This is a genomic window from Marichromatium gracile, from assembly GCF_004343155.1.
GTDB lineage: Bacteria > Pseudomonadota > Gammaproteobacteria > Chromatiales > Chromatiaceae > Marichromatium > Marichromatium gracile.
Genome location: NZ_SMDC01000001.1, coordinates 228,079 through 281,985, shown reverse-complemented (window position 1 = coordinate 281,985; position 53,907 = coordinate 228,079). Strand labels below are relative to the sequence as shown.

Genomic DNA, 53,907 nt, shown 5'->3' with positions numbered 1-53,907 from the left:
TCTCGACGATGGTGCGGATGTTGAGCGGGTTGCGGATGCCCAGGCCCGAGCCGATCGGCGCGGCCAGCGGCATCACCGCGCAGCAGCCGATGGCCTCCAGCTCGCGGGCGACGATCGGGTCGTCGTTGGTGTAGACCATCACGTCGAAGCCGTCGGCGACGAGGATCTCGGCGGCCTTGAGGGTGGCGATGACATCGGGGAACAGGGTCTGCTGGTCGCCGAGCACCTCGAGCTTGACCAGCTTGTGGCCGTCGAGCAGCTCGCGTGCCAGGCGGCAGGTGCGCACCGCGGTGTCGACATCGAAGCAACCGGCGGTGTTGGGCAGGTAGGTGTAGCGCTCCGGGGGCAGCACGTCGAGGATGTTGGGCTCATCGGCGTTCTGGCCGAGGTTGGTGCGACGCACCGCGACCGTGACGATCTCGGCGCCGCTGGCCTCGATGGCGCGCGCGGTCTCGTCCATGTCCTTGTATTTACCGGTGCCGACGAGCAGGCGGGAGCCGTACTCCTTGCCGGCGATGACGAGTCGGTCTGGGTTCTGGGTCGCTGTGGTCATGAGGGTCCGTGTCGAAGCGTGAAGTGGAAAACGAACCAGCATGCGGCCGGTGGCAGGCAAATTCAAAAGGGCCGCAGCTGTGAGTCAAGGATGGCGCCGGGGCAGGCTCGGCGTGGCCGTTCAGCCGCCGCCGACGGCGTGGATGATCTCCACCCGGTCGTCGGCGGCGAGGCGGTGCTCGGCGAAGCGGCTGCGCGGCACCAGCTCGGCGTTGACCTCGACGGCGAGACGCTTGCCGGTGAGTTCGAGCTGCTCGAGCAGCTCGGCCATGGTGATGGCCTCGGCGACCTCGGTGCGGTCGCCGTTGATCTCGATCTGCATGTGCTCTGTGTTCCTCATCGCACGTGGTTGGCGTTCTGCCCGAGCATCTCCGGGGTCACCAGGGTGATGCCACTGTCGGTGACCTGGTAGCCGGCGCGGCGATCGGCCTCGGGGTCGAGTCCGATCACGGTACCCTCCTCGAGCTGGCAGTAGCGTTCGATGATGGCGTTGCGGATGGTGCAGTTGCGACCGATGTCGACGTCGGGCAGCACCACTGAGTCCTCGACATAGGCGAAAGAGTTCACTCGCACGTTGGAGAACAGCAGCGAGTGACTCACCTTGGCCCCGGAGATGATGCAGCCGCCCGAGACCATGGAATCGACCGCCATGCCGCGTCGGTCCTCGTCGTCGAAGACGAACTTGGCCGGGGGCAATTGTTCCTGATAGGTCCAGATCGGCCATCCCTTGTCGTAGAGATTGAGCGGTGGGGTGACGCCGATCAGCTCGAGATTGGCGGCCCAGAAGGCATCGAGGGTACCGACGTCGCGCCAGTAGGCCTGCTCGCCGCTGACCGGGTCGCGGAAGGTGTAGGCCATCACCCGATACTGCTTGATCACCGAAGGGATGATGTCCTTGCCGAAGTCGCGGCTCGAGTCGCGGGTGTCGGCGTCCTTCTGCAGCTGCTCGAAGAGGAAGTCGCGGTTGAAGACATAGATCCCCATCGAGGCGAAGCAGCGCCCGGGGGCGCCGGGGATCGGCTTGGGTTCGGCGGGTTTCTCCTCGAAGCCGCGCACCCGATGGCCGGCGTCGACCTCCATCACCCCGAACTCGCGGGCGCGCTCGGTGTCGACCTCGAGACACCCGACGGTCATGTCGGCGCCGGACTCGACGTGGAAGGCGATCATCGCCCCGTAGTCCATCTTGTAGATGTGGTCGCCGGCGAGGATCAGCACATAGTCGGGGTCGTGGTCACGGATGATATCGAGGTTCTGGTAGACCGCATCGGCGGTGCCGGCGTACCAGGAGTTCTCGGTCACGCGCTGCTGCGCCGGCCACAGCTCGACGAACTCGCCGAACTCGCCACGCAGGAAGCCCCAGCCCTTCTGGATGTGCAGGATCAGCGAATGCGCCTTGTACTGGGTGAGCACGCCGATGCGACGGATCCCCGAGTTGATGCAGTTCGACAGCGGGAAGTCGATGATGCGGAACTTGCCGCCGAAGGGCACCGCAGGCTTGGAGCGCCAGGTGGTGAGCTGCTTGAGGCGGGATCCCCGTCCGCCAGCCAAGATCAGCGCCAGGGTATTGCGGGTGAGACGGCTGATGAAACGGGGGTTGCTGTGGGGCATGAAATCCTCCTGAAATCTTGAGGCAACCGCATGTTAAGCAGTGCCCTTATGATACCATCGAGGGCGTTCTTCAGAGCGGATCGAGCCGTGTTCGTCGAGCCATTTCCCCGATCTTTGCTGAGTATCGGGCGAGGCTCGCGCGGTGACGTGCGTTCCCAGTCTCGACTGGTCAGCGGCCCCGGCGGCGGGCCCGTCACTGACCCCGACCACAGCTAGACAGCGGAGGAAGATCAGCGATATGGCAACCGCAACCCAGGCCGCGCGGGCCCTTCCCGATCCCCTGCAACGCATCGTCGAGGCGCGTCATCACGATCCCTTCAGCGTGCTCGGTCGCCATCTCGACGAGGATGGCGATCTGGTGGTGCGTGTCTTCCTGCCGCGCGCCGAGCGGGTGCGGCTGGTCGAGGCCGCTGCCGCGATGACCCGGATCGAGGGTACCGACCTGTTCATCTGGCGTGGCCTGCCCGAGGCGTTGCCAGAGTGCTATCAGCTCGAGTGGGAAGACGCCTCCGGGGCGGTGCATCGCACCCACGACCCCTACTGCCTCCCGCCGCAGCTCGGCGACTTCGACCTTCATCTGTTCGGCGAGGGGCGTCACTGGCACGCCTATCGTTTTCTCGGCGCGCATCTCCACCAGGTCGACGGCATCGCCGGGGTGCGTTTCGCGGTGTGGGCGCCGAATGCCGCGCGGGTGAGCGTGGTCGGCGACTTCAACGCCTGGGACGGGCGCGCCCATCCGATGCGGGTGCGCGGTGGCTCCGGGGTGTGGGAGCTGTTCATCCCCGAACTCGGTCCCGGCGGGCTCTACAAGTACGAGATCCGCGACCGCCAAGGTAACGTCCAGGTCAAGATCGACCCCTATGCCCAGGCCTTCCAGGAGCGGCCCGAGACCGCCGGCCATCTCTGCCCGGAGACCCGCTATCGCTGGGGTGACGCCGGCTGGATGCGCGCCCGCGCCGAGGCCGACTGGCAGCAGCGCCCGTTTTCGGTCTACGAGGTGCATCTCGGTTCCTGGCAACGTGATGCCGACGGCGGTTTTCTCAACTATCGCGTGCTGGCCAAGCAGATCGGCGACTATGTCGAGGCGCTCGGTTTCACCCATGTCGAGCTGCTGCCGATCACCGAGCACCCGCTCGATGCCTCCTGGGGCTATCAGTGCACCGGCTATTTCGCTCCGACCTCGCGCTTCGGCTCGCCCGACGACTTCCGCTTCTTTGTCGATCATCTGCATCAGCGCGGCATCGGCGTGCTGCTCGACTGGGTGCCGGCGCACTTCCCCAAGGACGCCTACGCCCTGGCGCGCTTTGACGGCACCGCGCTCTACGAGCATGCCGATCCACGGCTCGGCGAGCACAAGGACTGGGGCACGCTGATCTTCAACTTCGGTCGCAACGAGGTGAAGAACTTCCTGCTCTCGAGCGCGCTCTACTGGCTCGAGGAGTTCCATCTCGACGGGCTGCGGGTCGATGCCGTGGCCTCCATGCTCTATCTCGACTACTCGCGCGACGCCGGCGAGTGGATCCCCAACAAGTACGGCGGCAACGAGAATCTGGAGGCGGTGGAGTTCCTGCGCGAGCTCAACCGGGTGGCCCACGAGCGTCATCCCGGCACCCTGATGATCGCCGAGGAGTCGACCTCCTGGCCGGCGGTGTCGCGCCCGACCTATCTCGGCGGGCTCGGCTTCAGCATGAAGTGGAACATGGGGTGGATGCACGACACCCTGTCCTACATGTCCAAGGACCCGATCTATCGCCACTTCCATCACGACCTGCTCACCTTCGGGCTGCTCTATGCCTTCACCGAGAACTTCGTGCTGCCCTTCTCACACGACGAGGTGGTGCACGGCAAGGGCTCGATGATCGACAAGATGCCGGGCGACGGCTGGCAGAAGTTTGCCAGTCTGCGCCTGCTCTATACCCTGATGTTCAGCTATCCGGGCAAGAAGCTGTTGTTCCAGGGCTGCGAGTTCGCCCAGGGGCGCGAGTGGCGCTTCGACGACGCGCTCGACTGGGAGCTGCTCGAGCGGCCGCAGCACCAGGGCATCAAGCGTCTGGTGACCGACCTCAACCACTGTTATCGCACGCTGCCGGCGCTCCATCAGCAGGACTTCGCCAGCGAGGGCTTCGAGTGGATCGACTGTCACGACAGCTCGCAGTCGGTGCTGAGCTATCTGCGCAAGGACCGCAACGGCGAGACCCTGGCGGTGGGGGTGTTCAACTTCACCCCGGTGCCGCGCGAGTGTTATCGCATCGGCGTCCCCGAGGCCGGTTTCTATCGCGAGCTGATCAACTCCGACGCCGAGCTCTATGGCGGCAGCAACGTCGGCAACCAGGGTGGCGTCGAGACCGAGGCGGTGAGCTGGATGGGGCGTCCCTACTCGATCCCGATCGCCTTGCCCCCGCTCGGTGGCCTGATCCTGGTGCGCGAGTCACGGGCCGAGGCCCCGGAGGCGGGCGCGCGCGGCGATACCGCCGACCGTGAGGTCAGCGCCGCCTGATCCATCTCGGTCCGGCGTTGCGACGTCGGGCCGAACCATTGCAACGACGCCGCCCCTCGCGCGGCGTCCCCACGTCATTCCACGAGGTCGACCCCGCGTGACACAGCAAGACCCCGCCGTCGTCGACGGCACCCCGCTGGAGCAGGACGATGCGCTGCTCCGCGCCAAGCTCAACCAGGAGACGGCCCGCGCGCCCTGGTCGTCGCTGCAACGCTTCTTCGCCCAGGGCAAGGTGATCCGCGTCGCCGTCGGGCTGGATCTGATCGAGACCGCGCTGGGTATCGCCCGCGACGATACCGCTGCGCTGGGCGCGGCGATCGAGGCCGGCGAGGTCGGCCCGATCCCGGACGCCGAGGCACGCGACTGGTTCGCGCGCGATACCGAGGTCTGGGCGCTGGTGATCGCGCCCTGGGTACTGGTACAGGAGACGGGATGCACATCTGGGTCGACGCCGACGCCTGTCCACGGGTGATCCGCGACATCCTCTACCGCGCCGCCGAGCGCTGTGGGGTGGCGCTCACCCTGGTCGCCAACCAGTCGCTGAACACGCCGCCCTCGCGCTGGATCCGCTCGATCCGGGTCGGCGCCGGGTTCGATCAGGCCGATGCCGAGATCGTGCGCCGGGTCAGCGCCGGTGACCTGGTGATCACCGCCGATATCCCGCTCGCCGCCGAGGCCATCGCCAAGGGCGCCGAGGTGCTCGATCCGCGTGGTGAGCGCTACACCGCGCACAACATCGGTGAGCGGTTGAACATGCGCGACTTCATGGAGACGCTGCGCTCCAGTGGCGTCCAGACCGGGGGACCGGCGGCGCTCGATGCGCGCGATCGTCAGGCCTTCGCCAATGCCCTCGACACCCTGCTCAGCCGCGCCGCTCGCGACGGCTGAGGGCGCGACGAATCGCTTCCAGGCACGCTGTGCGTGCCGCACCTTCGACTGTCCCGAGCTGTCGCTGCTGATCGCCGATGCCGCGCCCGTCGTCGACCCCGGAGCGCCCGTGGCGACGCCGCATCGTCATCCGCAATGGTTGTTGCTGGTGGTGCTCGACGGCGATCAGTGGATGGAGGTCGAGGGGCGGCGCGTGCGCGTCGAGCGCGGTCGCCTGCTGATGCTGCCGCCGGCGCGGCTGCATCGGCCACTGTCGCAGTGCGGCGTGCCGACCCAGTTGGTACTGCTGGTCGAGGACGACTGGCTCGCCGCGCTGGCCGGCACCCAGGGGCTCGACCCCGAGGCGCTGCGGGCGCCGCTGCTCCTGCCGATCGAGGGACACGAGGTGCTCGCGGTCGCCGAGCGGCTCGCCCGCGAGCATCTCGGTCGGTTGCCGGGTCGCGAGGCGATGCTGCGCCTGCTCGCCGAGCAGCTGACGCGTCTCTGTCTGCGCGCGCTGGCCGAGCGCCCGGCCAGCGCACGGACCGCGCGACTGGTCGAGCAGGCGGTGGTCTATGTCGAGACCCATCTCGCCGAGCCGCTCTCGCGCGCGCGGATCGCCGCCCATCTCGGGGTCTCGTGCGCCACCCTCGACCGGCTGCTGCGGGCCCGGCTCGGCTGCAGTCCGCGCGAGCTGATCTATCGTTCGCGTCTGGCCCGGGCCCGCGCCCTGCTGGCGCACACCGAGCGCTCGATCACCGAGGTCGCCGCCGAGTGCGGCTTCGCCTCGCCGTCGCACCTGGCCTCGCGCTTCCGTGTCGCCGAGGACTGTTCGCCGCGTCGCTATCGGGCGCGATTGCGGCACGGGTGACGGATGTTGCGTCGGTGATGAAGGTGTGGCGAGACGGTCGTCGGCTAGTCTGGAGATCGTCCTCATCCACCGGAGATCATCATCATGTCCAACCCCTACCCACGGACCGATTTCGAGCAGGTCGCCGCGACCTGGGACGACAACCCGTTGATCCGGGAGCTTGCACGGGCGGTCCGTCTCGCCCTGGCCGGTCATTGCGCGCCGCGTCCGGGGATGCGGGTGCTCGACTACGGTTGCGGCACCGGTCTGGCGGCGCTCGCGCTCGCCGCCGAGGTGGCCGAGGTCGAGGGCTGGGACAGCAGCCCCGGCATGCTCGCCGAACTCGAGGCCAAGCGGCGCGCCGCCGGGGTCGACAACCTCCGCATCCGCCAGGTCGATCTGGTCGACGAGCCGGCCCCGGCCAGCGACTTCGATCTGATCCACTCGGCGATGGCGCTGCATCACGTGCCCGACGTCGGTGCCATGATCGCGCGCCTTGCCGGCCTCCTGGTCCCGGGCGGAACGCTCTTCCTGGTCGACCTCGATTGCGAGGACGGCAGCTTCCACGCCGATCACGAGGGCGTCTGTCACCACGGCTTCGAGCGTGAGTGGATCGCCGAGACGCTCGCCGCCGCCGGTCTGGAACGGATCCGGGTGGAGACCGCGCACCGCCTGGTCAAGCCCGATGCCGCCGGGGTCGAGCGCCGCTACTCGATGTTCTGCGCCAGCGCGGTGCGGGGCTGAGTTTCAGCTTCCAGCCGCCAGCGGTCAGTTTCCAGCCGCCAGCGGTCAGCTTCCAGTCGTCAGTCGTCAGTCGTCAGCCGCCAGCGATCAGCCGCCAGCGATCAGCCGCCAGCGGTCAGTTGTTAGCCACCAGCGGGGAGCTAGCCAACCAAATGTCGAGCATGCGCGCCCACTGGTGGCTGGAAGCTGACCGCTGGTGGCTGACGACTGACGCCTGCTCCCCCGACACACGGGTTTCTCGATCGCCCGACAATCGCATAGGATCTGCATCCGCTTCTGATGCTCGAAGGAGATGTTGCGCATGGCGATCCTGATCCTGGGTCTGGTCCTCTTTCTCGGTGGGCACTCGGTGTCCATCTTCGCCCCCGAGTGGCGCGCGCGCGCGGTGGCGCGTATCGGTGAGTTGCCGTGGAAGGCGCTCTACGCGCTGTTTGCGCTGTTCGGCTTCCTGGTGCTGGTGTGGGGCTACGGGTTGGCGCGTCAGGCGCCGATCCCGCTCTATGACCCGCCGGTCTGGCTGCGTCATATCAATCTGCTGCTGATGCTGCCGGTGTTCACCCTGCTGCTCGCGGCCTATCTGCCGGGGCGCATCCAGCACACCCTCAAGCACCCGATGCTGGTTGCGGTGAAGCTGTGGGCGCTGGCGCACCTGCTGGCCAACGGTACCCTGGCCGATGTGCTGCTGTTTGGCGGCTTCCTCGCCTGGGCGGTGGCCGATCGCATCTCGCTCAAGCGTCGTGCGGCGCCCAGGGTCTATGGCATGCCGGCCTCGCCCGTCAACGATGCACTCGCCATCGTCGGCGGTCTGGTACTCTATCTTGCGTTCATGTTCTGGCTGCATCGGGCGCTGCTGGGAGTGGCCCCGATCGGTTGAGGCGGAGGCGCCGATGCGACAGGTCAGGGTACAGCACGAGCCGCTCGACCCACTGGCCGAGCAGGCCGTGTTCAACGACACCGACGGACGGGTCGGCGCGGTGGTGAGCTTCACCGGGCTGATGCGCGAGTTCGGCGCCGAGGGTGCGGTCGACGGCATGTTCCTCGAGCACTACCCGGGCATGACCGAGCAGGCGCTCGATGCGCTCGCCGCGCAGGCCGAGCAGCATTGGCCATTGACCGCTCTGATCTTGGTGCACCGGGTCGGTTGGCTCGCCCCGGGTGATCCGATCGTCTTCGTCGGGGTGAGCAGCGCGCATCGCGCGGCGGCCTTTCGCGCCTGTGAGTTCCTGATCGACGCCCTCAAGACCCGTGTCCCGCTGTGGAAAAAGGAGACGAGCGGTACGGCTGAACGCTGGGTCGAGGCCCGTGACAGCGATGAGGTCGCGGCGCGGCGCTGGACCGAGGCGACGGCCCGCGACCCGGAGTGAGCGCCCTTGGGCGAGGCGCAGCCGTCGTCTCTGCCCGCTATCTGACACGCGTGTCTGGATCTCCACTCCGCACGTTTCGCCTCGGCGTACAAGGATGGTGGCCGTGCCCGGCTCGATCCCGCTGTCGAGACAGACGGGCTGGAGGCGAAGCCGCTGCGCGTACGGTCGATCCGGGACGCACTGAGCGCATCCGCGCGCGCCGGAGCCGAGGTATGCTGCGACAAGACATGGCGCAAGCCGCCATCGACCAGACGGCCCTGGAGATCTACTGGGCCGGTCTCGACGGTCGACTGATCGAGGTCAATACCACCGTCGAGCGGTTGACCGGCGTGGGGCGCGAGCGGCTGATCGGCCAGCCGGTCGCCAGCATCGACATGAGTCTCGATGCCGCGGCTTGGTCGGTGCTCGTCGCGCGTCTGCATCAGGCGCGTCACGAGCGGCGTGAGGGCGTACACCGGCGCGTCGAGGGCGAGGACTGTGCCGTCGAGGTGACGCTGTCTCTGGTCGAGTGCGACGGTCAGCCCCTGGTGTGCGCCTTCGCCCTTGAGGTTGCTCCTCGCAGCGCGGTCGAGCTGGCGCTGCGTGAGAGCGAACAGCGGTTGCGCTCGCTGATCAACGCCACCCCCGACATCATCTGCTTCAAGGACGGCGAGGGACGCTGGCTGGAGGCCAACGACGCCGATCTCGCGCTGTTCTCGCTCACCACCGTCGACTATCGCGGCAAGACCGACGCCGAGCTGGCCGAGTTCACCGATCCCTGCTACCGCGACGCCTTCCTCGCCTGTGAGTCGAGCGACGAGATCGCCTGGTGCGCCGGCCGGCTGTCGCGCGCCGAGGAGCGGATCACCCGACCGGACGGGGTGACCAAGGTCTACGACGTGATCAAGGTGCCGGTGTTCGAGGACGACGGCCGACGCAAGGGGTTGATCGTGCTCGGGCGCGACATCACCGAACGCGACTGCTACGAGCGTGCGCTGCGCGACAGTGAGGAGCGTTTTGCACTGGCGATGCGCGGCAGCGATGCCGGGCTGTTCGACTGGGACATGCGCACCCGGCAGATCTATCTGTCGGCGCGCTGGAAATCGATGCTCGGCTACGCCGAGCGCGAACTGCCCGACCGGCTCGAGACCTGGGAGCGGCTGGTCGACCCCAGGGATCGCGAGCGCTGCTGGCGCCGGCTGCGCGACTACATGAGTGGACGCTGCGACGACTTCAACCTCGAGATGCGGATGCGTCACAAGGAGGGCCATTGGGTCGATGTCCTGTCCCGCGCCTATCTGGTACGCGACCAGCGCGGTCGCGCGCTGCGCATGGTCGGCACCCAGATCGACATCTCCGCGCTCAAGCAGGCACAGCGTCAGGCCGAGACCGAGCGCAACCGTGCCAAGCAGTATCTCGACATCGCCGGGGTGATGTTCCTCGCACTCGACCTCGACGGCCACATCCTCTCGGTCAACCCGCGTGGCTGTAACGTGCTCGGTTGTGCCGAGTCGGAGCTGATCGGGCTCGACTGGTTCGCCCGCTTCCTGCCGCCGGGCGAGCGCGAGCGGCGTCACGGGCTGTTTCGCAAGATGCTCTCGGGCGCCCATCCGGAGACCGCCCTGACCGATGGTCCGATCCTGACCGCGCGTGGCGAGGAGCGGCTGATCGCCTGGCACCACAACCTGGTGCGCGATGGCGAGGGCACGGTGATCGGCACCCTGTCATCGGGCGAGGACGTCACCGAGCGCCGGCTCGCCGAGCGCGCGTTGCACGAGGAGCGTGCATTCCTGCAGCACGTGATCGACGGTATCGACGATCCGATCATGGTGATCGGGGCCGATCACCGCGTGCTGCGGATGAATCGCGTCGCCCAGCGTCTCGCCGCGGTCGATGATGCCGAACTGCACGAGTGCGGCTGCTACCAGCTCGCCCCCCATCCCTGCCTGCCCGAGGATCCGCTGTGTCCATTGCACGCCATCCTCGAGAGCGGTGAGCCGTGCAAGATGCTGCGCCACCATCGGTTGCCCGACGGCGGCGTGCGTCAGTTCGAGGTCGCTGCCAGTCCGCTGCTCGACGACGCCGGCGAGGTGATCGGCATCATCGAGGTGTCGCGCGACATCAGCGACCATCTCGAACTGCTCGACCGATTGCGCGAGCGCGAGAACAGCTATGCCCACCTCGCCCATCACGACCCGCTCACCGGGCTGCCCAACCGGCTGCTGTTCGCCGACCGGCTCGAGCAGTCGATCCGACTGGCGCACCGCGAGCACACCCGGCTGGCGGTGCTGTTCATCGATCTCGACGGCTTCAAGCATGTCAACGATAGCTTTGATCACAGCTATGGCGATCAGGTGCTCAAGGTGGTGGCGGGGCGGCTGCGGGCGCAGTTTCGCGAGGGCGATACCCTGGCGCGGATGGGCGGCGACGAGTTCACCCTGATCCTCAACGGCATCGCCCATCAGGACGACGCGGCACGGGTGGCACGCGCCATCCTGCAACTGTTCAAGGATCCCTTCGAGGTCGGTGAGCACTCGGTGTTTCTCGGCGCGAGCATCGGCATCAGCCTCTATCCCGAGCACGGCGCGCGCGCCGAGGACCTGGTGCGCAATGCCGACGCGGCCATGTATCGCGCCAAGGACGAGGGCCGCAACGGCTTCCGCTACTACTCCGAGGAGCTCACCGCGCGCGCCTTCGAACGCGTGCTGCTCGAATCGAGCCTGCACCGTGCCCTGGAGCGGAATGAGCTCGAACTCTTCTACCAGCCGCAGCTCGACCTGGTGAGCGGCGAGCTACGCGGGCTCGAGGCGTTGGTGCGTTGGCGTCATCCCGAGATGGGGCTGGTCTCGCCCGGCAAGTTCATCCCCCTGGCCGAGGAGTCGGGGATCATCATCGTCATGGGTGAGTGGATCCTCGAGCATGCCTGCACCCAGATGCGTGCCTGGCAGCAGGGCGGGCTGCTCGACGAGGGGGTGCTGATCAGCGTCAACCTCTCGCCCAAGCAGTTCGATCAGCACGCGCTCAGCGAGATGGTCGGCGGTATCCTCACCCGCACCGGTCTGTCCCCGGCGGGACTCGAGCTGGAGATCACCGAGTCGACGATGATGCGCTCGATCGAGCGCACCCGACACGTGCTCGGCGCACTGCGCGCGCTCGGCGTGAAGATCGCCATCGACGACTTCGGGACCGGCTACTCCTCGCTGATCCAGCTCAAGCGACTGCCGCTCACCAAGCTCAAGATCGACAAGTCCTTCGTCTCCGACATCCCCGACGACGCCAACGACGTGGCCATCGCCAAGGCGATCATCGCGCTCGCCAGCAGCCTCTCGCTGGAGGTGCTGGCCGAGGGGGTGGAGACGCGCGAACAGCAGGACTTCCTCACCCGCGAGGGCTGTCATACCGGACAGGGCTATCTGTTCTCGCGCCCGCTCGAGAGGGCGGCGATCGAGCGCTTCCTGCTAGCCCTGAGGCGGGGTGGCTGAGTCCTCGGCGGCATTGGCCTGGCGCGGATCGCTGGCCTCGGTGCGCTGCGGTACCGGTGCGATCGAGCGCAGCCGCAGGTGCAGCGCGGCCTTGGCCAGCAGATGGGCGCTCACCGGCGCGGTGATGAAGAGAAACAGCGTCACCAGCAGCTCGTGCAGGCTCAGCCCCTCGCCGCGGGTGCTGAAATAGACCATCGAGGCGATCAGCAGGCTGCCGACACCGAGCGTGGTGGCCTTGGTCGGGCCGTGCAGCCGGGTGTAGAAGTCCTCGAGCCGCGCCAGTCCGAGCGAGCCGATGAAGGTGAAGAGCGCGCCGATCAGGATCAGCGCCGAGAGGATGATTTCGAGCATCTTGGCCTCACTCGATGATATCGCCGCGCAACAGATACTTGCACAGCGCCACGGTGCCGACGAACCCCATCATCGCGATCAGCAGCGCGGCCTCGAAATAGAGCGCGCTGCCGAGATGGATGCCGAGCAGCACCAGCAACGCCACGGTGTTCACGTACAGGGTGTCGAGGGCGAGGATGCGGTCCGGCTGGTCAGGGCCGTAGAGCAGGCGCAGCAGGGCCATCACGAAGGCCGCGGCCACCAGCAGGAAGGCGATACTCACAGCGGTGCTCAGCATGGTTCGAAGACCTCCTGCAAGGGGGTTTCATAGCGGTGCTTGATGGTCGCGACCAGCGCTTCGGGATCGTCGACGTCGAGCGCGTGCACCACCAGCGTGGCGCGATCCGGACTCAGCCAGGCCGAGACCGTCCCCGGGGTCAGCGAGATGGTGTTGGCCAGCAGGCTGATACCGAGTTCCGAGCGCAGCGCCAAGGGCACCTCGACGAAGCCCGGCTTCACCCGGCGCGGGCCGCGCACGATCAGCCAGGCCACCCCCAGGTTGGCGACGAGGATGTCATAGAGCAGCACCAGCACGAAGCGCAGCAGGGTCAGCGGCTTGTGCACCCGTACCCGATCGGGCCAGAAGCGCAGGGTGAAGATCGGGATCAGCCAGCCGAGCAGCAGGCCGAGCAGCACGTGGCCGAACGACAGGCTGTTGACCAGCAGCAGCCAGATCACCGTCAGCGCCGGGGTGAGCAATGGATGGGGCAGCAGTCGCAGCTTCATCGTGCATGGGCCTCCATGTCGCCGCCGAGCACCGTCTCGACATAGTGTTCGGGCACGAGCAGCTGCTCGGCGGTGGCCTGGGTGAAGGCGCTGAGCGGACCGGCCCCCAGCGTCAGCCCGATGCACAGCGCGAGCAGCGCGGTGGCGGGCAGCAGCTCGGCGCGACCGGGCGTGGCCGCTGGCGGCTCGCCGGGACCGGCGCGCAGCAGCAGCAGGCTGCCGCTGCGCGCCAGGGCGACGATGCCGAGCAGCCCCGAGGTCAGCACCACGGCGAGGATCCAGGCCATCGCCGGGTCGTCGAGCGCGGCGCGCAGCACCATCAGCTTGCCGAGGAAGCCGGAGAAGGGCGGTAGCCCCGCCACCAGGATCGCGGCGATGAAGAAGAGCGTGCCGACCTGTCCGGCATGGGGCATCGTCGGGGCGTCGATCAGGCGGTCGCCGGCTGCGCCGCGGCGTCGGGCGATGCCTTCGGCGAGCAGATAGAAGGCGCCGGTGGCGAGCGTGGTGTGGACCAGATAGTAGAGTGCGGCGGCGATGCTGTCGCGATCGCCGAGTGCGATGGCGGTCAGCAGCACCCCGATCGAGACCAGCACCAGATAGCCGATCTGGATCCGCAGCGTGGTGCTCGCCAGGGCACCGAGGCTGCCGAGCGCCATGGTCACCAGCGCCAGCGGCAACAGCCAGGGATCGAGCAGCCCGGCCAACTCCCCGGCGCCATCACCGAACCACAGCGTCTGGATGCGCAGGATGGCGTAGATCCCGACCTTGGTCATCACCGCGAACAGCGCCGCCACCGGCGCCGAGGTCGCGGCATAGGCCGTGGGCAGCCACAGATAGAGCGGGAAGAGTGCGGCCTTGAGCGCGAACACCGCGAACAGCAGCAGCGCGCCGGCACGAGCCAGTCCGAGTTCGTCGGGGCCGAGGGCGGCGAGCTTGCCGGCCAGATCGGCCATGTTGAGCGTCCCGGTGACGCCGTAGAGGGTCCCGGCGGCGAACAGGAACAGCGTCGAGCCGACCAGGTTGACCACCACGAAGTGCAGTCCGGCGCGGGTCCGCTCGGCACCGCCGCCGTGCAGCAGCAGGCCGTAGGAGGCCAGCAGCAGCACCTCGAAGAAGACGAACAGGTTGAACAGGTCGCCGGTGAGAAAGGCGCCGCAGAGTCCGAACAGCTGCAGCTGGAACAGCGGCTGGAAGTGACGGCTGCCGGCATCGGTGCCGCGGATCGCGTAGAGCAGCGCGAACAGCGCGAGCAAGGCGGTCAGCAACACCATCCAGGCGCTGAGCCGGTCGGCCACCAGGACGATGCCATAGGGCGCCGGCCAGTCACCGAGCTGGTAGGTCAGCACGCTGCCGTCGGCGACGGCGAGCAGCAGCGCCAGCGCCACCCCGACCTGGGCGAGTACCGCCACCAGGTTGAGTCGCCGACGCACCGTCAGCGGCAGGGCGCGGCGCACCAGCAGCAACAGGGCACCGGCGAGCAGCGGCAGCAGCAGCGGGAGGATCACCAGATGACTCACGCGCGTCCCTCCTCGTCGGCGTGACCGTCGACATGGTCGTTGCCGAGCTCGGCGCGGGCCTTGAGCGAGAGCATGATCACGAAGGCGGTCATCGCGAAGCTGATGACGATGGCGGTGAGCACCAGCGCCTGGGGCAGCGGGTCGGCGTAGCCCGGCGCCTGGGCGTCGATCACCGCCGGCTGACCGATGGTCAGTCGGCCGGTGGCGAAGAGGAACAGGTTGACCCCGTAGGAGAGCAGGGTCAGGCCCATCACCACCGGGAAGGTCCGGGCGCGCAGCACCAGATAGACCCCGCAGGCGGTGAGCAGGCCGATGAGGATGGAGATCAGGGCTTCCATATCAGTCAGTCTCGCTCCTGGGCGGCGGCGCTGCGCATCAGCCCGAGATGGATCAGGATCAGCAGGGTCGAGCCGACCACCACCAGATAGACGCCGAGGTCGAAGGCCATCGCCGAGGCCAGCTCGAAGTCGCCGACCAGCGGCCAGTGCACATGGCTGAAGGTCGAGGTGAGGAAGGGATAGCCGAAGACGAAGCTTGCCATGCCGGTGAGGGTGCCCACCAGCAGGCCGGCGGCGATCAGCGGATGCATGTTGCCGTTGAGCCGGCGGTGGGTCCACTCCACGCCATTGGTCAGGTACTGCATGATCAGCGCCACGGCGGTGATCAGTCCGGCGATGAAGCCGCCGCCGGGCTGGTTGTGACCGCGCAGGAAGATGAACGCCGAGACCAGCAGCGCCAGCGGCAGCAGCAGCCGGGTGAGCGCGGCCATGATGCTCGGGTGCAGGTCCCAGTTCCAGGGGCGGCCATGGGGATCGAGCGTCATTCCGGGCAGGCGCAGCCCCTTGAGCATGGCGTAGATGCCGAGCCCGGCGAGCGCCAGCACGGTGATCTCGCCGAGGGTGTCGAAGCCGCGGAAGTCGACCAGGATGACGTTGACCACGTTGCTGCCGCCACCGCCTGGCACGCTGTGCTCCAGGAAGTATCCGGAGATGGTCTCGCCGGGACGGGTGAGGATGCCCCAGGCGAGCGCCGCGGTGCCGAGACCGGCGATCGCGGCGAGCGCGAGATCGCGAATCCGACGCACCCGCGAGGACTCGGCCGGGGTGTGCTGGGGCAGGAAGTAGAGCGCCAGCAACAGCAGCACGATGGTCACCACCTCGACCGAGAGCTGGGTGAGGGCGAGGTCCGGGGCCGAGAACTTGGCGAAGATCAGCGCAACCAGCAGCCCCAGCACCCCGATCACGATCAGCGCGGTGAAACGCTGCCGGTGCAGCGCGGTGGTGGCGATCGCCCCGGCGCCGAGTCCGAGGGCGACGATCAGGCTGATGCCGTCGGCCGGGACCAGGGTCGCCGGTCCGGTGAGCGGGGCGGTGACGCCGAGCATGCCGACGGCGCCGAGGCTGAGCGCGCTGATCAGCAGCAGCGCCACCATGCGTTGCAGCGAGCCGGTGTCGAGCGCGGCGGTGACGGCGCGCGCCGCGGCGATCACCGTGCGCTGGGTCCATCCGAACAGCACCCCGGCATCGATCAGGCCCTCGTGACGAGCGGCGACCATGAACAACGGCCGGCGCGCGGCATAGATCAGCAGGCCACCGAGCAGCGCGATCACACTCATCGCAAAGGCCGAGTTGAAGCCGTGCCAGATCGCCAGGTCATGGGCCGGTGAGTTGGACTGCAGCACGCTGTCGGCGGCGATTGCGAGCAAGGGTTCGACGGTGAGTGTCGGGAGGATGCCGACCAGCAGACAGATCGCCACCAGGATCTCCACCGGCACCTTCATCCAGTGCGGTGGCTCGTGCGGGGTGCGCGGCAGGTCATGCGGTTCGCCGTTGAAGAAGACGTCGTGGATGAAGCGCAGCGAATAGGCCACCGCCAGCGCGCTGGCGAGCACCACGGTCACCGGCAGCACCCAGCTCCAGGCGCTCTGGTCGAAGAAGTTGGCCGCCTCGGCGAAGAACATCTCCTTGGAGAGGAAGCCGTTGAACAGCGGCACCCCGGCCATCGACGCCGAGGCCACCATCGCCAGGGTGGCGGTATAGGGCATGAAGCGCCACAGCCCGTTGATCCGGCGCATGTCACGGGTGCCGCACTCGTGATCGATGATGCCGGCGGCCATGAACAGCGAGGCCTTGAAGGTGGCGTGGTTGATGATGTGGAAGACACCGGCGACCGCCGCCAGCGGGGTGCCGATGCCGAACAGCAGGGTGATCAGACCGAGGTGGCTGACCGTCGAGTAGGCCAGCAGCCCCTTGAGATCGTGCTTGAACAGCGCGATCCCGGCGCCGATCAGCAGGGTGGTGAGCCCGGCGCCGATCACCAGCGCGCTCCACAGCGGCGTGCCCGAGAGCGCCGGGAACAACCGCGCGAGCAGGAAGATGCCCGCCTTGACCATGGTCGCCGAGTGCAGATAGGCCGACACCGGGGTCGGCGCGGCCATTGCCCGCGGCAGCCAGAAATGGAAGGGGAACTGCGCCGACTTGGTGAAGGCGCCGAGCAGCACCAGCACCAGCATCGGGGTGTAGAGCGGGTGGGCGCGGATCGCTTCACCCGAGGCGAGGATCACCGAGAGCTCGTAGCTGCCGGCGATCTCGCCGAGCAGCAGGAAGCCACCGAGCAGTGCCAGACCGCCGAGACCGGTGACGGTGAGCGCCATGCGCGCGCCCTGGCGGGCGTCCTGGCGATGGCGCCAATAGCTGATCAGCAGGAACGAGGAGAGGCTGGTCAGCTCCCAGAACATCAGCAGCAGGATCAGGTTCTCGGCCAGCACGATGCCGAGCATCGAGCCCATGAACAGCAGCAGATAGGCGTAGAAGCGCCCCATGCAGTCGTCCGCGTCGAGATAGTAGCGGGCATAGAGGATGACCAGCAGGCCCATGCCGAGGATCATCAGGGCGAACAGCAGCCCGAGACCGTCGAGACGGAATACCAGGTCGAGCCCCAGCCCCGGCATCCAGGGCAGGCGTTGAATCAGGGTCTCGCCGGCAAAGGGCACCGGCAGGCTCGGCAGCAGGCAGGCCAGCGCCAGGGCGGTTACCGCCCCGGCCATCCAGGCCGAGCGCAAACGTCCGTAACGAGAGACCCACCCGGTCAGAGCGGCCCCCAGAAAGGGGACGAGGACGACGAGTGTCAGGTTCATGATGAGTATTGAGAATGCGAGGCGTTGATCGGATCGCAGCGATCAAGCATACCATCGCTCGAACGCTGCGCGAGTGCTGTTTTCATCATCGGCTCCGGGGTTGGCCGGATTCCTGCTATGCTTGGCCGCCGAGCGCTTGTCGCCGCCCGACCCCCGCCGGCGACGCCGATCCCGTCCCTAGCCGGAACCGACGCGATGCCCAATCCGACACCGATCGCCACGCGCGCGCTGGCCGAGCGCGCCGGGGTGGCGATGCTCTATCTGCTCGCCGCCAGTGCCTTCCTCTCCACCGCGCTCGCCTCGATCGCGATGGCCGGGCTGGCGTTGGCCTTCGTGCTTGCGCCGCCCGCGCCCCGAGCCCCCTGGCACTGGTCGCCCGCGTCCCTGGCGGTGGTGGCGCTCTGTCTGCTGGTGGTGGCGCGCGCCGCCGTCGCCGCGCTCGACCCGTCGGTGCCACACGGGCTGCTGTGGGAGAGTGCGCTCGACTGGTGCAAGCTGCTGCTGTTCATCCCCTTCGCCCACTTCCTCGCCGGGGAGCGCCCACGCGCCCTGCGCCTGCTCGGGCTGGCCCTCGCCGGTCTCGCCCTGGGGATGCTGTGGCGGCTCGACTGGGGGCTGCTGGCGAGCGATCCGGGCGCCTTCCTCGGTGAGCGCGACCAGTACGGCTTCACCGCCATCGCCACCGGACTCTATACCGGCTCGGCCCTGCTCGGGCTGATGCTGATGCGCGAGCGCCTGCTCGCGCGTGCCGCCCGAGCGTTTCCCCGTTGGTCGCTGATCCTGGCCTGGGGGCTGTTGCTGGGCCTGTTCGCCCTCGGTTTCCTGCAGAGCCAGTCGCGCGGCAGCTGGGTCGCCTGGCTGCCGGCGCTGCTGCTCGGTCTGGTGCTCGCCGCCCCGGCGCGCGCCCGGCTCGATGGTCGGGTGCTGCGCCGCGCGCTGTGGATCGCCGTGCTCGCCGCAGTGGTGCTGGTGCTGGTCGCCTTCCAGGCCGACGATCTGCTGTGGCGCATGCGCGAGGACCTGGCCTGGATCAGCGGCGCGCGCGAGGGCACCGCCGCCTCCTCGCTCGGCCAGCGCTGGAGCGCTCAACTGGTCGGGCTCTCGCTGTGGCTCGAACATCCCTGGTTCGGCTGGGGGCCGGGGCTCAGTCAGTGGTTGATGGACCTCAGCGGCGACCCCGGGGTGCGCGATGGCGCCGGGGTGGCACTGCGCCATCTGCACAATACCTATCTCGAGGTGCTGGTGCAGTTCGGCGTCGCCGGTCTGTTCTGCTGCGCCCTGCTCACCCTGGCGTTGCTGACCGCCTCCTGGCGCGGTTGCGCCGGTGATCGCCTGCTGCGCGCACTGCTGATCGCGCTCTGGTGCTATCTGCTGCTGTGGGAGTTGACCAACTACCGCATGGTGCGTCACGACTGGCTGATGTACTGGATCCTGCTCGCCGGGCTGAGCCAGGGGCTGGGTCGACGCCTCAATCGGGCGGGTTGAGCGGCGGCAGCCCGCCGCGCCGCCTCGGGCGAGCCGGGCGGTGTGCGCGTCGTCCGCTGGCGAGCCGGCGCGCGAGCGCGCGCTGCCAGCGACTGAACACCACCCGCTGGGCGCCGTAGCGCGCCGCCTCCAGTCGCGCCACCAGCCGCGTCAGTGCGGTGCGATCGGCGCCGGGCGCGGTGGCGAGCAGCGCCGCGACCACCTCGGGTCGACCGCGCCGTCCGCCATCGGGCAGCGCCGGGGCGAGCCGTGCCAGCCAGGTCTCCGGGGTGGTGGCGGTGCGCGCGCGCAGCAGCCCCAGGCGCAACCGCCAGCCGCCGGGCAGACCGGCCCACAATCCCGCCCATAGCCTCTCGCCGAGGCCGAGGATGCGCAGACGCACGCGCTCGAGCGCGCCCGTCAAGCGTCCAGCTGGGGGGCGGGTGAGCACCGCCCACCAATAGCCGGCGAGCACCAGCAGCACCGCGCTCACCGCCATCCATGCCGGGTGCCAGTGGATCGCGGGCCGGGAGGGCGGCGCGCCGTTCGTCACCTGCAGGGTGCGTAGCGGGGTGCGCGCCAGCTCGCCGCGCTCGCGCGCGATGTCCCACCAGGCCACCCGGATCTCGGGGAGCAGCAGCCGACCGGCGTGCTGCGCCACCAGGGTATGGGTCTCGATGCGGGTGGCGAGGAGCTGTCGTCCATCGGGCGAGAGACGGGTGTCGACCTGTGCGCGCTCGCGATAGACGCGGATGCCGTCGACCCCGGCGAGCTGGTCGGCGAGCACGGGGAGCTGCTCGCCGCTGGTGCCGGTCGCCGAGAGTTCGAGCCGCAGTCTCAGCGGCTCGCCCGGGGCCACCGGACCCTCGGGTGTCAGGCTGGAGGTGAGGGTCAGTGCGCGCGCCGGTAGCCAGGGCTCGATACCGGGCGCCGGCGGGCGGACCCGCAGCCTGAGCGGGCGCTCGCTGCCGACCTCGAAGGTGTCGCCGGCATGGCTGCCGCTGAGCCGCAGGGGGCCGGCGTCGAGCCGCCCCGGGCGCAGCGGCAGCAGGGCGAACACCAGGGTGTTGATGGTGGTGCCGTCGCCCGCGCGTCTGGGCGGCTCGGTGTGGAGTCGGCGCAGCAGCACGGTCCCGGGGCGTGGCGGCTCGAGCCCGATCCGGGTCGGTTGTTCATCGCCGCTCAGGCGCAGCCGCAGCAGCACCGGCTGATGGACATAGGGACTCGAGGTCTCGATCGACCAGCTGAGCCGGTAGTCGGGGGCACGGCTGGTGGTCGGTGGCTGGGTGGGCCAGGCAGGGCGTTGGCCGGCCTGCCAGGGTGGCGGCCAGGGCGGCTGGAACTGGGCGCCGGCCTGAGCGCACCAGAGCAGGGCGAGGGCGGTGAGTGGGGCGATCGACCTCACCATGGGCGGGTCTCCCGATAGCGCAGCGGTTGTTCGCGCAGCCGGCGCAGCTCCTCGAGCCGGAACTGGTTGCGGATCAGCAGCGCCGGGTCGCCCTGGAGGCGCTCGAGTCGTTGCTCCAGGGTGGCGTCGGGGTCGAGCGGCCCGGGCAGGTCGCCGGTCTCCGCTGGGGGGGCGTCCTCGCCGGGGGCCGTCTCGTCCGGTCCGCTCCCCGGCAGATCGAGCCCCGGCTGCGCGCCGTCCGGGCCGCGCCGCTGGCCCTCGCCCGGTTGTGCGGCGCGCTCGCCGGTCTCGCCCTGCTCGCCCGCGCCTCGGTCGGGCGCCTGCTCGCCCGCGCTGCCCCGGTCTCGCGCGTCCGCGGGGGCCGTGCCCGGGGTGGTCGGACCCTGGTCGCCGCCGTCACCGTCCTCGCGGCCCGTCTCCGGTGTCGCGTCGTCCGTGTCACCCTGGTCGGTCTCGGTCTCGGTCTCGGTCTCGGTCTCGGTCTCGGTCTCGGTCTCGGTCTCGGTCTCGTCGGCGCGACCGGTGTGCTCGCGGTCGCCGTCGTCCGCACCATCGCCGGTCCCGTCGGCCGCCCCGCTCTCGCCGTCGTCCTCCCCGTTGCCCGCCGTCGTCGATTCGGCTCGACCCGCATCCTCCGATCGATCACCCTGACCAGACTGCTCCGACTGCTCCGACTGCTCCGACTGCTCCGACTGCTCCGACTGCTCCGACTGCTCCGACTGCTCCGACTGCTCCGACTGCTCCGACTGCTCCGACTGCTCCGACTGCTCCGACTGCTCCGACTGCTCCGACTGCTCCGACTGCTCCGACTGCTCCGACTGCTCCGACTGCTCCGACTGCTCCGACTGCTCCGATGCTTCAGACTCCTCCTGCTGTTCCTGCTGTTCCTGCTGTTCCTGCTGTTCCTGCTGTTCCTGCTGTTCCTGCTGTTCCTGCTGTTCCTGCTGTTCCTGGTTCTCGTCCTCTTCCTCCTCCTCGGGTTCGAGCCGGGCGAGCAGGGCGCGGGTGAGGGCGAGGTTGTGCGCGGCGTCGGCGTCCTCCGGATCGAGCCGCAGCGCCTCGCCGTAGGCGGTGGCGGCGCCGGCGTAGTCGCCGAGCTGGAAGCGGGCGTTGCCCTGGTTGTAGTGCGCCGCGCTGCCGTGCTCGCCGGTCTCGGCGGCCTCGGTGAAGGCGCGTTCGGCCTCCTGGTAGCGCTCGGCGCGATAGAGCGCGACACCGCGTCGGTAGGGATCGCTGAAGCCCTCGGCGGCGGTGGCGTAGTCGCCGGCGAGATAGTCGCCATAGGCGCGCTGGGCACGGTTCTCGAACCAGTCGGCGGCGCCCGCTGCGGTGCCGAGACCGAGCAGCAGCGCGAGTATCGTGCGCCTGCTCAAGACCCACCCCCTGGACGCCGCCAGGGATGGCGGAACTCGGCCAGTACCAGCAGCGCGAGGACGATCAGGGGGATCCAGAAGCGCTCGTTCCAGATTCGCGTCCGTTCGTCACCGGCCGCGGCGGATCGCGCCCGCTCGGCACTGGCGTCGAGCAGTGCGCGGGTGTCGGCCTCGCCGTGGATCGCTTCGCGGTAGCGCCCGTCGCCGGCCACGGCGAGCGCCTCGAGCCGTTCGGGTTCGAGCGTCGAGCGCACCGGTTGACGGGTCGGGTCCATGGGGTCGCGCACCCAGCCGCCCTGGGGCGCGGGCACCAGCGCACCCTGCTCGGTGCCGACGCCGAGGACGTGCAGACGGATGCCGCGCGCGGCGAGCGCGCGTACCTGCTCGAGCGGCAGCGGGGTGGCGAAGTCGCCGTCGGAGATCAGCAGGATGGCGCGCGCGCCATCGGCCGGCAGCGGGTCGAGCAGCTGTGCGGCACGTTCGAGTGCGCCCTCGAGGTTGCTGCCCTGGAGCTGGGGGCTGGCCAGGTCGGTGGCGAGCACGGGCAGGCGCGAGAGCAGGGTGGCGCTGTCCTCGGTGATCGGGGCGAGCACGTGCGGGACCGAGGCGAAGGCGATCAGCCCGAGACGGTGATGGCGATTGGCGCGGATCAGGTCCTCGAGTTCCTGACGGGCGCGCCCGAGCCGGTCGGGGGCGAGATCGGTGCAGCGCATCGAGCGCGACACGTCGAGCAGCACCAGCAGGTGATTGCCGGGGTGGAACAGCCGCACCTCCTGATAGCCCCAGCGCGGCCCGGCGAGGGTGAGCACCAGCAGGGCCCAGAGCAGCGTCCAGCGGCGCAGTGGGTGGCCCCGTCGTCCCGGCCTCGACGGCGCGACCAGCAGGTGCGGCAGCAGATGGGCGTCGGCATAGGCGCGCAACGCCGTCGGCGCGCCTGCCAGCGGCGCGCGGCGGCGGCGCCACCACCACAGCGCCGGGATCGCCAGCAGCCCGAGCAGCCACAGCGGTTCGGCCAGGTGCGGTCCGCCGACGCTCATGATGCCACCCCGCGATCCCGGATCCCCAGCGCGAGCAGGGCCGCCAGCGCGAGCAGCAGCGGCCAGCGGTAGAGCGGCTGGGGCAGGTAGAGGGTGCGCGCCTCGCTCGCGGTCTTCTCGAGCCCGTCGATCTGCGCCGAGATGCGCGCCAGGGCGTCGCCGTCGGTGGCGCGGAAATAATCGCCGCCGGTGAGGGCGGCGATCGCGCGCAGCGTCTCCTCGTCCATGGTGAGGTCGTCGCGATAGCGGATCTGTCCCTCCTCGCGGATCGGGATGCGCTGCTGCTGGCTGCCGACGCCGATGACATGGATGCGGATGCCGTAGTGCGCGGCCAGTCGCGCCGCCTCGCGCGGGTCGAAGCCGCCGGCGTTGTTGTCGCCGTCGGCAATCAGCAGCAGCACACGCGAGCCGGCGGGACGCTCGCGCAGCTTGAGCGTGCCGAGTGCGATGGCGTCGCCCAGCGCGGTGGCCGCGCCCGCGATCCCGGGGACCAGGTCGGCGAGCTGCTGGCGTACCGCGGTGCGGTCGAGGGTCAGCGGCGCGAGCACGAAGGCCTGGGCGCCGAACAGGATCAACCCCACGCGGTCGCCGCTGCGCCCGGCGACGAAACGATCCATCACCGTGCGCACCACCTGCATGCGATCGAGCTGGCGCCCGTCGCCGAGGTCGAGCGCGGCCATCGAGTGCGAGGCGTCGACAGCGAGCATCAGGTCGTAGCCCGGGGTGCTGATCTCGGTGTGCGGGGTGAGCCACTGCGGGCGGGTGAGCGCGGCGACCAGTGCCAGCCACAGCAGCAGCCACAGCAGCCGGTCGAGGCGCGCCTCGCCGCCGGTGCCGTCGCCGCCTGCGGCGAAGACCGCGCGCAAGCGCTCGGGGTGGGGGTGGCGCAGTCCCGGGGTGGTCGATCGCGGTGGCGTCGGGCTGGATCCGATCCGGCGCCGCAGCAGCCGTGGCAGCAGCCAGGGCAGCGGCAGTGCGAGCGCGGCCCAGGGCCAGTGGAACTCAAGCATCGCCGGCCTCCCGGTAGGGCGCGGCCCGGGTCCAGGACTGGGTCGCCGCGATCAGTGGCGCGAGTGATGGCATGGGGGTCTGTCCGGGTGGGGCATAGCGTGCGCCGATCAGCGCCTGGCCGTGCTCGCGCCAGGGGAAGCCCGCCGGGTCGGCGCGTTCGAGCCATTCCAGCCAGGCCTCGCCGCAGCGCCCGGCGACGCCGTCGCGCCCGCAGCGGGCGATGGCGATGCGGCGCAGCAGTTCGGAGAACTCGGCGAGCAGGCGTGCCGGGTCCTCGCCGTCGCGCTCGCGGCGCGCCAGCGCGTGCAGTCGTCTGCGGGCGTCGACACGCCAGCCGCTGTGGCTGCGCGCGAGCCGGACGAGCGCGCGACCGAGCGGCGCGCGCCCGCGCCACAGCAGCCAACCGCCGAGCCCGAGGGCGAGCGCGAGCAGCCACCAGCCGGGGGCCGGCGGCCACCAGGGGACGGCGTCGATGTCGTGGATGTCGCGCAGTCCGCCGTGCTCGATCATCGGTGTGCCCTCGACCGGGCGTGACGCGCCAGCCCGTGGATCAGCGCCAGATGGATCTCGCTGTCGGTGGCGATCGGGATCAGGATCAGTCCGAGTCGGTGGGCGTTGGCGCGCAGTCGTGCGCGTCGCGCCTCCCAGGCCGCGCGATAGGCGTTGCGGGCGGCGGGGTCATCGGTGTCGAGCAGGTGGCGGCTCCCGTCGGGGCCGACGAAGCCGACCCGGCCCATCGCCGGGATCTCGCGATCGGCCGGGTCGTCGAGCGCGAGCAGCACCAGGGTGTGGCGCTGACGCAGCTCGCCGAGCAGGGTCTCGAACCCCGGTCGGTCGCGGTCGAGATCGGCGATCAGGAACAGCAGCGAGCCCGGCGGCAGTCCGGCGGCGGCGCGGCGCAGGGTCTCGATCACCGGCGTGGTCGGCGACCCGGGGTCGAGCGGCGCGGCGAGCGTGCGCAGCAGCTGCCAGAGCGCGCGTCGACCCCGTGCCGGGCGCAGCATTTGCGGCGCCGGGGTGCCGAACACCAGTCCGCCGACGCGGTCGTGGAGTCGGCTCGCGGCCCAGCCGATCAGCGCTGCGGCGCGCGCCGCCTGCACCGACTTGAAGGTGTTGCGGGTGCCGAACTCGAGGTGCGCGCCACGCTCGACGCAGAGCAGCACGGCGCGCTCGCGCTCCTCGCGAAACAGCTTGAGATGCGGGGTGTCGGTGCGCGCGGTGACCTTCCAGTCCATGTAACGGATGTCGTCGCCGGCACGGTACTCGCGCACCTCCTCGAAGTGGATGCCGGCGCCCCGGAACACCGAGGCGTAGAGTCCGGCGAAGGGCGAGTTGACCAGGTGGTGCGCGGGCAGGCCCAGGGCGCGGGCCTGGTGACGCAGTTCGAGCAGGTCGTCGAGGCGGACGCCGGGCTGCTGCATGGCGGCGCTCAGGGGATGGCGACCAGGGCCAGCAGGCGCTCGATCAGGGTGTCGGTGGTCACCCCCTCGGCCTCGGCCTCGAAGCTGAGCAAGAGGCGGTGACGGAGGATCTCCGGGGCCACCGCCTGGATGTGGTGCGGGGCGACGAAGCGCTCGCCGTCGAGCCAGGCGCGGGCGCGGGCACAGCGGGCCAGGGCGATGCTCGCCCGTGGCGAGGCGCCGAAGCGGCACCAGCGCGCCAGGTCGGGGTGATAGCGACCGGGGTCGCGGCTGGCCTGTACCAGATCGACGACATAGCCCTCGAGCCTGGGGTCGAGGTGCAGCGCGGCGACCTCGGCGCGGGCGTGCTGCAGCTCGGCCTGACTGAGCAGCTGGTCTGGCGGTGGGCTGGGTTCGGTGTGGCGGCGCTGGTCGAGGGCGAGGATGGCAAGCTCCTCGTCGCGGCTGGGGTAGTCGACCACCGCCTGCATCAGAAAACGGTCGAGCTGGGCCTCGGGGAGGTGATAGGTGCCCTCCTGCTCGACCGGGTTCTGGGTCGCCAGCACCATGAACAGCCCGGGCAGCGGATAGGTGCGCTGGCCGACGGTGATCTGGCGCTCGGCCATCGCCTCGAGCAGCGCCGACTGCACCTTGGCCGGGGCGCGGTTGATCTCGTCGGCGAGCAGCACGTTGTGGAACAGCGGTCCCTGACGGAACTCGAACTCGCCGCGCTCGTGGCGATAGATGTCGGTGCCGATCAGGTCCGAGGGCAGCAGGTCGGGGGTGAACTGGATGCGGTGGAAGTCGCCCTCGAGCCCCTCGGCGAGCGCCTTGACCGCCGAGGTCTTGGCCAACCCGGGCATGCCTTCGACCAGCAGGTGGCCGTCGCTGAGCAGACAGATCAGCATGCTGTCGACGAAGGCGTGCTGGCCGACGATGCGCGCGCTGACGTGGGCGCGCAAGGGCTCGAGAGGGGCGTTCGCTGTCATGCTGGTGCGCGTCCTGTCCGAATGGCGTGGATGGATCGCCGGGCGCCGTGTCGGGCGCCGGCGGGCGGACTCGGGCGAGGGCAGTGGGGATACCGATTTAACGATATACGGATCGTGACCGCGAGTTCCAAGTCCGGGCCGGTTGTCTGCGTGCTGACGATTCGGCATCAGGGCCGTGGCAGATCGATGTTCGCCGATCGTCTCGTTCGTCCGTCGTCATCTCGACCGGGTTCTCCGGTGGGTGTCGCGAGGCGGCGTGGAGATGGGGTGATTGGGCGTTTTCGTGGGTTGTTCACATCTGTCAACCCCCGCTTGCGATAGCCCAGGACACTCAGGGTGATGGTGCGAGGAAGTGTTTTTTTTTGATTTTATATTTTTGATTTGATTGGATTATTTTTATTTCCCCGGGGCCCTTGGAGCAAGGGGTAGAGAGTGATTGAGTGAGAATCGGCGGCGGTTGCGCCAGTTTTGTGCACAAAGTTATCCACAAGTTCGACGAATGCGGAAATGCCCAATCCGGACGCGAGGTTGCGAGCGAGTGACGAGAAGACGTAAGAAGAGTGACGGCTAACTGAACATCGATCCATCGAGGTCGAGGGGCATCCTTGTCTTGGTCGTGCACGATCGCCATCTTTCGGATCCATGATGTCCGCTGGACGGTTCCCCGCTGAGACACGTCTCGTCAACGCCTCGCCCATCCACCGCCGCTCCGATGGAGATGCCGATGCCCGACCCCCGCCTCGACCAGACCCGCGATCTCATCGCTCTGCTCGGCTCCTGGAAGCTGGGGACGGCCGAGATCTCCGCCCTGCTGCAACTGCCCGCCGGGGTCCGACCTCGCCAGCTGGGGCGTGTACCGCTGTCCGATCATCCCGAGACCGCCCGTCGCGCCGACTATCTGCTGCGCATCGAGGCGGCGCTGCGCACCAGCTTCCCGCGCAGCCCGGAGATGCGTCGCCATTGGGTGCGCCGCGCCAGTCGTCAGTTCGCACGCCGCGCGCCGCTGCAGGTGATGCTCGAGGACGGCGAACCCGGCTTGATCGCGGTGCTCTCGCATCTCGACTGTACCTTCGCCTGGGACCTGACCGGCTCGCGCAGCGACTACCAGCGTCTCGGTGACGGCGACTAGCCGGACGGCCGCCGAGCGGGGCATGCTCCCGGACATGGCCGGACGAGCATGGTGACGATGATGCAAGGGGCGAGGATCGGGTGGCTGCTGCTCGTCCTGGTGGTGACGGGCTGTGATGCCGCGGACTCGGGTGACGGGGGCGCCGTCGCCGCGCTCGACTATCGGGTGGTGGCGCGCTTCGCCCACGACCCCGGGGCCTTCACCCAGGGGCTGGCTTTCGCCGACGGCGCGCTGTTCGAGGGCACCGGCGAGTATGGCGGCTCGTCGCTGCGCCGGGTGGCGCTCGCCACTGGCCGGGTGCTGCAGCGTCACGACCTGCCCGAGCGCCTCTTCGGCGAGGGCATCACCCCCTGGGAGGATCGGATCGTGCAGCTCACCTGGCGCGCCCGGGTCGGGCTGATCTACGACCGCGCGACCCTCACCCCGGTCGATCGCTTCACCCTCCCCGGCGAGGGCTGGGGCATCACCCATGACGGGCGCGACTGGATCATCAGCGACGGCAGCGCCTATCTGAGCTTCATGGATCCCGAGCGGCGCGTGATCCGGCGCCGCGTGCTGGTGCGCGAGCGGGGGCGTGCGCTGCGCTGGCTCAACGAGCTGGAGTACACCCCGACGGGGGTCTGGGCCAATGTCTGGCGCAGCGACCGGTTGGTGCGCATCGACCCCGCCAGCGGGGCGGTGACCGCGACCCTGGACCTGAGCATGCTGTGGCCGCGCGCGCAACGTCCCCCCGGGACCGACGTGCTCAACGGCATCGCCTATGCCCCCGAGCAGGACCTGCTCTATGTCACCGGCAAGCGCTGGCCCTGGCTCTATGCCCTGGAGCTGCTGGCGGCGAGCGCCTCGACCGCCTCGCAGAGGAAGTGACCGAGCATCAGGTGCAGCTCCTGCACCCGCGGGGTCTCGGTCGAGGGTACCGCGAGCACCTGATCGGCGCCGCGCGGGGCGGCCTCGGCGGGCAGCGCGCCGGTGAGCAGTACGCCGTAGAGCCCACGCTCGGCGGCGACCTCGAGGGCGCGCAGCACATTCGGCGAGCGCCCGCTGGTGGTCAGCGCCCAGAGCACGTCGCCGGGCCGGGCGAGTCCGGCGAGCTGGCGGGCGAAGACCTCGTCGAAGGAGAAGTCGTTGGCCACCGCGGTGGCGGCGCTGGGGTCGAAGCCGAGCGCGATCGCCGGCAGCGCCGGGCGGGTCTTGTCGGCGAAGGGGCCGATCAGCTCGCCGCTGAGATGGGTGGCCTCGCCGGCGCTGCCGCCGTTGCCGCAGATGAACAGGGTGCCGCCGGCGGCGATCGCCTCGGCGGTGCGCGTCGCCGCGCGCACGCAGCCCTCGAGCAGTGCGCGATCGGCGCGGGTGCGCTCGAGCAGGTCGGCGGTGGCGGCGAGACGCTCGGCGAGCAGGTCGGCGAGGGCGGATGGGGAGGGCGTCATCGGTCGGGCTGTCCAGGGCTGTCGGGCGATCGAGGCATGCTAGCCGAAACCGGCGCGTGCCAGCCAGCGAGGGCTGTGGGGTTTGCGACGCTGTGTCGGGGTTCGTCGGATCACGGACGTCGCCGGGCGGGCGTGGCGGGGTGGCGATCACGCCCGCCGCCAGCGCTCCGGCGCCGATCGCGGGTGTCTGGCCTGCCATGGTCCGGAGTTTGCAATGGTTTGCACCTGAATACAGCGTCGCAGCCACGGAGGTCCGGATGTCGAGCCTGTTGGAATCTCTCGTTGATGCCCTTGCGCGGGGCGAGCTGGTGCCCTGTCTGGGACCCGGCGCGCTCGCCGGGGTGGTCGATCGCGAATGCGGCGAGCCGATCCCGGCCGACAGCGATTCGCTGATCCTCGCGCTCAACGGCGGGCGGCCGATGTCGCGGCGGCTGATGTGGGAGTTCTCGCGCGCGGCGATGAACGTCGAGCTCAAGCGCGGGCGCGGCGCGGTGCAGCGCTTCCTCGATGCCACCTACGCGGGGCGGCCATGGACGCAGGCACCGCTGCACGCCTGGCTGGCCGGGACCGCTCCCGGCTATGTCATCGATCTCAATCGCGATCTCCAGCTCCAGCACCTCTATGCCGAGCGCCCGCACGTGCTGGTGCGCGGCATCGCCCGGGTGGGGGGGACGGACTACCGCTTCCGCATCCATGTCCACGACGGCTCGGGGTATCGCGAGGTCGATCAGGATGCGGTCGATCCGGCGTTGCCGGTATTGTTCAAGCCGCTCGGCAGCCCCGAGCCGGGATCGACCTATATCGCCTCGGACGCCGATTTCGTCGACTATCTCACCGAGCTGATGGGCGGCTTTGCCATCCCCGCGTTCGTCAAGGCCCGTCGGCGCGGGCTGCGCTATCTGCTGCTGGGACTCAACCTCGATCGCGACACCGAGCGGATGCTGGTCACCGAGCTGATCCACGCCGCCGCCTCGCCCGCGGGCTGGGCGCTGATCCCCGATCCCACCCCCAGGGCGCGCCGCTTCTGCGCGCGTCAGGGCATCACCATCGTCGAGGCCGGGGTGGATGAGCTGCTCGAGGGGTTGGCCTATTTCGATGACGAGGCCTGTGCGACGGCGGGCGCGCTCGGGTGCTAGACTGATCGCGCGACATCTCGACCCGCATGCGCGATCGCGCGATCCGAGCCGACCCCGACCTCTCCTGTCCCGGCGCCGCTCCCGGCGCCACGGGCGGGTCCGCTCACGACCTGCGGTGACGGGCGGTGTCGCCACGGCGCTGACACGGGCGTGAGCCCAACCCCGTCCCTGCCTCCGCCGCGCGGTTCGTGCCGCGGCGCCCCGCGACACGGACCCTGCTCCTGGGCCTGCGGGGCGCGTCCAGCCCCGGATCGACGCGCGATCCGGGGTCACTCGAAGCGGAAGGCTGAATCTCCATGAAGCTGATCGAACTTGCCGTCCCGACCCTGGTGGTCAGGTCCGGCATGACCCTGCGCGAGGTATTTCGCGAGTGCGTGCGCTGCAACGTCGGCGGGCTGCCCTATGCCGATGCCGAGGGGCGGATCTGTGGCCGGGTGTCGCTGCGTCATATCGTCAAACACACCTGCATTCCCGACTTCCTGGTCGGCGCTGCGGACTATCTGGGCGACAACATCGATAACGTCGACCTGCCCGAGGCGCGGCGTCGCGCCATCCTCGCCGAGGAGGCGAGCGGCTACGTGCTCGAGAGCCGGGCGACGATCAGCGCCGGCTCGCCGCTGATCAAGGGGCTGGCGATCATGGAGCGCTACAACAGCTCCTATCTGTTCCTGGTCGACGCCGGCGAGTACCGCGGCGTGGTGACCCGGATGGCGGTCGTCGGCTGCATGCTGGCCAGAGACGAGGAGGGCGCGTGAACGAGCTTGCGATGGCACCCCAGTTCAGCGGCCAGATGGCGGCCGCGGGGCTGACCATGATCGCCGCCTATGTGTTGATCTTCGGCGAGGTGATCCACCGTACCAGCGCGGCGCTCATCGGCGCGGTGGTGATGATCGGGGTGGGGATGATCGGCGGCTTCTACGGCCAGGCCGAGGCGGTGATGGCGATCGACGCCAACACCCTGTTCCTGCTCGCCGGGATGATGATGCTGGTGGTGCTGCTGCGGCCCACCGGCGGTTTCGACTATCTGGCCATCCGCATCGCCAAGTGGTCGCGCGGCAACCCGCGGCTGCTGCTGGTCTATCTGGCGCTGGCGGTGAGCCTGATCAGCATGTTCCTCGACAATGTCACCACGGTGTTGATCTTCGCGCCGTTGACGGTGCTGATCACCCGCATCCTCTCGCTCAATCCGCTGCCCTTCCTGATGGCCGAGGCGATGCTCTCGAACATCGGCGGTGCGGCGACCCTGGTCGGCGACCCGCCCAACATCATGATCGGCAGCGCCGGCGGCATCGAGTTCACCCGCTTCCTGGTGCACATGGCGCCGCTGGTCGTCGTCTCCTGGGCGGTCACGGTGGTGCTGATCCTGTTGCTGTTCCGGCGCGAGCTGGCGCCGAGCGGCCCGGGGGCACAGATCGATCTCGACGAGCGTCGTGCGATCAAGCATCCGCTGCGGCTGCGACGCGGGCTGATCGCGCTGGGGGTGGCGATCGTGCTGTTCTTCGTCCATCACCGGCTGCACCTGTTCCCGGCCTATGTCGCCTTCATCGCGGTGGCGCTGGCACTGGTGCTGCTGCGCCCCGATCCGGAGTCACTGTTCGGCAAGCTCGAGTGGTCGGTGCTGGTGTTCTTCGCCGGGTTGTTCGTGATCGTCGGCGGGGTCGAGGCCTCGGGGCTGCTCGACTGGGTCGGTTTCCGGCTGGCGCGGCTGGCGCAGGACCCGCAGACGCTGCTGCTCACCTGTCTGGCGCTGATGTGGGTGGCGGCGCTGCTCAGCGCGGTGGTCGACAACATCCCCTTCACCGTCACCATGATCCCGATCGTGCTCGGGCTCGAGCAGCAGGGGGTGAACATCACCCCGCTGTGGTGGGCGCTGGCGATCGGCGTCGGGCTCGGTGGCAACGGCTCGCACATCGGCGCCACCGCCAACGTCATCTGCGTGGCCGAGTCCGAGCGCAGCGGCATCCCCGAGGCGCGCATCACCCCGCTCGGTTGGCTGCGCGTGGGCATCCCGGTGATGCTCACCGGGCTGGTGGTGGCGAGCGCGGTGTTCGTGCTGCTGTTCGACTTCTATCGTGGCTGAGCGCGGCCTCGGCACAGCGCCGAGGCACGCACCAGCGCCTGAGCCTGTTCACGGCAGGCCGTGGCGCTGGTGTGTTCGAGTCCGTCGAGCCAGCGTCGCGGGATGGCCTCGGGACCGTGCAGCGCGCCGACGATCATGCCGAGGATGGCGCCGGTGGTGTCGGCATCGCCGCCACGGTTGACCACGTCGATCAGCGCCGCCTCGAGGCCGTCGGTGGCGAACAACGCCTGCAGCACCGCGCGCATCGTCTCGACGATATAGCCGCTCGGGTTCTCGACCCGGCCGCGATCGAAGGCGAAGCACGGCTCCTCGGCGATCAGTGCCTCGGCCAGCTCGCGCAGGTGCTCGCGGGTAGCGCCGAGGATGGCGCTCTGCACCATGCGCACCACGGTCAGGGTGGCGGCGTCCGAGAGCGGGTTGTGATGGGTGACATGGGCCTGGGTGCGGCATGCCGCGGCGACGGCCTCGGCCTCGGCGCCGAGGGTGAAGAGCGCGATCGGCAGGGTGCGCATGCAGGCGCCGTTGCCGGCGTCGTAGGTGTTCTCCGGGACCTCGGTGGCGCCGGTACGGCGATAGCGCGAGATGCCCCGGCGCACGGTATGCCCGATGTCGACCGGCTTGGTGCGCATCCATGCGCTGAAGGCCTCGGCGATGGGCGCGGCCTCGACGCGGCCATGGTCGAGCAGTGCCTGGCCGAGTGCCAGCGACATCGCGGTGTCGTCGGTGACCTGACCGCGACGCAGCCTGAGCCAGCCGCCGCCGACCAGGTCGCGGTGGACGCCGTGACGGGTGCGGATCTCGGTCGGGGTCATGAACTCCACGGTGGCGCCGAGGGCGTCGCCGATGGCCAGTCCCAGATAGGCACCGCTGGCGCGGGCGTGGATGGTATTGGCGGTGGTCTCGCCGGCGGCGAGCTCAGTCCTCAGGTCCAAAACAAACATGGTAGTCGGCGCACTCCTCGCATGATGGTGCCCGGCACAGATAGATGCCCTCGCGTTCGCACAGTTGCTTGTAGAGAAAGCGTTTCCACTTCATGTCGCCGGTGTTGGCCATGGCCAGGCGCGGGAAGTTGCGACGCATCAGCGCGGTCAGCGCGCGGCGGTTCCACAGTCCGAGGTCCTGCCACAGATGATCGGTCGCCAGGCAGCCGGCGGCAACCACCTCGGCCATCCACAGCTCCGAGTGGGTGTGCCCGGCGCGCTGGCCGCCGAGCAATGCGACCAGCTCCGCGCGCTCGTCCTCACGCGCGGGGTTGGGTGCCACCCCCTCGAGGCTGGAGAGCACCTCGGGCGAGACCCCGGGGAAGTGATAGCCCATCAGCGCATTGAACGCCTCGGGCGCGAGCCCGAGCCAGGGGGGCAGGGCGCCGAGACCGCTGGCGCGGCTGGCGATCATGCAGGCGAAGGCGTGGTCGTTGCCCGCGCCGATCGCCCGGGTCATCAACCGGACGAAGATCCGCTGGATCTCGCGGGTGCGTTCGGGGCAGGGCGTGGCCATGGTCTCGCCTCCATCGGTCTCCTGGTGATGGTGCCGGGTCCGCGGGCGTCCCTGTTGCCGGACCCGGTGATCGGGTCAGCGGGCCTGGATGCGCGCGCGTGTCTGCTCGAGCAGGCGCGGCGGGATGCCGGTGAGCGAACCCGGTGGGTTGAGCGCTGCGCCGCTGGCGTCGACGATCGCGCCCTCGATCGGGCAGATGCTCGCGCACTGCGGGTCGGCGTACTCGCCCGCGCACTCGCTGCAGGCGGCTGGGTCGATGCGAAAGTGTGGGCTGGCGGGCTCGATCGCCGCGCTCGGACAGAGCGGCTCGCAGGCCCAGCAGTTGACGCATCCGCTGGTGATCTTCAGGGCCATCTCGGGGACCTCCGTGGCTAGGCGCTGAGGGTGGCGCGCTGGGGTTCGTCGATGCTCAGGGCGCCCCGCTCGGCGAGTTCGCGGTGGGCCGCGCGCAGCGCCTGCTCGATCGGCAGCATCGCCAGCTCGCCGTTGGGACGGATGCCTGCCGTCTCGAGCCGCTCCCAGGGGGCGAGCCCGATGCGCGAGCACAGCACCATGGCGCAGTCGGCGAGCGCGGCCAGTGCCGGGGCCAGGGCGTCGTCGTCCTCGTCGCAGTGCTCGGCGCCGTTGCAGTAGCGCGCGAGTGGGCGTTCGTCGAGCAGCCGTTCGCCCTGCTCGTCGACCTCGTAGACGAGGAAGCGCTCGGCATGACCGAAGTGCTGATCGACCAGTCGACCGTCGCTGCTGGCTACCGCGATGCGTGCCGCGTGGGTGGCGGGGCGGGGGCGGGAGGCGCTCAGCGTGGACAGCGGCACCAGCGCCGGGGCGACGCCCCGGCGCCGCTGCTCGATCGCCTCGCGTGCGGCGGTGCGTCGTGCCAGCGCGGCGGCGTCGTCGATCTCCAGGGTGGCGATGCGCTCGAGCGTGAACTCGGCGCTGCGGTCCTCACCGAGCATGCCGACGGCGTCGGCGCGACACTGCTTGCAGTGACGCATGATCGCCATGTCGCCGGCGCACTCGGTCTGCAGCGCGCGCAGTTCGCTGGCGCGCGGCGCGCGCTGGCCCATCAGGCCGTAGAAGGTGCCGTGCTCGGGCTCGGCGATCAGCGGCATCAGGTTGTGGAGGAAGGCCCCCTTGGCCTTGACCGCGCGGCTGACCTCGGTGAGGTGCTGGTCGTTGACCCCGGGGATCAGTACCGAGTTGACCTTGACCAGCATGCCGCGCTCGACCAGCCGCTCGAGCCCGAGCTGCTGCTGCTCGATGAGGATCTCGGCGCCCTTGCGACCGCGCACGCGGCGGTTGTTCCAGAACACCCAGGGGTAGATCTCGGCGCCGATGTCGGGGTCGAGACAGTTGATGGTGATGGTGACGTGCTCGATGTTGTAGCGACACAGGGTGTCGACCGCCTCGGGCAGCGCCAGGCCGTTGGTCGAGACGCACAGCCTGAGGTCCGGGGTGCGCTCGGCGATCAGTCGGAAGGTCGCGAAGGTGCGCTCGGGGTTGGCCAGCGGATCGCCCGGACCGGCGATGCCGACCACCGAGAGCTGGGGGATGTGGGCGGCCACCGCCGCCACCTTGTCCGCCGCCTGCTGCGGTTCGAGCAGCTCGGAGACCACGCCGGGACGTGACTCGTTGGCACAGTCGTACTTGCGGTTGCAGTAGTGGCACTGGATGTTGCAGGCCGGCGCCACCGCCACGTGCATCCGCGCGTAGTGCTGATGGGCGTCCTCCGAGAAACAGGGATGGTTGCGCACCCGCTCGCGGGTGGCGGCGGGGAGCCGGTCGAGCGCGCTCCCGCCACCGCAGCCCCCCGCAGCGCAACCCGAGGTGGGGGTCTTTCGATCGTGACCCGCTTGCTTCGACTCCATCGTCTGGCCTCCACGACTGACGGGGCGTCGGGCCCCGCGGATTCAATGGTTCTGTCGTGCATGAGCAAGCAGCGTGCCTGACTGGGAGGGTCCCGCTAACCGTCTGTTTTTTGGTCTGTCGAATGGTTGGACCCGTGACCCTTGTGGGGATCGCAACAGGCCGTGTCGGCGGGCTTTGTGACAATCGGTACAGTGCGCGGTGGTGTTTCCCGGCGCCGCCAGGCGGTCACGCAGGTCGGGGGTGTTGCCGAGGCCGCGATAGATCTCCGGGCGGGCGCCGCTCGCGGGCGTCATGTTCACGCCCTCGAACAGATCGGCGTTGCCGTCGGCCCGCGCCCGGTAGGTCTCGAGGCTGCCGACGCGGCTGGCGTGCCCCGCCATTCGCTCGAGATGGGCTTGGTCGGACATCCGGTCCGCGCGCTGGTGGAAGCACAGGGTGGCGACGATGATGACGGGGCCGACAGGTTTTTTTTCGTCGCCCCTGCTGGGCCCTGGCCCGTACGGTGTATACTTATGGATTCCCAACCCTGGCACGCCTGGTGATCACCCGTTCCATCGTCGAGCCGCTGACCGACAGCTTTGCCGGTTGCGCGCGTCCGGGTGCCTGTCGACCAACTCCTTGGTCGCGACCACGGGTCAAGAAGACCATCCCGCGCGTCCATATTCGACGAGATCGGACCCGTTCGGGCGCATCCCTCGCCGTGATGCCCCTGGCGCGGGCCGTGTGGAGTCCGCCCCATAATCCCCGGGCCCAGTGAACACCCAAAGAGGCGCGCGACGCCTCGTCAACGAGTGATAAGGCATTGTCAAGCAACCAAATCGAGAAACTCCGCAATATCGCCATCATCGCCCACGTCGACCACGGCAAGACCACCCTGGTCGATCAGCTGCTGCAGCAGTCGGGCACGCTCGGCGAGCGCTTCGGGCCGGTGGAGCGGGTGATGGACTCCAACGCGCTGGAGAAGGAGCGCGGCATCACCATCCTCTCCAAGAACACCGCGATCCGCTGGAACGACTATCGCATCAACATCGTCGACACCCCCGGGCACGCCGACTTCGGCGGCGAGGTCGAGCGTGTGCTGTCGATGGTCGACTCGGTGCTGCTGCTCGTCGATGCCCGCGAGGGACCGATGCCGCAGACCCGCTTCGTCACCAGCAAGGCCTTCGCCCACGGTCTGCGTCCGATCGTGGTGGTCAACAAGATCGATCGTCCGGGCGCGCGTCCGGACTGGGTCATCGACCAGGTCTTCGATCTCTTCGACCGTCTCGGCGCAACCGATGAGCAGCTCGATTTCCCCATCGTCTATGCCTCGGCGCTCAATGGCTATGCCGGACTCGAGGACGATGTGCGCGACGGCGACATGAGCCCGCTGTTCCAGGCCATCGTCGAGCACTGCCCGGCCCCCGAGGTCAAGCCCGAGGCGCCCTTCCAGATGCAGGTCTCGACCCTCGACTACAACGCCTTCGTCGGCGCCATTGCGGTCGGGCGCATCCGTCAGGGCAGCGTGCGCCCCAATCAGCAGGTGACCGTGGTCAAGCGCGACGGCACCCGGCAGAAGGTCAAGATCGGTCTGGTCTACGGCTATCTCGGGCTCGACCGTCACGAGGTCGACTCGGCCAGCGCCGGCGACATCGTCGCGCTCACCGGGATCGAGGCGCCGAACGTCTCCGATACCCTCTGCGACCCCGATCATGTCGAGCCGATGACGCCGCTGACCGTCGACGAGCCGACCGTGACCATGACCTTCCAGGTCAACACCTCGCCCTTCGCCGGGCGCGAGGGCAAGTACCTGACCTCGCGCCAGCTCAAGGACCGGCTCCAGCGCGAGCTGATCCACAATGTCGCGCTGCGTGTCGAGGAAGGCAACGATCCGGAGAAGTTCCGCGTCTCCGGGCGTGGCGAGCTGCACCTCTCGATCCTGCTCGAGAACATGCGTCGCGAGGGCTACGAGCTGGCCGTCTCGCGCCCCGAGGTCATCTTCCGCGAGATCGACGGCGAGATCTGTGAGCCCTACGAGCAGCTCACCGTCGACGTCGACGAGGAGTGCCAGGGTGCGATCATGCAGGCGCTCGGCGAGCGTCGTGCCGAACTCAAGGACATGGTGCCGGATGGCAAGGGGCGGGTGCGGCTCGACTACGAGATCCCCTCGCGCGGCCTGATCGGTTTCCAGACCGAGTTCATGTCGCTGACCTCGGGCACCGGCCTCAAGTATCACGTCTTCGAGCGCTACCGTCCGGCCACCACCGGCGGCATCGCCGAGCGGCGCAACGGCGCCCTGATCTCCAACGCCACCGGCAAGGCGCTCGGCTACGCGCTGTTCAACCTCCAGGAGCGGGGTCGGATGCTGGTCTCGCCGGGCGACGAGATCTACGAGGGCCAGGTGGTCGGTATCCACTCGCGCGACAACGACCTCACCGTCAACCCGCTCAAGGCCAAGCAGCTGACCAACATCCGCGCCGCCGGTTCGGACGAGAACATCCTGCTGACCCCGCCGGTGAAGTTCACCCTGGAGCAGGCGCTGGAGTTCATCGAGGACGATGAGCTGGTCGAGATCACCCCCAACGCCATTCGCGTGCGCAAGCGTCACCTCACCGAGCAGGACCGCAAGCGCGCCAGCCGCGGTCTCTGATCGGTTCGGGCGCGGGGCGGCTGGCGCGGGCTCAGTCCCGTGGCAACACGATGTTGACCAGCCGCCAGCGCAGTCCGTCGCGCTCGAGCACACAGCGGAGTTCACGCCCGTCCTCGGTCGGCACCCAGACCGAAAAGGTGTCGAGGTCGTCGTAGACATAGCGCGCGTCGGCGAAGGGTCGGCGCTCGCCGCCGTCGTCGTCGGGCGCGTCCGCCTCTCCGGCCGGGACCGACGGCAGCTCCGCGCCCGGCTCCGGGGTCTCGCCGGCCATGATCCTGGCCAGCCCCGCCGGGGTGACGAAGGTGTCCACCACCTTGTCGATCAGTTGCGTGGCCAGGCCCACCAGCGCCAGCGCGAGCGGGTTGGACGTCTCGCCGTCGTCCTGGGCCTCTTCGAGCAGACGGACGTTGAGCTGGTCCTTGAGCCCGGCGCGCAGCCGTGGGAAGTCGACGTGCTGTTCGAGCATGACCGGGTCGCGCTCGACGAGACCGGTGCGGATCTGCGCCACGGTCAGGTAAGGGCCGGCGGCGACATAGCCGAGCCCGAGCAGCAGGGCGACGGCAAGTAGCAGGGGGAGGAGCTTCATCACGGACGTCCTTGGTGTACGGCGGTCTGCCGCGCCCCAAGGCTAGCATGGCGTCCGTCGGCGCGGCGGGTGCGTGATCGACGGTGGTTGCGTACCATCGGGGAGTCCTGGCCTCGTGCCGAGTCCACCGCAACCCCGAGCGACCCATGCAGAGCACAGCGCAATTCCTCCACCCCATCACCGACCCCTTCGCTGTCCACCGGTTGGACGTGGGCGACGGGCACCAGCTCTATGTCGAGGAGTGCGGGCGGCGCGACGGTGTGCCCGCCGTTTTCCTCCACGGCGGTCCCGGTGCCGGTTGCGAGCCGGCACACCGCGGTTTCTTCGACCCCGGGCGCTATCGCGCGGTGCTGTTCGACCAGCGGGGTTGCGGACGTTCGCGCCCGCACGCCGAACTCGGCGCCAACACCACCTGGGATCTGGTCGAGGACATCGAGCGGATCCGCGAGCACCTCGGCATCGAGCGCTGGCTGGTGTTCGGCGGCTCCTGGGGCTCGACCCTGGCGCTGGCCTATGCCGAGACCCATCCCGAGCGGGTCGCGGCGCTGGTGGTGCGCGGCATCTTTCTCTGTCGCGACGCCGAGATCCAGTGGTTCTACCAGGAGGGCGCGAACTGGGTCTTTCCCGATCACTGGGCAGGCTTCCTCGACCCCATCCCCGAGACCGAGCGTGGTGATCTGCTGCATGCCTATCACCGTCGTCTCACCGGCGAGGACGAGGTCGCGCGCATGGCTGCGGCCAAGGCCTGGTCGATCTGGGAGGGCCGCTGCTCGACCCTGCATCCCAATCGCACCGTCAGCGATCACTTCGCCGATCCGCATCTGGCGCTGAGTCTGGCGCGGATCGAGTGTCACTACTTCGTCAATCACGCCTTTCTCGCCCCCGAACAGTTGTTGCGCGACGCCGGACGGCTGGCCGGGATCCCCGGGGTGATCGTGCAGGGGCGCTACGATCTCATCTGTCCGATGCGCTCGGCCTGGGAGTTGCATCAGGCTTGGCCCGGGGCGCGCTTCGAGGTGGTGCCCGATGCCGGTCACTCGGCCTTCGAGCCGGGGATCCAGCGCGCCCTGGTGGCCGCCACCGATCGCTTCGCCGTCGAACTCGGCGGGGGGGCGGCGTGATCGGGTTGCTGCAACGGGTGAGCCGGGCGCGGGTGACGGTCGGCGACGAGGTGGTCGGCGCCATCGATCGCGGTCTGCTGGTGCTGGTCGGGGTACAGCGTGGCGACACCGAGGCGCGTGCCGAGCGGTTGCTCGAACGTCTGCTCGGCTATCGCGTCTTTCCCGACGCCGAGGAGCGGATGAACCTCAGCCTGCGCGACATCGACGGCGGATTGCTGCTGGTGCCCCAGTTCACCCTCGCCGCCGACACCCGCAAGGGTACCCGCCCCGGCTTCAGCAGCGCTGCGCCCCCTGAGGAGGGCCGACGCCTGTTCGAGCTGCTGCTCGAGCGCGCCCGCGCCGCGCACCCCGCCGTGCAGTGCGGGCGCTTCGGCGCCGACATGCAGGTCGAGTTGGTCAACGACGGCCCGGTGACCTTCTGGCTGGAGACATGAGGCGGGTGGTTTTCCAGCCGCCAGCCGCCAGCCGCCAGCCGCCAGCCGCCAGCCGCCAGCCGCCAGCCGCCGCCAGGATTGGACCGCAAAGCCGCGAAGCACGCAAAGTGAGTTCACGCAAAGTGAGTTGATGTGTGATGTCGGCGTGAGGCCACAGGCGGTCCGCACCCACTGGCGACTGATCGCTGGCGGCTTATTCCCCTTTGCGCCCTTCGCGCCTTCGCGGTTCAATCGTCTGGTCGCTGGTCGCTGGTCGCTGGTCGCTGGTCGCTGGTCGCTGGTCGCTGGTCGCTGGTCGCTGGTCGCTGGTCGCTGGTCGCTGGTCGCTGGTAGGAGCCACGAACCCGGCGCAGGCTGTTATCCTAGTGAATTGATCCGTATACCAGGCGTCACCGAGCGATCATCCCATGTCTGCTGAGACCACACACCGCCGCGCGCAGGTCGCGCGCGATACCCTGGAGACCCAGATCCGCGTCACGCTCGATCTCGACGGGACTGGCCAGGGCAGTTTCCGCACCGGCGTCCCCTTCCTCGAGCACATGCTCGACCAGATCGCGCGTCACGGTCTGATCGACCTGCAGGTCGAGGCCGAGGGCGATCTCCATATCGACGCGCATCACACCGTCGAGGACATCGGCATCACCTTCGGTCAGGCGCTGGCCCAGGCGCTCGGCGACAAGCGCGGCATCCGCCGCTACGGTCATGCCTATGTGCCGCTCGACGAGGCGCTGTCGCGGGTGGTGGTGGACCTCTCGGGACGCCCCGGGCTGACCTATGCCGTGCCCTTCACCCGCGCCCAGGTCGGCGCCTTCGAGGTCGATCTGTTCCAGGAGTTCTTCCAGGGGCTGGTCAACCATGCCGCGCTGACCCTGCACATCGACAATCTGCGCGGCATCAACGCCCACCACCAGGCCGAGACCGTGTTCAAGGCCTTCGGGCGGGCGCTGCGCATGGCCGTCGAGCCCGATCCGCGGATGGCCGGGATCACGCCCTCGACCAAGGGTGCGCTGTGAGCGCGCTCGCGCCCCGATCACCGTTTTCCGAACCCCAGCAAGAGACCCAATCCCCGTGTTGCTGATCCCCGCAATCGATCTCAAGGACGGCCGCTGCGTGCGGCTGCGTCAAGGCCGGATGGACGACGAGACCGTGTTCTCCGACGACCCGGTCGAGGTCGCCGCCCGCTGGGTGGAGGCCGGCACCCGTCGCCTGCATCTGGTCGACCTCAATGGCGCCTTCGCCGGCGAGCCGGTCAACGGCGAGGCGATCCGCGCGATCGCCGCGCGCTACCCCGAGCTGTCGATCCAGGTCGGCGGCGGTATCCGCGACGAGCGCACCATCGCCGCCTATCTCGACGCCGGGGTGAGCTACTGCATCATCGGCACCCAGGCGGTGAAGGAGCCCGAGTTCGTCGCTCGCGCCTGTCGCGCCTTCCCCGGGCACGTCATGGTCGGGCTCGATGCCAAGGACGGTCAGGTGGCGATCAACGGCTGGGCCGAGGTCACCGAGCACCGTGTCGAGGACCTGGCGCGCCGCTTCGAGGACGATGGCGTCTCGGCGATCGTCTACACCGACATCGGTCGCGACGGCATGCTCAGCGGTCCCAACGTCGAGGCCACCCGCGCCCTGGCCGAGGCGATCCGTATCCCGGTGATCGCCTCCGGCGGTATCACCACCCTCGATGACGTGCGGGTGCTGGCCGAGGCCGCCGCCAGCGGCATCAGCGGCGCGATCACCGGGCGGGCCATCTACGAGGGCACGCTCGACTTCGCCGCCGGTCAGCAGCTGGCCGACGCGCTGGAGGCGCAGCGGGCATGAGCGAATCAGCGACGCGCGCCGACGACTGGCTCGATGCCGTCGCCTGGGACGCCAAGGGTCTGGTGGCGGCGATCGCCCAGGAGCGCGGTACCGGCAAGGTGTTGATGATGGCGTGGATGAACCGCGAGGCGCTGCGCCTGACCCGCGAGAGCGGGCATGCGGTCTACTGGTCGCGCTCGCGCGAGCGGCTGTGGCACAAGGGCGAGTCCTCGGGCCATCAGCAGGTGGTGCACGACATCCGTCTCGACTGCGACGGCGACGTGGTGCTGCTCGAGGTCGAGCAGCGCGGCGGCATCGCCTGTCACACCGGGCGCCACAGCTGTTTCTATCGCGCGCTCGACGAGGACGGCGGCTGGCGCGCGGTCGAGCCGGTGCTCAAGGACCCGGACGCCATCTATTCCAAGGGTTGATCCCCACACTTGCAGAGGGTTTTTCACGCTCCATGAACGATGTACTCGATCGCCTGTCCGAGGTCCTCGAGGCGCGCAAGGCCGCCGACCCCGACAGTTCCTATGTCGCCAAGCTCCACGCCAAGGGGCTCGACGCCATCCTCAAGAAGGTCGGCGAGGAGGCCACCGAGACGGTGATGGCGGCCAAGGACGGGGTGCCCGAGAAGGTCGTCTACGAGGTCGCCGATCTGTGGTTCCACACCCTGGTGCTGCTCTCGCACCAGGGGCTGGGTCCGAACCAGGTGCTCGCCGAGCTCGAGCGCCGCTTCGGTCTCTCGGGACTCGAGGAGAAGGCCGCACGCAAGGGCTGAGCCGCTGCGCCGGGGGCTGCCGGGGCCGCGGCGATTGCGGTATGATTGCGCGTTGCCGGCGACCCTGGGTGTCCCGAGCGCGCGCTCGGCGCGGCCTGTCCGGCAGTCACCGGCCCCGTTCTTTCCGGGGGGCGGTAAAGGCGGCGGTCGAACGACGCCCCCGCACACGCGTCGCACCCGGGGCACGAATTCCCGATGCGCGCCGACCACCCGCTGGTCGGGCGCGTTTCCACTGAGGCTAGAGTCGACCGCCGCACAGGGGTGGTCCGGAGGAAAAGATGGGCGCAGGCGGTATCAGTATCTGGCAGCTTCTGATCATCCTGGTGATCGTGCTGCTGCTGTTCGGCACCAAACGGCTGAAGAACCTCGGCTCCGATCTCGGCACCGCGATCAAGGGCTTCCGCAGCGCGATGTCCGATGCCGACAAGGAGCAGGAGCGCAAGGACGCAGCGCCCGAGCAGCTGAGCGAGGCCGAGCGCACCGACGCCAAGGCCGCCAACGCCTCGGCAGAGAGCCACAAGCGTCAGCCCTGAGCTGAGCGCCGGATCGGGGAGACCAGATGGTCGACTGGGGATTCTGGGAGTTCATCCTGATCGCGGTGGTCGCGCTGGTCGTGATCGGCCCGGAGCGATTGCCGCGGGTGGCGCGCATGGCCGGGATGTGGGTGGGCAAGGCCCGCCGCACCCTGGCCTCGGTCAAGCACGAGATCGACCGCGAACTCCATACCGAGGAGCTCAATCGCGTGCTCGACGAGCAGCGCCACTCGCGTCCGCTCGAGACCATTCTCGAGGAGTCCGAGCGTCCAGCCGCAGCCTCCGACACCCGGGACGGCGCCGAGCGGACCCCGCCGCGCGGCTAGTCCCCGTCATCCACCCCTGATCCGACGCCATCCGGGGCCCCGGCCCCTCTCGTCCGGATAGAGTCCAGTCATGTCACCTGCGATGCAACCCGATGATCCGGGCGCCGAACAGCCCTTCGTCTCCCACCTGATCGAGCTGCGCGATCGCCTGATCCGGATGGTGATCGCCATCCTGGTGGTGTTCCTGGCGCTGTTCCCCTTCGCCAACGAGCTCTACGTCTATATCGCCGCGCCGCTGATGGCGCAGCTGCCCGACGGCAACACCATGATCGCCACCCAGGTGGCCGCGCCCTTCCTCACGCCCTTCAAGCTGGCGCTGGTGGCGGCGGTGTTCCTGTCGATGCCCTTCCTGTTCTATCAGCTGTGGGCCTTCGTCGCCCCCGGGCTCTATCAGCACGAGCGGCGCCTGGCGGTGCCGCTGCTGCTCTCCAGCGTGCTGCTGTTCTATCTCGGCATGCTGTTCGCCTACTACGTGGTGTTCCCGCTGGTGTTCGCCTTCCTCGCCGGCTCGACGCCCGAGGGCGTGGCGATGATGACCGACATCTCGGCCTATCTCGACTTCGTGCTGACCCTGTTCTTCGCCTTCGGTCTGGCCTTCGAGATCCCGATCGCCACCATCCTGCTGGTGGCGCTGCGCCTGACCACGCCGGCTGCGCTCGCCGCCAAGCGTCCCTATGTGATCGTCGGTGTGTTCATCGTCGGCATGTTTCTCACCCCGCCGGACGTGATCTCCCAGACCCTGCTGGCGATCCCGATGTGGTTGCTGTTCGAGCTCGGTATCCTGTTCGCCCGGATCCTGCTCAAGGGCCGGCTCGACGAGGATGAGGACGACGACGGCACCGATCCCGACGGCCCCGGCGGCTCGCCGGCGCCCGGCAGCGATCCGCGCCCGGGGACCTCGGTCGGCGGCGAGCTCGATCCGGCGCTCGACGAGGCGTCGCGCTGGCAGCCGCTGAGCGAGACCGAGATGGAGGCCGAACTCGACCGTATCGACGCCGAGGAGGCCGCGCGCGAGATGCCGGCCTCCGCGCCGGTGAGCGGCGGGATCAACTCGGTCGAGGAGAAGCTCAAGCGCGCCAACCGGCTGCGGGAACTCGACAGCCTGATTGCTGCCAGACACGTTTTGTACGAGGTGCTCGAGGAAGGGGACGAGGATGCGCGTCGCGTGGCTCGCAATATCCTCGCCCAACTCGACGACTGAGCCGTGCACATGCTGTGCGCCGATCGTCAAAACGTGAGACTTTTCTGGTGGATAACAGGGGTATTGCTTTTATCAATGGCGTTCATCGGCTAATATCGACGCTTGTTGTCGACTGAAGGATGTTCGCCATGGGTTCCGGATCCCAGATCCATTACAAGCAGAACCGGCTCAAGCAGCTGCGCGCCTTCTGTCACGCTGCCCGGACCGGTAGCGTCAGCGCCGCGGCGGAGAAGATCTTCCTCAGCCAGCCGACGGTCTCGCTGCAGATCCAGGCCCTCGAGCGCGAGTTCGGCACCGTGCTGTTCGAGCGCCGGGGCCCCAAGATCAAGCTCACCCCCGAGGGCGATCTGCTGTTCCAGATGGCCGAGCCGCTGGTCGAGGGCATGGACAAGCTCCACGAGACCTTCGCCACCCAGTGCGGTCGGGTCGATCAGGGTGTGCTCAACATCGCCGCGGGCGAGTCGACCATCCTCTACATCCTCCCGGATCCGGTGCGCGAGTTCGTCGACCAGTACCCCGGCATCGAGCTCAAGATGCACAACGTCACCGGCCGCGACGGCCTGGCGATGCTGCGCGCCGACGAGGTCGATCTCGCCGTGGGCTCGATGCTCGAGGTGCCGGACGACATCACCTATCGTCCCTTCGTCACCTACCGCCCGACGCTGATCACCCCGGCCGATCACCCGCTGGCCGGTCGCGAGACGGTCACCCTGGAGGACATCGCCCCCTACGGCCTGATCCTGCCGCCGCGCCATCTCAGTACATGGCGCATGGTTGACCTGGTGTTCAAGCAGCACAATCTCGGATATCGGGTGACCCTGGAGGCCGGTGGCTGGGAGGTGATCAAGAAATATGTCGAGCTCGGACTCGGCATCTCCATCGTCACCGATGTCTGTCTGACCGGGGAGGAGAAGCTCAGCACCATCCCGCTCGATCACTACTTCCCGAAGCGCAGCTACGGCATCGTGCAGCGACGCGGCAAGTTCCTCTCGCCGCAGACCAAGTGCTTCATCAAGACCCTCGATTCCGCCTTCGCCGACCGTGTCGTGGAGCCCCAGCCCCAGACCGTCGGAGAAGCAGAATGGGAAGACGCCTTCCTGGGTTGATCGACCCTCGAAGAGACGCGATCGCCCCCTGATCCATCGTCCTCGGACGGTGGGCCGGGGCGGCGGCGGTTCAGTTCCTCATGCACCTTGGACGTGTGTCGGAACCGGCTCAAGGATGAACTTGACCGCCGGCCTTCGATCATTTTTTCGTACCACCAAACTGGTTAAAAGAATCATTATCACTATGGACCTGACCAAACGTATCGGCCAACGCCTTCGCGCCGCCCGGCAAGAGCAGAAGCTGAGTCTTTCCGACCTGTCCAGCCGGACCAATTCGCTGTCGAAGTCGCGCATCAGCAACTATGAGCAGGGGATCCGTCGGATGGGACTCGAAGAGGCCCACGAGCTCTCGATGGCGCTGCGCACCGTGACCCCCACCTATCTCCTCTGTCTCGACGACAAGGGGCCGCTCGACGCCGAAGAGATGCGTCTGGTGGAGTTCTTCCGGCTCAGCGACGAGCGTGGTCGCGCCACCGTCCTCGAGGTCGCCGAGCGTCAATCGGAGTTCGGGGTCGCCGCCAAGGCCGCCGCGGCCGAGGAGCAGGAGCAGGCGCCGCTCGTCGAGGACGAGCTCTCCACCGCCTGAGACCGTCATCTGACGGTCCCCGTGTCCCGGCTCCCCGGATCCAGGAGACACGCCCCGTCGGCGGAGATGACCATCAGGTCCTGGCCCGTATCCCCGACCGCTACGTCTCGCCACCGTCGGCGTCGAATGGGGAAACGCTGATTTGCTCAGCGTTTCCCGCTTGGTGCGCTACTTGTAGGCGCCGACCCCGCAGAAGAAGCCGCCGTCGTTGCCGATCACATAGGTGGCCTTGTCGCGGATCTCGTCACTGCCCGGATAGGGCCAGCGATAGTCCACCCAGCCCTCGCCCGAATCCTTCACCGTCTCGATCATGTCCCTGAACAGGGTGTCGCCATACTTGTCGAAGTCGATCAGGTTCTTGCCGACCAGCTCGGGCTTGAGCGGGTGCGCGAGCATCTCGCCCTCGAGATCCATGCAGAACACATAGAGATCGCGATCGCGGAAGCCCCCGTCCTCGGCAGCGAAGGCGGCGAAGGCGGCCTCGGCGCCCTGGCTCTCGACCGCCTCGTGCGCCTGCTCGGAGAGCGCCTTGGCCTCCTCCGGCGTGGCCATGTCGGGGGTCGCGGCGAATACCTGCGGGGTGAGCAGCGCGAGTGCGAGCGAGCCTGCGAACAGTGTGCGGGTCATGGGTTGGTCCTCTTTCTCGTCTGTGGTTTTTTCGTGTACGAGCGGGACCGACCATACCCGAGCCCGGCGGTGCGTTCCAGTCCCCGACGCACTGGTCAAAGTGATCGAGTCACCGGACAATGCCCCGCCGACCCATTGCCGAAATCACACCAGGAGTCCGTCATGCATCGAGTCCGCGTCGTTCCGTCCAGCCACCAGCGGACTCGCTGATGATCGCGCGCGACCTGCGAGGCCAGCTCATCGCCCTGGCCGTGGTGGCGCTGCTCGGCACCCTGCCGTTCTGGCTCAGCGACCTCGACACCCGTCTGGTGTCGCTGTTCTACCATCCCGGGGCCGACGATCCCTGGTACGAGGCCCAGGCGCCGCTGTGGTCGGCGCTCTATGTCGCCGCGCCGCTGCTCACCGGGCTGATGATGCTCGGCGGGTTGCTGGTGCTGATCGCCGCCGCGTTGTGGCCGCGCTTCAGGCGGCTGCGTATCCATGCGGTGTTCGTGATCGCCACTGCGCTGCTCGGTCCCGGGTTGATCGTCAACGGCGTGTTCAAGGAGCAGTGGGACCGTCCCCGGCCACACCAGACCGAGGCCTTCGGTGGCACCCAGCCGTATCTGCCGCCGTTGCAGATCGGGGATTATGGCGAGGGCAAGTCCTTCCCCAGTGGTCACGCCTCGGTCGGCTTCGTGCTCGGCGTCTTCTTCCTGATCTGGCGTCGGCGTCGACCGCTGCTGGCCTGGATGGCGCTCGCCGGCTCGGTGGCCTTCGGCGTGCTGCTCGGGATCGGTCGCATGGCCGCGGGCGATCACTTCCCCTCGGACGTGATCTGGGCCTGGGTGTTCGTCTATGGCACCGCGCTGCTGCTCTATCACGGCGTGCTGCGGGTGCCGCGGCGCGAGCGTGCCGCCGCGCTCGCGCCGCCGTCGTCGAGTCGGCTGCGTCATCCGCGCCTGACCGCGCTCGGCTACGCCCTGGCCGTGCCGGTGATGATCGCGGTGGTGCTGGTCGCGACCCCGCTCAAGCGGATCGAGTACGAGCGCATCGCCCACGACGAGTTCCTGCCCGCGCCCGAGGTGTTGCGTATCGAGGCCGACGACCTGGACGTCGTCCTGTTCTGGATCGGCGAGCGTGACCGGCGCGCCCAGCTGAGGCTCGAGGCGCGCGGCTTCGGCCTGCCCTGGAGCCGGGTGGAGAGCCGGCTGGTCGCGCGCGACGGGGTACTGAGCTACGACGTCGTCCATCGCGGGCTGTTCACCGAGCGCGACACCAAGCTCGCGCTCGGCGTGGTCGCCGACGAATGGCGGCGGGTCGAGGTGATCACCGGTGAGGGCGACATCCGCCGCTATCCCGCACCGCCCTCGGTCACGCTGCCCGAGCTGCGCCTCGAGAGCGCCCACGGGCGGGTGGTCGAGGGCGCGCCCGGGACCCGCTAGCAGATCCGCGGCAGCTGCTCGCCGGTGAGCCAGTCGACCACCCGCGAGCCGCCGAACCCGGTCTCCATCTGCACCAGCCGCAGCGTGTCCTCGACCACCTCGCCGATGTGGCTGGCGGCGGCGCCGAGCGGGTGGGCGCGCATCGCCGCGAGCAGGTCGTCGACCCGCTCGGGCGGACAGATCGCCACCAGCTTGCCCTCGTTGGCGATGTGCAGCGGGTCGAGTCCGAGCAGTTCGCAGGCGGCGGCGACCTCGGGGTGGACGGGGATCGCCGCCTCGCGGATCTGCATCCCCACCCCGGACTGTCGCGCCAGCTCGTTGAGACAGGCCGCCAGCCCGCCGCGGGTGGGGTCGCGCAGACAGCGCAGCCCCGGCACCGCCGCGAGCATCGCGGCGACCAGCCCGTGCAACGCGGCGCTGTCCGAGCGCACCCCGGTGGCGAAGCCGAGGTGCTCGCGCTGGGCGAGGATGGCCACTCCGTGCTCGCCGATGCCGCCGCTGAGCACGATGGCATCGCCCGGGCGGGCGCGCTCGCCGGAGAGCTCGATGCCCTCGGGCACCACCCCGAGCCCGGTGGTGGTGATGAACACCCCGTCGCCCTTGCCGCGTTCGACCACCTTGGTGTCGCCGGTGACTACGGTCACCCCGGCCTCGCGCGCCGCCCGCGCCATGCTGGCGACGATGCGATCGAGCGCGGCGAGGGCGAAGCCCTCCTCGATGATGAACCCGGCGCTGAGGTGCAGCGGCTGCGCGCCGCCCATGGCGAGATCGTTGACGGTGCCGTGCACCGCCAGCGCGCCGATGTCACCGCCGGGGAAGAACAGCGGCGAGACCACGTGGCCGTCGGTGCTCATCGCCAGTCGGCCGGGTGGGACCGCGAAGCGGGCCTGGTCGTTGCCCTGGGCGAGCAGCGGGTTGTCGAGATGACGGCGGAAGATCCCGTCGATGAGCTGGTCCATGGCGCGACCGCCGGCGCCGTGGGTCATCTCCACCCGGCCGTGGTCGAGGTCGAGCGGGGTGTGGGGGCTGGATTGGCTGGTCATCGGGTCGGTTCTCGTCGGTGATCGCGGGCGCGGTGCCCGGGGTGCATGCGGGTCAGCCGGCGGCCGCCCGGTCGCGGGTCCGGCCATAGCTCCAGTAGGCGGCACAGGCGCCCTCGGAGGAGACCATGCAGGCGCCGAGCGGGTGCGCCGGGGTACAGCCGGTGCCGAACAGACGGCACTCGGTGGGGCGCTTCTCGCCGCGCAGGATCGCCGGGCACTCGCAGCCACGGGGCTCGCGCGCCGGCGCGCACTCGACCGGGAAGCGGCGCTCGGCGTCGAACTCGGCGAATTCGGGGGCGAGTTCCAGCGCGCTCTCCGCGATCTCGCCGAGCCCGCGCCAGGCAAAGCGCTCGCGCACCCGGAAGACCCGCGCCATCAGCGCCTGCGCCTTGCGGTTGCCGCTCTCGCTGACCGCGCGACGGTACTGGTTCTCGACCCGCGCCGTGCCGGCGTTGATCTGGCGCACCAGCATCAGCGTCGACTGCATCACGTCGAGCGGCTCGAAGCCGGCGATCACCAGCGGCAGCCGGTGCTGCTCGGGGACGAAGGCATAGGGGGCGGTGCCGATCAGGGTGCTGACGTGCGAGGGCCCGAGGATGGCGTCGATGCGTGCGCCGTCAGCGAGGATGGCGGCGAGCGCCGGCGGGGTGAGCACGTGGTTGCAGAACACCGAGAAATTGGCGAGTCCCTCGGCGCGCGCCTGCTCCAACGCCACCGCGGTCGGCGGGGTGGTGGTCTCGAAGCCGATGGCGAAGAACACCACCTCGCGCCCCGGCTGCTCGCGGGCGATGCGCAGCGCATCCTGGGTGGAGTAGACCATGCGCACGTCGGCGCCCTCGGCACGGGCCTGGAACAGGGTGCGACGGTCGCCGCCTGGAACCCGCATCAGGTCGCCGTAGGTGCACAGCGTCACCCCGTGGCGTTCGGTCAGCGCGATCGCCTGATCGATCCGCGCCATCGGCAGCACGCACACCGGACAGCCGGGGCCGTGGACGAAGCGCAGCCGCGGCGGCATCAGCTGCTGCACCCCGTAGCGGAAGATGGCGTGGGTGTGACCGCCGCAGAACTCCATCAGCCGGTAGTCGCGACCGGGGTCGACCTCGGCGGCGATGGTCGCGGCGAGCCGCTTGGCGAGGGCGTGGTCGCGGAACTCGTCGACATATCTCATGGCGCATCCCCCGGGGCGAGCAGCCCGGCCTCGCGCATCGTCTCCAGGGTGCGTTCGGCCTCCTCGGGGTCGATGCGGTTGAGCGCGTAGCCGACGTGGATCAGCACGTAGTCGCCGACCTCGGCGCTGTCGAGCAGGGCGAGCGAGACGCTGCGCGCGACCCCGTCGAGTGCGACCTCGGCGGTGTCGCTGGCGTGGTCGATGGCGGTGATCCGGGCGGGGATGGCTAGGCACATGGCGGGACCTCGCTGGGGCCGGTGAGGGTCAGGTCGAAGGCGACACAGGGGTCGAGGGCGGCGATCAGCAGCCCGGCGCGCCGGCGCAGTTCGGTCTCGGGGACCGGTTCGAGCGCCTCGAGCGCCAGCGCGAGCGCCCCGCGCGGGTGGAAGTTCCACTCGGTGGGGGCGAGGATGCGATAGTCGGCGATGTGGCCTCGCGCGTCGAGCCGGACCAGATGGATCAGCTCGCCGCGCGCGGCGGCGGCGCGACCGACGCCGAGACCGCCGTCGAGCGCGGCGGTCGGTGGCGGCTCGATCAGCGGCGGGGCGGCGACCTCGACGAGCTGCGCGGCGAGCCGCGCCAGCAGCCCGGCGCCGAGCGCGCCGATCAGCGGGTGATGGTGCTGGCGGGTGAGGGGCGTGGTCTCGCGCGGCGCACCGTCCCAGGTCGGGGCGGCGATAAACCCGGGGTCGGCGAGCCGGGGCAGCAGGTCGGCGAGCGCCCGCTCGTCGAGCGCCGGCAGCGGTGCGATGGTGGTGGCGCCGAGCCCGGCGAGGTCGTCGACGATCACCCGCTGGAGCAGTCGCGCCGCCTGACTGACGCCGCTCGCCGCCCAGTCGGCGAGCCGCTCCGGGGTGTCGATGCGGGCGTGCCAGTGCGCCGGGGACATGCCGAAGACGCGCTCCTCGAGCAGGGTGTCGAGGGCGTCGCGGGTCTCGGCGAGCACCCGCTGGTCGGTCGTTGCGGGGCGGGCGTGGGGGATGAAGAGGTCCGCGTCCGGGTCGAGCGCGGTGAGCAGGGTGCGGGTCAGACCGTGGACCCGGGCGAGCGTCAGGTGATCGGCCGGCTCGTCGAGCGCCGCCGGCCAGTCGATGAGGATGCGCCAGAGGTGCTCGCGCCGGGTCTCGCTCGCCACCGCCGCGGCGCGATCAGCGCGGACCGCGGTGGGCGCGGCCTGTCCCTGGGCGTGTTCGAGCGCGGTGGCGCAGGCACACGCCTGGGCCTGGCCGCAGATGCTGTAGAGACGCGGCAACACCCGCGCCGTCTCCGCCGGCGTGCGCCCGATGAACACCTGGCTGGCGGTCACCGGCCGGGTCGAGTGGATCTCGCAGCATCGCGTCTCGGGGGCGATCCGCAGCCGGATCCCGAGTCTGCCGCCTGGTTCCTGCATGCTCAGCCTCCGTCCACGCTCGTCTGTCTGCTGGTCAAACGTGCGCCGGGATCGGACAATGCGCCGACCACCGGCGATCCCCGCCGGGACGGCGCCGCGCCCCGCGCGGTGACCGGTCGCATCCGTTCAGCTCACGACCCACGCACCATGCTCACTCCCGAACAGCTCGCCGGCCTGCGCCGCGACATCGTCTTCACCGCCGAGCCCGGCGGTGTCCCGCTCACCTTTCATACCACCTGGGGACTGTTCTCGCCGCGCGAGATCGATGAGGGCACCCGACTGCTGCTGCAGTACGTCGAGGTCGCGCCCGACGCCGATTGTCTCGACATCGGTTGCGGCTACGGCCCGCTCGGCCTGTCGCTGGCCGCGCGCGCACCCCAGGGCCAGACGCTGATGGTCGACAAGGACTTCGTCGCCGTCGACTACGCCAACGCCAACGCCGCGCGCAACGGGCTCGGCAACGCCCGCGCCCAGCTGAGCAACGGGCTGGCGCAGATCGACCCGGCCGCACGTTTCGATCTGGTGGTGAGCAACATCCCCGCCAAGGTCGGCAAGGAGCTGCTCGCGCTCCTGCTGCACGACGCCCGTGCCCGGCTGCGTCCCGGCGGACGGCTCTATGTGGTCACCATCAACGGGTTGCGCCAGTACATGAAGCGCAACCTCGGTGAGGTCTTCGGCAACTACGACAAGCTCAAGCAGGGCGCGCACTATACCGTGGCGATGGCCGAGCGCTGAGCCTCAGCCGCCGGCCTGCTCGAGCAGCCCGAGCAGACGGACCGCCTCGCCGCCGATGTCGTTGTCGGGGGCGATGTCGCGGGCACGCTCGAGCGCGGCGCGGGCGGTGGCGGTGTCGCTGATCTGGAGGTTGATGAAGCCGTAGGTCAGCCACATCCGCTGCAGCTCGGGGGCGATCTCCAGCCCGGCGCGCAGCGCCTTGAGGGCGCCGGCGGTGTCGCCGGTGTAGAACAGCGACAGGCCGAGGTCGTTGTAGGCCTCGGGGTCGTCGGGGCGGAGCTCGAGGATGCGCTGGTAGTAGCGCGCGGCCTCGCCATAGCGCTGCGACATGAACAGGCTGTCGGCGCGCTGGTGGAGCTGCTCGGGGTCGTTCCCGGTGACCGGCTCGGGCACGCCCTGATCCGGCGCCGCCACCGGGGCCTGGGCGACCTGGATCGGGTTGCGCAGATAGTAGTCGCGGGTGATCGCGAACACCGCGAAGCCGTAGAAGACGAGGAAGACGACGAGCAGCAGCCACTGCAGGGCGGAGAGTCGGGGCATGATCTGGGGTCGGCAAGATGGATGAACGCCCGATCCTAGGAAGGGGCGCGGGGGCTGTCAAACGATCTCCAGCTACCAGCTACCAGCTACCAGCTACCAGCCGCCAGCTACCAGCCGCCAGCCGCCAGTCGTCAGCTACCAGCGGCCAGTGGAGGTATCGGTCGATCACGGCGGCGGCCAGCCATCGAGGCCCTCTTGCCGGGGGCTGATGGCTGGCCGCTGGTGACTCTTCGGCGTCTTTGCGGTTCAATCCCTTGATTGGTTTCGACGGGCGGTCCGGCGGTGTCGGTGCGATGAAGCTCAGGCTCTATATCCTGCTGTTCCTGCTGGCCTTCGGGGTCATCCCGCTGATGT

58 protein-coding genes (2 of these 58 cut by a window edge) are annotated in these 53,907 nt (G+C 69.3%); 29 read left to right on the top strand and 29 right to left on the bottom strand.

Going from position 1 to position 53,907, the window contains the following annotated elements; all coding sequences use genetic code 11:
- The 3 genes from EDC29_RS01305 to glgC all read right to left on the bottom strand — a co-directional run.
- Positions 1-553, bottom strand: the 5' portion of a protein-coding gene (locus tag EDC29_RS01305; protein ID WP_123139117.1) for a thiazole synthase. Its footprint begins 245 nt before the window's first position; only the first 553 of its 798 coding nucleotides appear in the window; it begins with the start codon at positions 551-553; its stop codon lies beyond the left edge, outside the window.
- 120 nt (positions 554-673) lie between these two features.
- Positions 674-874: a sulfur carrier protein ThiS gene (gene thiS, locus EDC29_RS01300; RefSeq protein WP_123139118.1), complete on the bottom strand. Its 201-nt coding sequence runs from the start codon at positions 872-874 to the stop codon at positions 674-676.
- Between the two features lie 14 nt (positions 875-888).
- Complete coding sequence (glgC, locus tag EDC29_RS01295) at positions 889-2,160, bottom strand: glucose-1-phosphate adenylyltransferase (protein WP_123139119.1); 1,272 nt, start codon at positions 2,158-2,160, stop codon at positions 889-891.
- A gap of 238 nt (positions 2,161-2,398) precedes the next feature.
- Between glgC and glgB the strand changes: the two genes are divergently transcribed.
- The 8 genes from glgB (at position 2,399) to EDC29_RS01250 (ending at position 11,943) form a co-directional block, all read left to right on the top strand.
- Positions 2,399-4,657 (top strand): 1,4-alpha-glucan branching protein GlgB, encoded by a 2,259-nt coding sequence (gene glgB / locus EDC29_RS01290; RefSeq protein ID WP_123139120.1) that lies wholly within the window; start codon positions 2,399-2,401, stop codon positions 4,655-4,657.
- Between the two features lie 97 nt (positions 4,658-4,754).
- Entirely contained in the window at positions 4,755-5,129 is a 375-nt protein-coding gene (locus EDC29_RS01285; protein ID WP_123139121.1) for a DUF2288 domain-containing protein, read from the top strand.
- Positions 5,090-5,545 (top strand): YaiI/YqxD family protein, encoded by a 456-nt coding sequence (locus EDC29_RS01280; protein ID WP_123139122.1) that lies wholly within the window; start codon positions 5,090-5,092, stop codon positions 5,543-5,545. Before EDC29_RS01285 ends, EDC29_RS01280 begins: the two co-directional genes overlap by 40 nt.
- Positions 5,475-6,395 (top strand): helix-turn-helix domain-containing protein, encoded by a 921-nt coding sequence (locus EDC29_RS01275; protein ID WP_132228245.1) that lies wholly within the window; start codon positions 5,475-5,477, stop codon positions 6,393-6,395. The genes EDC29_RS01280 and EDC29_RS01275 overlap by 71 nt, the downstream gene beginning before the upstream one ends.
- An 84-nt stretch (positions 6,396-6,479) precedes the next feature.
- A complete protein-coding gene (locus EDC29_RS01270; protein WP_132228243.1) occupies positions 6,480-7,118 on the top strand; it encodes a class I SAM-dependent methyltransferase in 639 nt (212 codons plus the stop codon).
- Between the two features lie 301 nt (positions 7,119-7,419).
- Complete coding sequence (locus EDC29_RS01260) at positions 7,420-7,992, top strand: NnrU family protein (RefSeq protein WP_132228241.1); 573 nt, start codon at positions 7,420-7,422, stop codon at positions 7,990-7,992.
- 13 nt (positions 7,993-8,005) lie between these two features.
- Positions 8,006-8,482 carry a molybdenum cofactor biosynthesis protein MoaE gene (locus EDC29_RS01255; RefSeq protein WP_132228239.1) on the top strand — a complete coding sequence of 159 codons (477 nt, stop codon included), beginning with the start codon at positions 8,006-8,008 and terminating at the stop codon, positions 8,480-8,482.
- A 212-nt stretch (positions 8,483-8,694) separates the two neighbouring features.
- Entirely contained in the window at positions 8,695-11,943 is a 3,249-nt protein-coding gene (locus tag EDC29_RS01250; protein ID WP_132228237.1) for a bifunctional diguanylate cyclase/phosphodiesterase, read from the top strand.
- Here the strand turns inward: EDC29_RS01250 and EDC29_RS01245 are convergent.
- From EDC29_RS01245 to EDC29_RS01220, 6 genes are read right to left on the bottom strand one after another with little or no spacing between them, the layout of a single operon-like run.
- Positions 11,920-12,294 carry a Na+/H+ antiporter subunit G gene (locus EDC29_RS01245; protein ID WP_123139128.1) on the bottom strand — a complete coding sequence of 125 codons (375 nt, stop codon included), beginning with the start codon at positions 12,292-12,294 and terminating at the stop codon, positions 11,920-11,922. The two genes, EDC29_RS01250 and EDC29_RS01245, sit on opposite strands and share 24 nt — an antisense overlap.
- 7 nt (positions 12,295-12,301) lie before the next feature.
- Complete coding sequence (locus tag EDC29_RS01240; RefSeq protein ID WP_005222186.1) at positions 12,302-12,571, bottom strand: K+/H+ antiporter subunit F; 270 nt, start codon at positions 12,569-12,571, stop codon at positions 12,302-12,304.
- Positions 12,565-13,059: a Na+/H+ antiporter subunit E gene (locus EDC29_RS01235; RefSeq protein WP_123139129.1), complete on the bottom strand. Its 495-nt coding sequence runs from the start codon at positions 13,057-13,059 to the stop codon at positions 12,565-12,567. Before EDC29_RS01235 ends, EDC29_RS01240 begins: the two co-directional genes overlap by 7 nt.
- Entirely contained in the window at positions 13,056-14,576 is a 1,521-nt protein-coding gene (locus EDC29_RS01230; RefSeq protein WP_123142172.1) for a monovalent cation/H+ antiporter subunit D, read from the bottom strand. Before EDC29_RS01230 ends, EDC29_RS01235 begins: the two co-directional genes overlap by 4 nt.
- On the bottom strand, positions 14,573-14,914 hold the full coding sequence (locus EDC29_RS01225; protein WP_123139131.1) for a Na+/H+ antiporter subunit C: 342 nt from the start codon (positions 14,912-14,914) through the stop codon (positions 14,573-14,575). The genes EDC29_RS01230 and EDC29_RS01225 overlap by 4 nt, the downstream gene beginning before the upstream one ends.
- A gap of 5 nt (positions 14,915-14,919) precedes the next feature.
- Positions 14,920-17,712 carry a monovalent cation/H+ antiporter subunit A gene (locus tag EDC29_RS01220; RefSeq protein WP_123142171.1) on the bottom strand — a complete coding sequence of 931 codons (2,793 nt, stop codon included), beginning with the start codon at positions 17,710-17,712 and terminating at the stop codon, positions 14,920-14,922.
- Between the two features lie 195 nt (positions 17,713-17,907).
- Here EDC29_RS01220 and EDC29_RS01215 point away from each other — a divergent pair, with 195 nt between their 5' ends.
- The gene (locus tag EDC29_RS01215) at positions 17,908-19,197 is read left to right on the top strand and encodes an O-antigen ligase family protein (protein WP_165913404.1); all 1,290 of its coding nucleotides are present in this window, start codon (positions 17,908-17,910) and stop codon (positions 19,195-19,197) included.
- On the opposite strand, the gene EDC29_RS01210 is transcribed toward EDC29_RS01215, so the two are convergent.
- Genes EDC29_RS01210 through EDC29_RS01170 form a run of 7 tightly spaced genes read right to left on the bottom strand, consistent with a single transcriptional unit; the run spans position 19,181 to position 26,394 of the window.
- Positions 19,181-20,584, bottom strand: coding sequence for a BatD family protein (locus tag EDC29_RS01210; protein WP_132228233.1), 1,404 nt, complete (start codon positions 20,582-20,584; stop codon positions 19,181-19,183). The genes EDC29_RS01215 and EDC29_RS01210 overlap by 17 nt on opposite strands.
- On the bottom strand, positions 20,578-21,957 hold the full coding sequence (locus EDC29_RS17360) for a tetratricopeptide repeat protein (protein WP_207906544.1): 1,380 nt from the start codon (positions 21,955-21,957) through the stop codon (positions 20,578-20,580). Before EDC29_RS17360 ends, EDC29_RS01210 begins: the two co-directional genes overlap by 7 nt.
- Complete coding sequence (locus EDC29_RS01190; protein ID WP_132228231.1) at positions 21,954-22,994, bottom strand: vWA domain-containing protein; 1,041 nt, start codon at positions 22,992-22,994, stop codon at positions 21,954-21,956. The genes EDC29_RS17360 and EDC29_RS01190 overlap by 4 nt, the downstream gene beginning before the upstream one ends.
- On the bottom strand, positions 22,991-24,004 hold the full coding sequence (locus EDC29_RS01185) for a VWA domain-containing protein (RefSeq protein ID WP_123142166.1): 1,014 nt from the start codon (positions 24,002-24,004) through the stop codon (positions 22,991-22,993). Before EDC29_RS01185 ends, EDC29_RS01190 begins: the two co-directional genes overlap by 4 nt.
- On the bottom strand, positions 23,997-24,515 hold the full coding sequence (locus EDC29_RS01180; RefSeq protein WP_123139137.1) for a DUF4381 domain-containing protein: 519 nt from the start codon (positions 24,513-24,515) through the stop codon (positions 23,997-23,999). The genes EDC29_RS01185 and EDC29_RS01180 overlap by 8 nt, the downstream gene beginning before the upstream one ends.
- Positions 24,512-25,426 carry a DUF58 domain-containing protein gene (locus EDC29_RS01175; protein WP_132228229.1) on the bottom strand — a complete coding sequence of 305 codons (915 nt, stop codon included), beginning with the start codon at positions 25,424-25,426 and terminating at the stop codon, positions 24,512-24,514. Before EDC29_RS01175 ends, EDC29_RS01180 begins: the two co-directional genes overlap by 4 nt.
- 8 nt (positions 25,427-25,434) lie before the next feature.
- On the bottom strand, positions 25,435-26,394 hold the full coding sequence (locus tag EDC29_RS01170; RefSeq protein WP_123142164.1) for an AAA family ATPase: 960 nt from the start codon (positions 26,392-26,394) through the stop codon (positions 25,435-25,437).
- A 724-nt stretch (positions 26,395-27,118) separates the two neighbouring features.
- Here EDC29_RS01170 and EDC29_RS01165 point away from each other — a divergent pair.
- Both EDC29_RS01165 and EDC29_RS01160 read left to right on the top strand, forming a co-directional pair.
- Positions 27,119-27,523: an antitoxin Xre/MbcA/ParS toxin-binding domain-containing protein gene (locus EDC29_RS01165; RefSeq protein WP_132228227.1), complete on the top strand. Its 405-nt coding sequence runs from the start codon at positions 27,119-27,121 to the stop codon at positions 27,521-27,523.
- Positions 27,524-27,580: 57 nt separating this feature from the next.
- On the top strand, positions 27,581-28,390 hold the full coding sequence (locus EDC29_RS01160; protein ID WP_242465913.1) for a glutaminyl-peptide cyclotransferase: 810 nt from the start codon (positions 27,581-27,583) through the stop codon (positions 28,388-28,390).
- Here EDC29_RS01160 and EDC29_RS01155 read toward each other — a convergent pair.
- Positions 28,336-28,950 (bottom strand): D-sedoheptulose-7-phosphate isomerase, encoded by a 615-nt coding sequence (locus EDC29_RS01155; protein WP_132228223.1) that lies wholly within the window; start codon positions 28,948-28,950, stop codon positions 28,336-28,338. The two genes, EDC29_RS01160 and EDC29_RS01155, sit on opposite strands and share 55 nt — an antisense overlap.
- A gap of 257 nt (positions 28,951-29,207) precedes the next feature.
- Here EDC29_RS01155 and EDC29_RS01150 point away from each other — a divergent pair, with 257 nt between their 5' ends.
- The 3 genes from EDC29_RS01150 to EDC29_RS01140 all read left to right on the top strand — a co-directional run bounded on the left by EDC29_RS01150 (position 29,208) and on the right by EDC29_RS01140 (position 32,166).
- The gene (locus EDC29_RS01150; RefSeq protein WP_132228221.1) at positions 29,208-30,086 is read left to right on the top strand and encodes an SIR2 family protein; all 879 of its coding nucleotides are present in this window, start codon (positions 29,208-29,210) and stop codon (positions 30,084-30,086) included.
- Positions 30,087-30,382: 296 nt separating this feature from the next.
- Positions 30,383-30,841 carry a CBS domain-containing protein gene (locus EDC29_RS01145; RefSeq protein ID WP_123139143.1) on the top strand — a complete coding sequence of 153 codons (459 nt, stop codon included), beginning with the start codon at positions 30,383-30,385 and terminating at the stop codon, positions 30,839-30,841.
- Positions 30,838-32,166 carry an ArsB/NhaD family transporter gene (locus tag EDC29_RS01140; protein WP_132228219.1) on the top strand — a complete coding sequence of 443 codons (1,329 nt, stop codon included), beginning with the start codon at positions 30,838-30,840 and terminating at the stop codon, positions 32,164-32,166. Before EDC29_RS01145 ends, EDC29_RS01140 begins: the two co-directional genes overlap by 4 nt.
- Here the strand turns inward: EDC29_RS01140 and draG are convergent.
- From draG to EDC29_RS01115, 5 genes are all read right to left on the bottom strand, one after another.
- Positions 32,154-33,107 (bottom strand): ADP-ribosyl-[dinitrogen reductase] hydrolase, encoded by a 954-nt coding sequence (gene draG / locus EDC29_RS01135; protein WP_123139145.1) that lies wholly within the window; start codon positions 33,105-33,107, stop codon positions 32,154-32,156. The genes EDC29_RS01140 and draG overlap by 13 nt on opposite strands.
- Positions 33,082-33,663: a nitrogen fixation protein NifQ gene (locus EDC29_RS01130; RefSeq protein ID WP_132228217.1), complete on the bottom strand. Its 582-nt coding sequence runs from the start codon at positions 33,661-33,663 to the stop codon at positions 33,082-33,084. The genes draG and EDC29_RS01130 overlap by 26 nt, the downstream gene beginning before the upstream one ends.
- Positions 33,664-33,738: 75 nt before the next feature.
- Positions 33,739-34,017: a 4Fe-4S dicluster domain-containing protein gene (locus EDC29_RS01125; protein WP_123142160.1), complete on the bottom strand. Its 279-nt coding sequence runs from the start codon at positions 34,015-34,017 to the stop codon at positions 33,739-33,741.
- Between the two features lie 17 nt (positions 34,018-34,034).
- The gene (nifB, locus tag EDC29_RS01120; RefSeq protein WP_123142159.1) at positions 34,035-35,528 is read right to left on the bottom strand and encodes a nitrogenase cofactor biosynthesis protein NifB; all 1,494 of its coding nucleotides are present in this window, start codon (positions 35,526-35,528) and stop codon (positions 34,035-34,037) included.
- Between the two features lie 42 nt (positions 35,529-35,570).
- A complete protein-coding gene (locus EDC29_RS01115; RefSeq protein WP_132228214.1) occupies positions 35,571-35,936 on the bottom strand; it encodes a hypothetical protein in 366 nt (121 codons plus the stop codon).
- 395 nt (positions 35,937-36,331) lie between these two features.
- Here EDC29_RS01115 and typA point away from each other — a divergent pair, with 395 nt between their 5' ends.
- Positions 36,332-38,158, top strand: a complete 1,827-nt coding sequence (gene typA, locus EDC29_RS01110) for a translational GTPase TypA (RefSeq protein WP_190287858.1) — start codon at positions 36,332-36,334, stop codon at positions 38,156-38,158.
- Between the two features lie 31 nt (positions 38,159-38,189).
- On the opposite strand, the gene EDC29_RS01105 is transcribed toward typA, so the two are convergent.
- Positions 38,190-38,744, bottom strand: coding sequence for a DUF2939 domain-containing protein (locus EDC29_RS01105; RefSeq protein ID WP_123139149.1), 555 nt, complete (start codon positions 38,742-38,744; stop codon positions 38,190-38,192).
- Between the two features lie 146 nt (positions 38,745-38,890).
- On the opposite strand from EDC29_RS01105, the gene pip reads away from it, so the two are divergent.
- From pip to EDC29_RS01045, 11 genes are all read left to right on the top strand, one after another.
- A complete protein-coding gene (gene pip, locus EDC29_RS01100) occupies positions 38,891-39,865 on the top strand; it encodes a prolyl aminopeptidase (protein WP_132228212.1) in 975 nt (324 codons plus the stop codon).
- Positions 39,862-40,299, top strand: a complete 438-nt coding sequence (dtd, locus tag EDC29_RS01095; protein ID WP_005222128.1) for a D-aminoacyl-tRNA deacylase — start codon at positions 39,862-39,864, stop codon at positions 40,297-40,299. Before pip ends, dtd begins: the two co-directional genes overlap by 4 nt.
- Positions 40,300-40,706: 407 nt before the next feature.
- Positions 40,707-41,312, top strand: a complete 606-nt coding sequence (hisB, locus tag EDC29_RS01085) for an imidazoleglycerol-phosphate dehydratase HisB (RefSeq protein WP_123139152.1) — start codon at positions 40,707-40,709, stop codon at positions 41,310-41,312.
- 55 nt (positions 41,313-41,367) lie between these two features.
- Positions 41,368-42,114 (top strand): 1-(5-phosphoribosyl)-5-[(5-phosphoribosylamino)methylideneamino]imidazole-4-carboxamide isomerase, encoded by a 747-nt coding sequence (gene hisA, locus EDC29_RS01080; protein ID WP_005222124.1) that lies wholly within the window; start codon positions 41,368-41,370, stop codon positions 42,112-42,114.
- Positions 42,111-42,524, top strand: coding sequence for a phosphoribosyl-AMP cyclohydrolase (gene hisI, locus EDC29_RS01075; RefSeq protein ID WP_123139153.1), 414 nt, complete (start codon positions 42,111-42,113; stop codon positions 42,522-42,524). Before hisA ends, hisI begins: the two co-directional genes overlap by 4 nt.
- 32 nt (positions 42,525-42,556) lie before the next feature.
- Positions 42,557-42,874 (top strand): phosphoribosyl-ATP diphosphatase, encoded by a 318-nt coding sequence (locus tag EDC29_RS01070; protein ID WP_005222120.1) that lies wholly within the window; start codon positions 42,557-42,559, stop codon positions 42,872-42,874.
- 278 nt (positions 42,875-43,152) lie between these two features.
- Positions 43,153-43,407: a twin-arginine translocase TatA/TatE family subunit gene (gene tatA, locus EDC29_RS01065; protein WP_123139154.1), complete on the top strand. Its 255-nt coding sequence runs from the start codon at positions 43,153-43,155 to the stop codon at positions 43,405-43,407.
- Positions 43,408-43,433: 26 nt separating this feature from the next.
- On the top strand, positions 43,434-43,733 hold the full coding sequence (tatB, locus tag EDC29_RS01060) for a Sec-independent protein translocase protein TatB (RefSeq protein WP_123139155.1): 300 nt from the start codon (positions 43,434-43,436) through the stop codon (positions 43,731-43,733).
- 70 nt (positions 43,734-43,803) lie between these two features.
- Positions 43,804-44,934: a twin-arginine translocase subunit TatC gene (gene tatC, locus EDC29_RS01055; protein WP_190287859.1), complete on the top strand. Its 1,131-nt coding sequence runs from the start codon at positions 43,804-43,806 to the stop codon at positions 44,932-44,934.
- Positions 44,935-45,062: 128 nt separating this feature from the next.
- Complete coding sequence (locus EDC29_RS01050; protein WP_062276999.1) at positions 45,063-46,040, top strand: LysR family transcriptional regulator; 978 nt, start codon at positions 45,063-45,065, stop codon at positions 46,038-46,040.
- A gap of 184 nt (positions 46,041-46,224) precedes the next feature.
- Entirely contained in the window at positions 46,225-46,626 is a 402-nt protein-coding gene (locus tag EDC29_RS01045; RefSeq protein ID WP_062276996.1) for a helix-turn-helix domain-containing protein, read from the top strand.
- A gap of 168 nt (positions 46,627-46,794) precedes the next feature.
- Here EDC29_RS01045 and EDC29_RS01040 read toward each other — a convergent pair whose 3' ends face one another.
- The gene (locus EDC29_RS01040; protein WP_062276993.1) at positions 46,795-47,253 is read right to left on the bottom strand and encodes a cache domain-containing protein; all 459 of its coding nucleotides are present in this window, start codon (positions 47,251-47,253) and stop codon (positions 46,795-46,797) included.
- 209 nt (positions 47,254-47,462) lie between these two features.
- Here EDC29_RS01040 and EDC29_RS01035 point away from each other — a divergent pair, with 209 nt between their 5' ends.
- Positions 47,463-48,677, top strand: coding sequence for a phosphatase PAP2 family protein (locus tag EDC29_RS01035; protein ID WP_123142694.1), 1,215 nt, complete (start codon positions 47,463-47,465; stop codon positions 48,675-48,677).
- Here EDC29_RS01035 and hypE read toward each other — a convergent pair.
- Genes hypE through EDC29_RS01015 form a run of 4 tightly spaced genes read right to left on the bottom strand, consistent with a single transcriptional unit; the run spans position 48,674 to position 52,278 of the window.
- Positions 48,674-49,720, bottom strand: coding sequence for a hydrogenase expression/formation protein HypE (gene hypE / locus EDC29_RS01030; RefSeq protein WP_132228210.1), 1,047 nt, complete (start codon positions 49,718-49,720; stop codon positions 48,674-48,676). The two genes, EDC29_RS01035 and hypE, sit on opposite strands and share 4 nt — an antisense overlap.
- Positions 49,721-49,772: 52 nt before the next feature.
- Positions 49,773-50,888: a hydrogenase formation protein HypD gene (gene hypD / locus EDC29_RS01025; protein WP_132228208.1), complete on the bottom strand. Its 1,116-nt coding sequence runs from the start codon at positions 50,886-50,888 to the stop codon at positions 49,773-49,775.
- Complete coding sequence (locus EDC29_RS01020; RefSeq protein ID WP_132228206.1) at positions 50,885-51,124, bottom strand: HypC/HybG/HupF family hydrogenase formation chaperone; 240 nt, start codon at positions 51,122-51,124, stop codon at positions 50,885-50,887. The genes hypD and EDC29_RS01020 overlap by 4 nt, the downstream gene beginning before the upstream one ends.
- Entirely contained in the window at positions 51,115-52,278 is a 1,164-nt protein-coding gene (locus EDC29_RS01015) for a Ni,Fe-hydrogenase I large subunit (protein WP_132228204.1), read from the bottom strand. Before EDC29_RS01015 ends, EDC29_RS01020 begins: the two co-directional genes overlap by 10 nt.
- 147 nt (positions 52,279-52,425) lie before the next feature.
- On the opposite strand from EDC29_RS01015, the gene EDC29_RS01010 reads away from it, so the two are divergent.
- Positions 52,426-53,013, top strand: coding sequence for a class I SAM-dependent methyltransferase (locus EDC29_RS01010; RefSeq protein ID WP_062276976.1), 588 nt, complete (start codon positions 52,426-52,428; stop codon positions 53,011-53,013).
- Positions 53,014-53,016: 3 nt separating this feature from the next.
- On the opposite strand, the gene EDC29_RS01005 is transcribed toward EDC29_RS01010, so the two are convergent.
- Positions 53,017-53,553, bottom strand: coding sequence for a tetratricopeptide repeat protein (locus tag EDC29_RS01005; protein ID WP_062276974.1), 537 nt, complete (start codon positions 53,551-53,553; stop codon positions 53,017-53,019).
- Between the two features lie 293 nt (positions 53,554-53,846).
- On the opposite strand from EDC29_RS01005, the gene EDC29_RS01000 reads away from it, so the two are divergent.
- A protein-coding gene (locus EDC29_RS01000; RefSeq protein ID WP_132228202.1) for a hybrid sensor histidine kinase/response regulator crosses the window boundary here: on the top strand, positions 53,847-53,907 show its 5' end (the start). Its footprint extends 2,321 nt past the window's final position; only the first 61 of its 2,382 coding nucleotides appear in the window; it begins with the start codon at positions 53,847-53,849; the stop codon falls past the right edge of the window.

Coding starts and splice junctions, on each gene's coding strand:
- EDC29_RS01105 (WP_123139149.1), bottom strand. CDS start 38,744: ATGAAGCTCCTCCCCCTGCTACTTGCCGTCGCCCTGCTGCTCGGGCTC.
- draG (WP_123139145.1), bottom strand. CDS start 33,107: ATGTTTGTTTTGGACCTGAGGACTGAGCTCGCCGCCGGCGAGACCACC.
- EDC29_RS01145 (WP_123139143.1), top strand. CDS start 30,383: ATGAAGCTGATCGAACTTGCCGTCCCGACCCTGGTGGTCAGGTCCGGC.
- EDC29_RS01155 (WP_132228223.1), bottom strand. CDS start 28,950: ATGACGCCCTCCCCATCCGCCCTCGCCGACCTGCTCGCCGAGCGTCTC.
- pip (WP_132228212.1), top strand. CDS start 38,891: ATGCAGAGCACAGCGCAATTCCTCCACCCCATCACCGACCCCTTCGCT.
- EDC29_RS01235 (WP_123139129.1), bottom strand. CDS start 13,059: ATGAAGCTGCGACTGCTGCCCCATCCATTGCTCACCCCGGCGCTGACG.
- EDC29_RS01150 (WP_132228221.1), top strand. CDS start 29,208: ATGTCGAGCCTGTTGGAATCTCTCGTTGATGCCCTTGCGCGGGGCGAG.
- EDC29_RS01250 (WP_132228237.1), top strand. CDS start 8,695: ATGCTGCGACAAGACATGGCGCAAGCCGCCATCGACCAGACGGCCCTG.
- EDC29_RS01115 (WP_132228214.1), bottom strand. CDS start 35,936: ATGTCCGACCAAGCCCATCTCGAGCGAATGGCGGGGCACGCCAGCCGC.
- EDC29_RS01130 (WP_132228217.1), bottom strand. CDS start 33,663: ATGGCCACGCCCTGCCCCGAACGCACCCGCGAGATCCAGCGGATCTTC.
- EDC29_RS01280 (WP_123139122.1), top strand. CDS start 5,090: ATGCACATCTGGGTCGACGCCGACGCCTGTCCACGGGTGATCCGCGAC.
- EDC29_RS01190 (WP_132228231.1), bottom strand. CDS start 22,994: ATGAGCGTCGGCGGACCGCACCTGGCCGAACCGCTGTGGCTGCTCGGG.
- EDC29_RS01050 (WP_062276999.1), top strand. CDS start 45,063: ATGGGTTCCGGATCCCAGATCCATTACAAGCAGAACCGGCTCAAGCAG.
- tatC (WP_190287859.1), top strand. CDS start 43,804: ATGTCACCTGCGATGCAACCCGATGATCCGGGCGCCGAACAGCCCTTC.
- tatB (WP_123139155.1), top strand. CDS start 43,434: ATGGTCGACTGGGGATTCTGGGAGTTCATCCTGATCGCGGTGGTCGCG.
- EDC29_RS01220 (WP_123142171.1), bottom strand. CDS start 17,712: ATGAACCTGACACTCGTCGTCCTCGTCCCCTTTCTGGGGGCCGCTCTG.
- EDC29_RS01180 (WP_123139137.1), bottom strand. CDS start 24,515: ATGATCGAGCACGGCGGACTGCGCGACATCCACGACATCGACGCCGTC.
- hisI (WP_123139153.1), top strand. CDS start 42,111: ATGAGCGAATCAGCGACGCGCGCCGACGACTGGCTCGATGCCGTCGCC.
- EDC29_RS01125 (WP_123142160.1), bottom strand. CDS start 34,017: ATGGCCCTGAAGATCACCAGCGGATGCGTCAACTGCTGGGCCTGCGAG.
- hypE (WP_132228210.1), bottom strand. CDS start 49,720: ATGACCAGCCAATCCAGCCCCCACACCCCGCTCGACCTCGACCACGGC.
- EDC29_RS01045 (WP_062276996.1), top strand. CDS start 46,225: ATGGACCTGACCAAACGTATCGGCCAACGCCTTCGCGCCGCCCGGCAA.
- EDC29_RS01010 (WP_062276976.1), top strand. CDS start 52,426: ATGCTCACTCCCGAACAGCTCGCCGGCCTGCGCCGCGACATCGTCTTC.
- EDC29_RS01240 (WP_005222186.1), bottom strand. CDS start 12,571: ATGCTGAGCACCGCTGTGAGTATCGCCTTCCTGCTGGTGGCCGCGGCC.
- tatA (WP_123139154.1), top strand. CDS start 43,153: ATGGGCGCAGGCGGTATCAGTATCTGGCAGCTTCTGATCATCCTGGTG.
- nifB (WP_123142159.1), bottom strand. CDS start 35,528: ATGGAGTCGAAGCAAGCGGGTCACGATCGAAAGACCCCCACCTCGGGT.
- EDC29_RS01160 (WP_242465913.1), top strand. CDS start 27,581: ATGATGCAAGGGGCGAGGATCGGGTGGCTGCTGCTCGTCCTGGTGGTG.
- EDC29_RS01175 (WP_132228229.1), bottom strand. CDS start 25,426: ATGCAGCAGCCCGGCGTCCGCCTCGACGACCTGCTCGAACTGCGTCAC.
- EDC29_RS01185 (WP_123142166.1), bottom strand. CDS start 24,004: ATGCTTGAGTTCCACTGGCCCTGGGCCGCGCTCGCACTGCCGCTGCCC.
- EDC29_RS01270 (WP_132228243.1), top strand. CDS start 6,480: ATGTCCAACCCCTACCCACGGACCGATTTCGAGCAGGTCGCCGCGACC.
- thiS (WP_123139118.1), bottom strand. CDS start 874: ATGCAGATCGAGATCAACGGCGACCGCACCGAGGTCGCCGAGGCCATC.
- EDC29_RS01040 (WP_062276993.1), bottom strand. CDS start 47,253: ATGACCCGCACACTGTTCGCAGGCTCGCTCGCACTCGCGCTGCTCACC.
- EDC29_RS01020 (WP_132228206.1), bottom strand. CDS start 51,124: ATGTGCCTAGCCATCCCCGCCCGGATCACCGCCATCGACCACGCCAGC.
- EDC29_RS01225 (WP_123139131.1), bottom strand. CDS start 14,914: ATGGAAGCCCTGATCTCCATCCTCATCGGCCTGCTCACCGCCTGCGGG.
- EDC29_RS01215 (WP_165913404.1), top strand. CDS start 17,908: ATGCCCAATCCGACACCGATCGCCACGCGCGCGCTGGCCGAGCGCGCC.
- EDC29_RS01260 (WP_132228241.1), top strand. CDS start 7,420: ATGGCGATCCTGATCCTGGGTCTGGTCCTCTTTCTCGGTGGGCACTCG.
- EDC29_RS01070 (WP_005222120.1), top strand. CDS start 42,557: ATGAACGATGTACTCGATCGCCTGTCCGAGGTCCTCGAGGCGCGCAAG.
- EDC29_RS01170 (WP_123142164.1), bottom strand. CDS start 26,394: ATGACAGCGAACGCCCCTCTCGAGCCCTTGCGCGCCCACGTCAGCGCG.
- EDC29_RS01275 (WP_132228245.1), top strand. CDS start 5,475: ATGCGCGCGATCGTCAGGCCTTCGCCAATGCCCTCGACACCCTGCTCA.
- EDC29_RS01015 (WP_132228204.1), bottom strand. CDS start 52,278: ATGCAGGAACCAGGCGGCAGACTCGGGATCCGGCTGCGGATCGCCCCC.
- glgB (WP_123139120.1), top strand. CDS start 2,399: ATGGCAACCGCAACCCAGGCCGCGCGGGCCCTTCCCGATCCCCTGCAA.
- EDC29_RS01255 (WP_132228239.1), top strand. CDS start 8,006: ATGCGACAGGTCAGGGTACAGCACGAGCCGCTCGACCCACTGGCCGAG.
- EDC29_RS01165 (WP_132228227.1), top strand. CDS start 27,119: ATGCCCGACCCCCGCCTCGACCAGACCCGCGATCTCATCGCTCTGCTC.
- hisB (WP_123139152.1), top strand. CDS start 40,707: ATGTCTGCTGAGACCACACACCGCCGCGCGCAGGTCGCGCGCGATACC.
- glgC (WP_123139119.1), bottom strand. CDS start 2,160: ATGCCCCACAGCAACCCCCGTTTCATCAGCCGTCTCACCCGCAATACC.
- EDC29_RS01005 (WP_062276974.1), bottom strand. CDS start 53,553: ATGCCCCGACTCTCCGCCCTGCAGTGGCTGCTGCTCGTCGTCTTCCTC.
- EDC29_RS01035 (WP_123142694.1), top strand. CDS start 47,463: ATGATCGCGCGCGACCTGCGAGGCCAGCTCATCGCCCTGGCCGTGGTG.
- hypD (WP_132228208.1), bottom strand. CDS start 50,888: ATGAGATATGTCGACGAGTTCCGCGACCACGCCCTCGCCAAGCGGCTC.
- EDC29_RS01210 (WP_132228233.1), bottom strand. CDS start 20,584: ATGGTGAGGTCGATCGCCCCACTCACCGCCCTCGCCCTGCTCTGGTGC.
- EDC29_RS01245 (WP_123139128.1), bottom strand. CDS start 12,294: ATGCTCGAAATCATCCTCTCGGCGCTGATCCTGATCGGCGCGCTCTTC.